This is a genomic window from Halomonas sp. BL6 (assembly GCF_006228115.1).
Classification (GTDB): Bacteria; Pseudomonadota; Gammaproteobacteria; order Pseudomonadales; family Halomonadaceae; genus Vreelandella; species Vreelandella piezotolerans.
This window is the reverse complement of record NZ_VDGL01000003.1, coordinates 458,779-515,761: the sequence shown is the minus strand read 5'-3', so window position 1 is coordinate 515,761 and position 56,983 is coordinate 458,779. Positions and strand designations below refer to the sequence as shown.

Genomic DNA, 56,983 nt, shown 5'->3' with positions numbered 1-56,983 from the left:
GAAGCCACTGCCCGGCTAGGCAGCGTGACCGCTGCTGCCGATGAGCTGAGCGTGACCCACGGCGCGGTAAGTCGCCAGCTAAAGAGCCTGGATGAGCATTTTGGCGTGGCGCTGTTCACCAAGTCCGGGCGCGGGTTGGTACTTACCCACCACGGCGAACGGCTGCAGAGCGGCGTGGGCGAAGCCTTTGCAAAACTGAGGGATAGTTGCACGTTGCTCAAGTATGAGGTGGAAGAAGCGCCGTTTACCCTGGCCTGCCCCGGCAGTCTGCTGGCCCGCTGGCTGATTCCTCGTTTAGACCGCTTGAACCAAGCGCTGCCGGAGCTAAAACTTCAGGTGGTGGTGAGCGATGCCGAGCAGCCTGGCCAGCCGGAAACCAGTGTCACGCTGGCCTTTTTCGAACCGCCCTGGCCTGAAGAGGGTGAATTGATCACGCTGATGCCTGAGGAAATTTGCGCCGTCGCCAGCCCCCGCTTGGCTAGCGTTTGCCAAAACGCTGATCCGGCAACGCTATTTGCCAATAAGCTCCTTTATACCGCCTCGCGCCCCCAAGCGTGGCCCCAGTGGGCAGCCGCTCAAAAGTTGAATGGCAGCACCTTGGAAACGGCTCTGAAGAAGGGCCAAGGTTTCGCGCATCTTTATTACTTAATGGAAGCCGCCGTAGCGGGCTTGGGGGTAGCTATCGCCCCTAGGCTACTGGTGGAGGACGACCTAAACAGCGGCCGGCTAGTCGCCCCCTGGCGCAGCATCGAAACCCCGGCCAGACTTTGCCTATGGCTACCCAAACACACCAACGCCCGCCGCAGCGAAGCGCTGGTGGATTGGTTACTAAGGGAGTTGAAAGGTTAGAGTCCTACTCGGTGCGGATACACCACGAACGCCAGCTTGTTGCCATCGGGGTCGCGCACATAGGCGGCGTAGAAACCGTCGCCATACTGCGGGCGAAAACCCGGTGCGCCTTCGTCGCTTCCACCGCTTTCCAGGGCGAGGTGATGCAGGGTGTCGACCTCTTTGATATCGGCGAATTGGAAAGCGGTCATGGTGCCATTGCCGACGGTGGCCTCGTGACCATCGAAGGGGTAGCCTACGAAGTATTGGGGCACGTTGACATCGTCCGGGTCACCGAATGAGACGCAACTATCATCTTGCCAACAAATATCCAGCCCCATGGCATTGAACAGCGGCGTATAGAACCGCAGAGCACGCGCGAGGTCTTTCGTTCCCACCATGGTATAGGCCAGCATGCGCGTTCTCCTTACAAGCGATGGACATATACAGGTTATGCCATAACGCCAAACAATCGGCCAATCAGCGATGTCAACGCCATGGCCAGCGCGCCCCAAAACAGCACGCGTAAGGCGGCGGTACGCACTGGCGCACCGCCCACTTTGGCGGCCAGTGCACCCAACAGCGCCAGCGACGCCAATGACGCAATGGCGACGAGAGGTATCAACAGCACTAAGGGTGCCCACCAAGCGACGAGTAGCGGTAGCAGCGCACCGAGGGTAAACATCACCGCCGATGAGAACGCTGCCTGCAATGGCCGCGCTTGGCTCACATCGGTAATGCCGATTTCATCCCGCGCATGTGCCCCCAAGGCATCTTTTTGCATCAGCTGCTCCGCGACTTGGTGGGCCAGCTCAGGCGTCAGGCCACGCTCGACATAGATGGCGGCCAGCTCCTCTTTTTCGTCATCGAAATGGTGCGCTAACGCCTTCCGCTCCATGGCCAAATCGGCCCGCTCAGTGTCCGATTGCGAACTGACTGAGACGTACTCCCCCGCCGCCATCGACATCGCCCCGGCGACTAACCCCGCCACCCCCGCCAGCAAAATATCGCTTTGTGCGGTAGACGCTGCGGCTACCCCTAAAATCAAGCTGCTAGTCGACACAATGCCATCGTTGGCGCCTAGTACAGCGGCTCTTAACCAGCCCGACCGATGAGAGCGGTGATGTTCCTTATGAATCATGACATCTCCTGAGCAACCTACCTGTTAGCGCTTTCTTTATTCAGTTTAGTTGATTAACGGGGCATCACCCGCAGCAGTTGCCCATCTGGGCTGTCGGTGAGCAGATACACCGCCCCTTCGGGGCCGACCCGCACATCGCGAATTCGGGCATCGAGTTCACCGAACAGCCTCTCTACCTCTTCTGCGCCGCCGTCTTCACGCAGCCGCACCCTGCGGACCTCACGATTGACCAACGAACCGACGAGTAGATCGCCCTGCCATTCGGGAAACAGTTCACCTTGGTATAGCGCTAGACCGGAAGGCGCGATGGAGGGCGTCCATTCAAGCGCAGGTGGCAGCATGCCGGGGTACGCTTCAAACGGGGATACCCGAGCGCCGGTGTAATCTAGCCCACCAGTGGCAATAGGCCAGCCGTAGTTGCCTCCTGGGGTGATCACGTTTAACTCATCGCCGCCTCGTGGGCCGTGCTCGTGGGCGATGAGCCGTTGATTGGCGTCATCGAAGACCAGCCCCTGCACGTTGCGGTGGCCAATGCTGTAAAGCGCTGGCAGTGCGTTGGCATCTGCGATGAAGGGGTTATCGCTTGGGGCGCTGCCATCAGGATTCATGCGCACAATCCCGCCAATATGGCTGGTCGTTCGCTGCGCTTCTTCTCGGTTATCAAACCCATCGCCTAGGGTCATGACCAGGGTATTATCCGCAAGCCACGCGAGGCGGCCGCCAAAGTGGGCATCGCCGCTTTTTGCTGGGTGTACGCGAAATATCTCTTCCACTTGCTCCAAGCGATTCTCCCCGAGCGTCGCCTTCGCCAAGCACGTGTGGTTAGCGCTAGCGGTGCCACAGGCATAGCTAAGATAGAGCTGCTGGTCTTGCTCGAATTGGGGTGATAACAGCACATCAAAAAGGCCCGATTGCCCAGAGGCATAAACGTCGGGAATGCCCCCCAGCGACTCCACCAATGTCTCGCCCTGCGCGCTTAACAGCCGAAGACGCCCAGGGCGCTCGGTGACCAGCATGCGCCCATCGGGTAACCATGCCAGCGACCACGGATGCGCCAAGCCCTCCGTTAAGATGTCTATTTGGTAGGTGCTTTGAGCAGGCTGAGCGTCTACCGAAGGTGCCACGGTCATTAGTAACGCCCCTGCCATCACGGCTATGTTGGCCGCCCCTCGAGCGTTACTCCTGTCACGTGTGAGCACTGCCAACAGCCACCCCGCAAGCCCTGCCGTAGCCAGCATGGCTGCCAACCCTAACGGCCCGCGAGTCGCCGCAATCAACGTGGGCATGGGTGCAAGGGCATTCGCCAGCCAAAAAGTGACCCACAGCCCGACCACGGCCGCTAAGGCGTGAATCAGCGCGCGACACTTCCTCACCTTTCGGCGAACTATTAGCGCAGCAGCAACTTGTGACATGGCAAACCCAGGCAGCAGTAAGGTTGCATAGAGGGGGGCAAAGTGGATGAGATCTTTCCCGGTAGTCGATGCTCTTACGCTAAACGGGATAGCCACGCCTAACGCTTGTAGTGCTGCCAGATTGATCTGAGTCTGCACCACGCTCCCCAGGATAACGCCTGCTAACAAAGCGATGACAAAACGCAGAACTCGCGCTCCGACGCTGAGCGGTTGGGTCATAACGCACCTCTGTAGTGGTTCTTTTTGATAACGCTATCCAGCAGACTAAAACATTCGGCGATGCTTGGTCGCTTTTACGTTTCCCGTTACTGATTCAACGGTCAGTGCACTATTCCCAAAGACGCTGCGTGCGTTTGTCATGTGGCGAGGTTAAGGTCGTTACATGACCTTCGTTATGACTCGTTTTCAAGGAGTGTTTATGTCGCGCTATTCCCTGATGACTGCTCTGTTGATGACGCCGATGGTGATCACGGGCATTGCTACCGCTGCTACGGCGGCAAACGATACGCCGTTGTTACAGCAGCGTGAGGATTTAACTAGTTTCCAGGTGATTGCCCACCGCGGCGCAAGCGGCCACGCACCGGAAAGTACGTTAGCGGCCTACGAACTCGCCCACCGTTGGGGCGTAGACTATTTAGAGTTGGACGCGCAGCTCAGCGCCGATGGCGAGGTGGTGCTGTTTCACGATGACACCCTCGAGCGTACCAGCGACGGCGAAGGCCATATTCACGATTACACCTTGGCCGAGTTAAAAACGCTGGATACGGGGACATGGTTCCACGAGGCCCACCCCGAGCGTACGGAAGAGGAGTATCGCGGCGCGCAAATCCTGACGCTGGACGAGCTGTTCGATCATTTCGGTCATACGACCCGCTATTACATAGAAACCAAATCCCCCGACCTCAACCCTGGCTTGGAAGAAGCCTTGGTCGAACGCCTGGAAGCCCACGACATGATCGAGCAAGGCCGTGTGCTGGTGCAGTCGTTCGACCAAGAGAGCCTGCTCAAAGTACGTACGGCGAACCCCCATGTGCCGCTCATTCAACTGCTCTGGTACTCCCCAAGCGAGCAGAATAGCGCCACGTTGACCGAGTGGAACGACACCACGCCGGGGGCCGACAGCATCCGAGATGAGGATTTCGAGCGCATTGCCGAATACGCCGTAGGGATTGGCACCAATGCCGCCTACCGGGGCCAAGAGGTCATCGATGCTGATTTTGTTCGTCAGGCGCAGGCACATGGCCTGTCGGTTCACGTGTATACCATCAATGAGCAGGACGAGATGAAGCGGTTGATGGCGCTAGGCGTCGATGGCCTGTTTACCGATTATCCTGATCGCCTGTTGGAGCTCGTCAGCGAGTAAGCCAGGCTACCTACACCACCGTTGATACAGGCCAACGCACGCACGCGAAAGGTGATGTAAATTACCATGACACCCTGGTCAGTTTTTGCCATTGCGTGTCGCTTGCGTCGTTGAATACAGTCGATAAGCGTTTGGCTCTGGCTGCTCTTTTTTGGTCGTACGTCGCAAGGGAGACGCGTCATTTATTCATTCACAGCTAATGTGTGGGCACTCCCCACAGGAGGCATCACGCTGACGTTTGGCCAGCACGGACACCTCTTAGGTCATGCCGTCTAAGAGGCCGCGACGTACGCTGCTGAGCGCTTCACTGACAGCGCTCATAGCCATTGGCCTGCTTTTTACCCCCGCGTCAGCACAGCCCAACGAATTACCGAACACGATCGTTTTGATTGCCCACCCGTCGGTGGGCACTGCCAACGTTAGCCGGGATACCGCGCGCGCCATGTTCGCCATGCGCCAGCGCACTTGGCCCAACGGACAGGCTGCGCAAGTGTACGTGCTACCCAATCGGGACCCGGTTCACGGCCGATTTAGCAAAGAGCAGCTGGGGGTCTACCCCCATCAACTACAGTTAGCATGGGACAGAATGGTATTTTCCGGCATGGGGCAAGCCCCTAACCGAGCACGCGACCAAGCCGATATGCGTCAGCAAGTCGCTAGCACACCCGGCGCGCTGGGTTACCTTGAAAGGGAGTACCTGGATGAGAGCGTCCGTGTCATTTCAATGGAGTGAACGTCCCCCACTCACGTCATGGCTGGCTGCGGGGCTGCTGACGCTGCTGCCCTTGGGCGCCCATGGTGACGACCACCCAAGCAATACGCTGCAGGTACATGGCTTTCTTAGCCAGGCGCTGGTGGTCACCGATGATAACGATTTTTTTGGTGCCAGTAGCGATCACGCAGGCAGCCTGGAGTTCACCGAGCTTGGGTTGAACGCGTCGTTTCGTCCTCACCGTAAGGTGCTGGTGGCCGCCCAACTGTTGAGCCGCCGCGCTGGCGGCGACACCGAGGATGCCGAGCCCACGCTGGATTACGGCGTCATCGACTATCAAATGAGCTCCAATACCTCACGCACGGTGGGCATTCAGCTAGGACGTTTCAAGAACCCTTTCGGACTCTACAACCAAACCCGCGACGTGGCGTTCACACGGCCCAGTATCTTACTGCCGCAATCTATCTATTTCGATCGCACCCGCGCCCTGGGCCTGGCCGCCGATGGCGTGAGCGTCTATTGGGAAGCCTACACTGACGCAGGCACGCTGCGTTTTCGCAGTGGGCTTGGCCGCCCGCAAACCGGCTCGACGCTCACGCGCCAGCTCTTCAATGGTGCGGCGCAGGATGTCTCGGCGGCAGAGCCTTCCGCGATTGCCCAACTGCTTTTCGAAGACCCTACCGGCCAGTGGGTCGCGGCGCTAAGTACTGCCACGGTGAACCTCGATACATCGTTTGGCGGCCAGGCTGCCGATTTCGAGTTCCAGCCCTGGATCGCTTCGCTTCAGTACAACGATGAGTACTGGAGCCTAACCGCCGAGTACGCGCGTCGCCAACAGTCCCTCGACGGCGACTCCTTGCCGCGCACCTTCGATATCACCGGCGAGAGCTGGTACGTGCAATATCAGTACCGCTTTACGCCTACCTGGAGCGGGCTGGTCCGTTTCGATCGCTTGATCAACGACACTGACGACCGCTCGGGCCAGCGCTATCAGCAGGCAGGCCTTGGCCCGGCCCATTCACAGTTTGCCGACGACCTGACACTGGGCGTGCAGTGGACGCCCACGCCCAGGCTGATGTTGGCAGGCGAGTACCACGCGGTGGATGGCACTGGCTGGCTACCCAATCAAGACAATCCAGACGCCAACGCCACACGCCAACGCTGGAATATGCTGCTTTTTCAACTATCGCTGCGCTTCTAACCCATGGACCTGATCGGGAACTGCTGTGATGAGTCGGTTTTCTTCTTTACCAGCACGTCATCGGTTTAGCCTCGCTTGGCGGGTCACCGCGCTTAGCAGCCTTCTGTTGCTGACGTTGGTGGCACTGCTCATTTGGCTTGGGCATCACCACCTGACCCAACAGTTTGCCAATAGCCGCGTGGCCCATCACGAGCGCCAGCAGCGCGAGATACGCCTTGCCCTTCAACGCTCTGCCGATAACTTACGCCAGTTGGCGGGGCTCACTGCTTCAGCAGCCCCCCTCGGCGAGGCACTGTCCATCGGCGATGTTACCGCCATCGATGACGCGCTACGCGATCAGTGGCCACCGCTGCAATTGGAGGCGGGTGTGGACGAGGTCTTTGTGTTCGACCCATTGGGACGGTTGCTCGGCCACTCCGGTGGCAACCACCCCCCGTTAGATATACCCGTCGAGGGCTGGGTCGACGAGGTGCTGTCAAGCGAGGCCCCGATGACCACACTGCGCTGCGGGCTGACCTGTCAGCAGTTCGCCGCCGTGCCTATTTTATTGGCAGGCAGCAGCATTGGCATGGTGGTGCTGTCTCGTTCGCTGGCTGACGTGACCCGGGAAGCCAGAGAAGTTTCTGGTAGTGAGGTTGCCCTATTAGTGGCGGGCTACACCGGCACGAACCGCTTAGAGGCGAGCCGCCAGCTGTCGGAGTGGAATGGCCACTTGGTTGCCCTTACCAGCCGCGAGACGACGCTGCCTCTGCTGGAACGCGCGGCGCGCTCGGCGCCCATTGCGGAACTGGCCAAACGGCCGCTCAACCTGTCTTACGCGCAGCGCGACTTAGAACTCAGCGCCGTTTACATGGAGAACGATGCCGACTGGCGCAGCACCGGCTATTTTCTGCTGATTTCCGATGTGACGGCGCAGGTCGTCGCGATTCAGAAAGCCACCAATACGCTGCTGCTGCTCGGCGTGGCTGGCTGGCTGGCTGCTCAACTGTTACTCCTCGCCATTCTACTGGGTCCCATGGCACGCCTACGTCGAGTGGCCGCGCTGTTACCGGCGCTGGCCAGAAGGGAGTTTACGGAGGTACGCGGCAAACTGCCTGAGCGCACGCCACGGTTCTCCAACGAAATCGATGTGGTAGAGCGCGCGACTCGCACGCTGGCGAACCAGTTAGCGAACTTGGAAGCCAGCGTGACCGAAAACAGCCGCCAGTTGGCCGAGCGTATCGACGAGCTGGCTCATGAGAGAGATTTCGTCAACAGTCTGCTAGATACCGCTCAGGTATTTATCGTGGTACACAGCCAGGAAGGGCGTATTCGGCGGGTCAACGACTACACCCGCGCCCGCTTGTCGCTGAAAGATAGCGAACTCATTGGCCGCTACTTTAGCGATATTTTCGATCAAGCCCGCCACACGGCGCTGCCGGGACGCGTCATGACAAAAGATGCGTCGTTCGATTCCGCATCGTCCGCGCCACGCCAGGAAGAGAAAACCCTACAAACCGCCGATAAACGCTGCTGCATCGTTGCGTGGTACCACTCCGTCCTGCCCGCTAGCCCTCGGGAAGAGGCGCTGTGCATTTCGGTAGGTTTGGACATTACCGAACGCAAAGCAGCCGAAGAGCGGCTGATTTGGTTAGCAGAACGCGACCCGCTCACGGAGCTGTTCAATCGCCGCTATTTTCAGGATGCCCTGCAAAATGCGCTGTTGCACAACGGCGAAGGCGCCATCTTGCTGCTGGATTTGGATCAGTTCAAAGAGATCAACGAGCTCAGCGGTCACCACGTTGGCGATCATCTGCTGCGCGAGGTCGCCGAGACGCTGTTCTTGAACCTTGGCCAGCGCAGCATCATTGCACGCCTGGGTGGGGATGAGTTCGCGCTGCTGCTGGAAGGGGTCAGCAGCGAGCAGGCCATTAGCATGGCGGGGTATATTCATCAGCTGCTAAGCGGGATCGGTTTCCAATCGGCGGGTAGAAAGCACCATATCTCCGCCAGCATGGGCATTGCGCTCTTCCCACTTCACGGGCGCAACCCCGCCGATCTGCTGGCGAGCGCCGACATGGCGATGTACAAAGCCAAAGAGAGCACTCACCAGCGTTGGTATCTCCTATCCCAGGCCGAAAACGCAAAAGACGAGTTACAGGATCGCGTGTATTGGGTAGAGCAGTTGCATCACGCGCTGGAAAACGACAGCTTCGAACTGATGGTGCAACCCATCGTGCGTTTGGCCGATCAAGATATCAAACATTATGAAGTACTGCTGCGTCTTCGCCATCCCGACGGCAACCTGATCGCTCCACAGCACTTCATTGCCATTGCCGAACAGAGTGGCTTGGTGGTGCCGCTGGACCGATGGGTCATCCAGCATAGCGTGCAAGCGCTTGGTACGCTGCAAGATCGCGGTATTTCCTTGGCGGTGAATCTGTCAGGGCAGTCGCTGCATGACCTGGAGCTAAAGCAGTATCTAACCGACGAACTGCAGCGTAGTGGCGCTGATCCTCATCATTTGATTCTCGAAGTCACCGAAACCGCTGCAATCACCGATTTTTCGACCGCACGCAACGTGTTACAAACGGTGCGCGATTTAGGCTGCCGCACGGCATTGGACGATTTCGGTATTGGCTTTAGCAGCTTTCACTATTTGGGCCAGCTACCGGTGGATTACATCAAAATAGACGGCTCGTTCATTCGTAGCTTATTGATCAATCCCGATAGCCATACCATCGTGAAAGCCATAGCCGACATCGCCAAAGGGTTTGGCAAGCAAACCATTGCAGAGTTCGTCGACCAAGCGCCGCTACTGCCTATCCTACAAGGGTACGGTATTACATACGGGCAAGGCTTTCATGTAGGCAAGCCACTGCCCCTAGCGCAGCTACTGAGAGGATGAACGATGGGGATAACGACAATAAAACCCACCATGACGTCACCTGATACGCTTCAAGAGAGCACGTTTAGCCCAACGTTTTTCAATGACCACTTTACGTTGATCATTGCCCAGACCCCAGACGAACAATATCGAGCGTTTGCGCTGCGCCACGCGGTCTTCATCGAAGAACTCAACTATGCCATTGGTAATGAAAACACGCTGAACATCGAGTGCGACGCACACGATCAACACTCGCTGCTCTGCTTGCTTCACCATAACGCGACGGGTATCGACGTGGGCTGCGTCAGGGTCGTGTTGATCGAACCCGTCCGTGGTCGACCTTTATGTTCCCTGCCGTTGGAAGCGTACTATCCTGCTCCTCTCTTCATGCCTGATACCCATCCACATGTCTTTTCTTCTGACAAAACGTGCGAAGTGTCGCGATTGGCCGTCCACCCCACCGTGCGGAAAAAACCGCTCTCGCGTCCTGAGCTTGCCTCACAGGCCTTCCCTTCGACTTCATCAACGGCTCAAACGCCTTACGAAAGCATCAAAGAGAGCCCGGCCTTGTTGAGTCTTAGCCTCTTTCTTGCTGCCACGGCCATGGTGGGATTGAGCGGGCGCCACCATGTCTTTGCCATGTTGGAGCCTCGCTTTAGCCGTTTATTGAAAGCGTCCGGACTGCATTTTCAACAAGTAGGTGGGGTGATCAATTATTGCGGCAGCCGAGCGCCCTACTACATCGACCAGCGGGTAGCGGAGGCGCATCTGCCCAAGCGCATCGTCCCGCTGTACCACACCATCAAAACGCAGCTGGCTGTGCAGCTTTTGGCATCGTTCTGCCCCGCTTGCCGATAGACGTTTCCCTTAAACGGCAGGCGCCATGGAGGACGACGTCGAAACGCTAGTGGGCGAGATGCTGGCAAACTTATCGACAAAATACACGAGCGTTTCAGGATGCCGAAAACGGCGCTCGAAGGTTTCCTGCCGATGCTCATCGTCCGTTTGGTAGCGACGCGTCACGTTGGCTAGGTAGTCGTTGCCAGCTTTGACGACGTTGACGCTATTTTCATGCCCCGGCTCCCGGTACACCAGCGTGACTTTCGACTGCTGCTCTAACAGCGTCGCCAGCCGCTTGGCCGCATCACGCTCTTCGTCGGTGGCCCATAACGGCTGGTCTCGGTTACCGTAGTGGTAGAGGAGGACCGCCAGCAGAACAGCGAAAATGCTGCTGGTCAGCATCCAAGTCAACAGTACGCCCGATACCGGCATGGTCAGCATGATGACGAGCTGAATCACGCTACCGACCAACAAGACCGCTGCCAGCGGCCGCCACATGCGTTGGCTCATCATGGCGCGATTCAAGATGTATCCCCACAGCCCCACCACGCCTAGTGCTCCGAAGAACAAGTGCGCCATGGCCAGCGGCGTCCCCCCGCCGGCAAAGATCGCCACGACGCCCATGACGGGTAACAGGCTATAAAGCCCGGCCAGTAGCACATAGGCACGCTGTAGAGACATAGAGGACTCCTTATTTCATGGTAAAGCCGCGTTTCACCAAGAAGTCACGCATATGGGGGCGCAGCTTGCTATCGAATAGAGGGGTTAGGTTGTGCGACCAATCACTGTTTTTATTACCGCTACTACGCGATTGATAGTACGCCTGCATGGTGTCGTCAAAGGCGGCTACATGATCGCTATCCTCAGTGTAGTAGTCCTCTTTCAGAATCGCTTCAACGGGCAGACGCGGCTTCACTTCCGGCTGATGCGCTGGGTAGCCCAGGCACATGCCGAACACGGGATACACATGGGCTGGCAGGCGCAATAGTTCACTAACGGCTTCCGGGTTATTGCGAATGCCACCGATATAGCAAATGCCCAAGCCCTCGGATTCCGCTGCCACGGCCACGTTCTGCGCCATCAGCGCCGTATCCACGGTGGCCACTAAGAGCTGTTCGGTCATACCGCGTTCGACGTTGGCACCGGTGCGCGCAGACGCTTCCGTAGGTCGCTTCATATCGGCACAGAAAACCAAAAACGCCGCGCTGCTGGCTACGTAGCCTTGGCCTCCGGCCAGCTCCGCGATGGCTTCTCGATTGGCGGCATCTTTCACATGGATCACCGTATAGGCCTGTACATGGCTCGACGTTGCCGCCGCTTGGCCCGCTTGAATCAGTTCACGCAGCAGGCCTTGGGGGATCGCTTGATCGGTGAATTTACGAATCGAACGGTGGGCGTTCAGTAGCTTGATGACATCATTCATACCAGTTGCCTCCTGAGTAATCGTCTATTGAGAAAGTTAGCGCTGGCGACGGTTGAACAGGCCCTGCTTACACTCTCGCTGCGCCTCGACGTCGCCGCGAATCTGCGCATGGCTGATCAGCGCAAAAATGAAGGTACCGCCAATGACGTTACCAGCCAGCGTCGGTAGCGCGAACCCGACGACCGCGTCGGACCATGTAATATGGCCATCGAACACCAAATACAGCGCTTCGCTGGTGCCGACGATGATGTGGGTGAATTCACCAATCGCCATGACATAGGTCACGATGATGATCATCCACACTTTGGCTTGATCGGCAGCGGGAATCAGCCATACCAGGGTCGCAATCATCCAACCAGCGAGAATCCCTTTAGAGAACATTTCCATGGGCGTGTTGGCCATCATGTGCTCTCCTAGCGCGATGAACGCCTGGTGCGTCGCTTCGTCGAACATCGGCATGTGCAAAAAAGTAAACGAGGAGAGCGCCGCCCCCATCAGGTTGCCTACCAATACCACGCCCCATAGCCTGCCCAATGCTCCCAGATTGGGTAACGTGGGTCGGCTCATCACAGGCAGAACGGCGGTGACCGTGTTTTCGGTAAATAACTGTTGGCGGGCCAAAATGACGACGATGAAGCCCACGGTATAGCCTAAACACTCGACTAAGAAGCCAATATCGGTTTGCGGCAGATGGGCATGCAGTACGCCACGTGCCACCATGGAGAAACTCATCGAAATCCCCGCCGCAATGGCTGACCATAGCAACGCCATGGAGTCTCTCGAGAGCTCTTTTTGCCCTTCTAAGCGTAAATGCTGATGCACCACGGCCGCTCTTGAAGGCAAATTCGCTTCTCGTGTTTCCTGCTGAGTACCGGACGCCTGGGAGGTGGGTTCGCGCTGGCCGGTCGCCTCACGACCCTGATCCCCCCCTTCAAAATTATCATCCGCTTGATGTTGTTGGTTCATACCGGCTCTCTCCCTGGTGAGGTTTCAGCGTAACGCTATTGTCTAAGATTGGGTAGCTACTCGAGCGGGTTAACGTACGGTGGATAAAAGAATTTTTACGCACTGTTGCACGCGGGATAGCCAAGGCTCGCTATACTATTTGTAATACTCAGGTCTATTAACGTTGCTAGGAAGCCGATATGTCACACGCCTCTCACACACCGCCCGGTCAGGCATGGAACGCCGGTCGGTATGCGGAACACGCCAGCTTTGTTCCTGACCTAGGTATGGAGGTCGTGCGCCTGCTATCGCCGCAGCCTGGACAGCGTATTTTGGACTTGGGCTGTGGTGACGGTGCGCTTACCGAGCGCATCATGCAACTTGGCGCCGACGTGCTGGGTATCGATGCGTCAGAAGAGATGGTCGCCGCCGCCCAACAGCGAGGGGTGACGGCGCGTGTGATCGACGGCCATCAATTGCCCTTCGACCACGAGTTCGATGCGGTCTTCAGCAATGCGGCGCTGCACTGGATGCTCGACCCTCAAGCCGTGCTGGCGGGAATAAAGCGTGCTTTGAAACCCGGCGGACGATTCGTGGCGGAGTTTGGTGGCCATGGCAATGTGGCAGCGATCTGCACCGCACTGATTGCCTCGCTACAGTTTCGCGGCATTAGCTCGAAGGGACGCCACCCCTGGTATTTTCCGACCACACAGGAGTACACCAACCTTCTGCAAACGGTCGGTTTTCGTGTGGAAAGCGTCGAACTCATTCCGCGCCCTACGCCGCTACCCAAAGGCATGGCAAGCTGGCTAGACACCTTTGCGAGTCCCTTCTTTCACGGGTTAGACCCGGACCTGAAAGACGCTATCTTCGACAACACCCTCAACCTGCTGGCCCATAGCCTAAGCGACGGCCAAGGTAACTGGACGGCGGACTACGTACGTATTCGCGTTGTCGCCCACACCTAAAACGCGCTCCTTCCTATCGATGTCGGCATCCATCATCAGGGCGGCCCTCTAGCCGCCCTGTTTCGTGACGTTCGAAATGGCTGCTTGGCTAGAACTCATCCCAATCGTCGTTGTTGGGCGCCGCCGCAGACGTAGCGGGCTTGGCAGGCGCATGCTGCGGCGGTTGCACTAATGTGGGTGCGCTGGCCGCTGGCGCTTGGCTACCTTCGGCCAGCCTGAAGGTGGCCATCAGCGTTGCCAACTGGCTCGCCTGAGCTTCCAGCGCGCTGGCTGCCGAGCTGGTTTGCTGCACCAGCGCGGCGTTTTGCTGCGTCACCGAGTCCATTTCCGTCAGCGCGGCATTGATCTGCTCGATGCCGCTATTTTGCTCGCGCGTTGCCGTGGAAATCTCGCCCATCAACGTGGTGACTTGGCGGATGGCATCGACGGTTTGGCTTAGGGTCTCCCCGCTGCGCTCGGCTTGAGTGGCGCCCGTGGTGATTTGCGACGTGGTCTGTTCGATCAGGCCCCGTATCTCTTTGGCCGACTCGGCACTGCGTGTCGCTAGGGAACGTACTTCGCTCGCCACCACCGCAAAGCCACGCCCCTGCTCGCCAGCCCGGGCCGCCTCGACCGAAGCATTCAGCGCCAGTATGTTGGTTTGAAAGGCAATCGAGTCGATCACTCCGATAATATCGTTGACCCGGTCGGCACTGGCGGCGATCTCACGCATGAGCTGAACGGTACGCTCGACCTCTTCACCGCTCGCCTCGGCAGACTGAGACGCCGTGACCGACAGTTGATCGGCCTCTTGCGCTATCTCGGCATTTTTACCCACCGTGGTGGCCATTTGCTCCATGCTCGAGGCCGTCTGCTGCAGCGCCGAGGCCTGCTGCTCGGTGCGCGACGAGAGATCTTGGCTACCCGATGAGATATCGCTGGCACCGCTGTAGACGTGCTCGCTGCTGCTGCGAAGGGACATGACCAGCGTCTTCAGTTTCTCTTGCATGGTCGCCAGGCCGATGAAGAGCTGGCCAATTTCATTATGTCCACGGTCCTCGATACGCCCGGTCAAATCACCGTTGGCGATGCGATCGAAATGGCCGAGCGCCTGCTGGAGCGGGTTCACCACGCCACGCATCATCGCGATACGAATGGCGATCGCCGCCAGCAGTGAAAACAGCAGCAAACCTATCGCCACTGCGCCGCCGATCGTCGCTAAGCGGTCTACCTGACTCATGACCTGCTGGCCGCGTGCTTCGGTGTAGGCCACGAACTCGCCCATCGCGACATCCAGGTCGGCTCCCAGCTCCCCCAACGCCTCCTGTTGGCGCTGAATTTGAAACGGCGCGGCGTCCAAGAGCGGCACGATGCCGTCGGTCACAAAGGCATGGTAGGCCTCGACCACGCTATCACGCCGTTGGGCCAATTCGCTGCCCGGCGTGACCGGGATCGCCGAGAACTCAGCGAAGCGGGTTTGCGCTGCCGCCACGGCCTCTGCCGCCATGGCTAAGCTCTGCTGCCCTTTGTCAGGGTTGCCTTGGGTACTGAAGCTGGCCGAACGGTCGAGGAAGGTTTGCGCTCTGAGCGCGTTCACTTGAGTACGGTTTGCCAAGTTGGCAAGCCGCACGTTGATATTATTGATCTCGTTGAGTGCTCGATCACTCGTTGTATTGGTGTAAAACCCCAGTGCACTGATCAAGCCAATCATCACGACGAGCAGCGCCAGGGCCGCCGTCAGGCTCCATTTTATGGAGAGTCGTTTCATCATTCTGTTCCCTTCTGCTTTTTTAGTCGTCACCCCACTCATCACGAGGGTAAAGCATCACAGGAAGTAATATGAAGACACTAAGACCTTTGTCTACCAACGAAGATGACATAACGAACGAACAAAAAAGCCCACCGCCATTTTGCGGTGGGCTTGTTGGAGCACGATGGCTTAGGCAGCGGTATCTTTCAACGTCGCCATGTCGATCACGAAGCGGTAGCGTACGTCCCCTTTCTCCATACGCTCGAAGCCTTCGTTGATCTTGTGGATATCGAGCATTTCGATATCGCAAGAGATGTTCTGCTCGGCACAAAGCTTGAGCAGCTCCTCGGTTTCCGCAATGCCGCCGATGAGAGAGCCTGCGACGACGCGGCGCTTGAACACCAGATTGAATGCTTCGATGGCCGGTTCGATGGGTTCTAGAAGGCCGACCAGAATATGCGTACCGTCGTACTTCAGCGATGCGAGGTAAGGGTTCAAGTCGTGTTGAACCGGCACGGTATCGAGCATGAAGTCGAACGTCTCGGCCACGGCGTCCATTTGCGCCTGGTCGCTGGAGACCACCACATGGTCGGCACCGTTACGCTTGGCTTCTTCCACCTTGGCATCGGAGCGCGTGAAGACCGTCACTTCGGCGCCCAATGCCTTGGCCAGTTTGACCCCCATATGGCCCAGGCCACCCATACCAATCACGCCTACTTTATGACCTTTGCCTACACCGTGATGCTTCAGCGGAGAGTAGGTGGTGATACCGGCGCACAGGATGGGGGCTGCTGAGGCTAGATCGATACCGTCCGGCATTTTCAGCACGAAGTGCTCACTGACGACGATGGCGTCGGAATAACCACCCTGCGTCATGGTGCCGTCTTGGCGGTCCGGGCTGCCGTAGGTCATGGTAAAGCCTTCCAAGCAGTACTGTTCGACGCCATCTTGACAGGCGGAGCAGGTGCGGCAGGAATCGACCATACAACCCACACCGACCAAATCACCGGCTTTGAAACGGGTCACGTCGCTGCCCACGGACGTCACACGGCCCACGATTTCGTGACCAGGCACCACGGGATACTGGGTCATGCCCCAGTCGTTGCGTGCAAAGTGCAGGTCGCTGTGACATACGCCGCAGTAAAGGATTTCAATGGCAACATCGTCAGGGCGAGGCTCACGACGATCAAAGGTAAACGGCGCGAGCGGCTTGTCAGCGGAAAACGCGGCGTAAGATTTTGCTTGGCTCATGAAAACTCCTTTTTTGATGCATCCCGCAGAGGCGGAAGGTGTTTTCATTATTGGCTGCCTAGGCGGAGATAGCGATGAACGAAGCTACGTTTTTTTTGCTTATTTCTCTATAAAAGGGTAATAAAATAACAAAAATGCACAGCAAAACGTCATAATTCTCGCGAACGATTCGACTGCATTTGCGTAAGGAGGGCCTTGTGGCCAGTACCGCACATGTTGGTAATGCGCTTGCCGACCTCATCATACCGCTCGTAAAAGGCGACGGCCCCAGCCCTTCCCGCTTGGATCGCGTCAGCCTGCTCTGCCTGGGCAGGCAGCAAGTCCGTACACCTCTGATGTATGACCCTTGTCTCATCATCATCGCTCAGGGGCGCAAAGTGGGCTATCTGGGCGACCGAGAGATTCACTACAATCCCGGGCACTATTTGGTCCAGACGCTGCCCATGCCGTTCGAGTGCGAAACGTACGGTTCTCCCGAGGCCCCGCTACTGGGTATGTCGGTCAAACTCGACCCAGCACTGCTCAGTGAAATGGTCACCGCGATGGGCGAGGGATACCCGCCAAGCAGCACCGCGCCTTTGCCCATGGCATCGGTCGCAATGAACGAAGGGATGCAGGATGCCGTCATGCGCTTGGCCCATACGCTGCACGATGCGGTTGCGTGCAGCGCCATGGGCGATGCCCGAATACGTGACGTGGTGTTCGAAGCGCTCAAAGGTGAACAAGGCCCGGCTTTGAGGGCGCTGGTGCAGGGGCACGGCAACTATTCACGCATCGTGCAGGTGCTCTCGCAGCTACATACCCACTTTGCAGAGGACTTTTCGGTAGAGCGGCTCGCGCAGCAGGCGAACATGAGCGTGTCGACGTTTCACCAGCATTTCAAGCAGATTACCCGCGCCTCGCCCGCTCAGTATCTCAAGCGGCTGCGCTTGATCAAAGCGCAGCAGCTCTTATTGCAAGATAGCCATAACGTGAATCAGGCGGCGCTGGCGGTGGGCTACCGCAGTGTGCCGCAGTTTAGCCGCGACTATAAGCGCTACTTTGGCGAGTCACCGCTTCAGCATCGTCGCCAGGAGCAGGCGCTGCGCGCTTAGTGGCCTTTAGACACGCCCTGCCTATTTAGCGAAGATCTGGCTCTTGTCTTTGAATGCCTTGAACTCGAGCGCATTGCCGCAGGGGTCGAGCAGAAACATGGTGGCCTGCTCGCCCACTTCGCCCTTGAAGCGAATGTAAGGCTCGATGACAAAGTCGGTGTTACGCGCTTTCAAGCGCTCGGCCAGCGCTTCCCACTCGTCCCACTCCAAAATGACCCCAAAGTGAGGCACCGGTACGTTATGACCATCTACCGGGTTGGTGTGGGCGCTCTCTTGTCCGGGCGTTTTGGGATGCTCATGGATCACCAACTGATGTCCGAAAAAGTCGAAATCGACCCAATGATCGCTGGAACGGCCCTCTTCTAGGCCAAACACATCGTTGTAGAAAGTGCGCGCCAAAGCGACGTCATAAACGGGAATGGCTAAGTGAAAGGGGGAAAGGCTCATGGGTGTCTCCTGATAGGTGCTTTTGTTGGTACACGGCTAGCGCGCTGCGCTTGACCCGTGTCACTATCCTAAAAGGCGCAATGTAAAAATTAAATCAATTGTTTTTTGATCTATTCACAAATTTTATTGATGAAAATCTCACCATGATCCGCGAACTCAAAACGCTCATCGCCGTTGCCCAGCACGGCACCTTTGCGGCAGCGGGCCAGCATATCGGCCTGACCCAAGCCGCCGTCAGCGCGCAGATGAAACGTTTAGAGGCAGCGCTTGGCGTAGCGCTGTTCGAGCGCAGCGGGCGGGCAGCGGTACTGACTAAGCGCGGACAAGAGACGTTGCAACAAGCGCAGGCACTGATAGCCCTATACGGCACCTTAGGCGCCGCTTCTGCTGGACAGGAAGCTGCCACTCGCGTCAACTTGGGTGCGATAGCATCCATTCAACGCTCGCTTCTGCCGAACGTATTGGCGCATTTTCACCGTCAGTTTCCCGAATGCCGCTCCCGCGTGGTGCCGGGGCTGTCTCTCGCACTGATGAACCAGGTGGATGCAGGGGAACTGGACATGGCGGTGATCATTCGACCGCCGTTTTCGCTGCATAGCGACCTGCGCTGGCAGCCGTTGGCCCATGAGCCGTTTCGTCTGCTGGTGCCCCGCAGGCTAACCACGGATGACTGGCGGGCGCTACTCACTCAACAGCCGTTCGTCCGCTACGATCGTGCCTCGTTCGGCGGCCGTCAGGTCGATCGTTTCTTGCGTGACAACCACTGCCACGTCAGGGACGTGTGCGAGGTAGACGAGCTAGACGCCATCATACAGCTGGTGGCCAACGGCGTGGGCGTGGCGCTAGTGCCGCAGCCAAGCGCCCTTCGGCGCTGGCCCGCGGGCGTGCGTGCCATCGACTTGAAAGAGCACACCTTCCATCGCGATATCGGTATCGTTCATCGCGCTAGCGGCCAGCTCAGCAAACCGGCCCAGGCACTGGCCGCCCTGCTGACGCAAGTCGCCGCAGCCGAACACTAAAACGCCAGCCCGAGGGCTGGCGCTAGTGAGCACGGAACGCATGTGGCTTAAGCCTCGGTAGTGCTTTCGGCTTCCGTACTGCTCTCTTCTGTCATGCTCTCTTCGTCTGCACTCGGCTCGTCTTGCGATGCCTCGTCAGCGCTGGGTAGGTTCATGGGCTCGTCTAAATTGAGCGTCTGTGCCGTGTAAGCGCGCACCTCGCGTAACAACTCAGGGTTCTCTGCCAGCTTTTGGCCGTACGAGGGAATGATCTCGGTCAGCGTAGATTGCCACTCGTCGCTGGCCACCTGAGTCGGGAAGACGCGATCCAGCAGGCCAAGCATGATCGACGGCGCAGTAGACGCGCCCGGCGACGCGCCCAACAGCGCGGACATGGTGCCGTCCTGCGAGGTCACCACTTCCGTCCCGAACTGTAGCACGCCGCCACGCTCGGGGTCGTTCTTGATGATCTGTACGCGCTGACCCGCCGTCCACAGCGTCCAATCGTCACGCTGGGCGTTGGGATAGTACGCCTGCAGCGCTTCGAAGCGGTCGTCGTCGGACATCAAGACCTGGCCGACGAGATAGCTGACCAGATTGAAGTTATCCAGACCGACTTCCATCATCGGCCAGGTGTTATCCAGCGTCATGGAGCCAAATAGATCCGTCCAAGAGCCCTCTTTCAAGAACTTACTGGAGAACGTGGCAAAGGGCCCGAAGAACAGCGCAAGCTCGCCATCCAGATAGCGCAGGTCCAGGTGCGGGACGGACATGGGCGGCGAACCTTCACCCGCTTTCCCATACGCTTTCACGTCGTGCTGTGACACGACATCCGGATTGGTGGTGTAGAGAAACTGGCCACCCACAGGGAAACCGGCGTATACCTCGGCTTCGGGAATGCCCGATGCCTGCAGCAGCGGAAGCGCTGCACCACCGGCGCCGATGAACACGTAGCGAGCATCCACCGTGCTCTCTTCACCGCTGTCCAGGTGGGCAATGGTGACTTGCCAGGTATCGTCGTCGTTACGGCTCAGGTCACGTACTTCGCTGTGCAAACCGAGCGTAAAGTGCTCGCTGCGCGTCAGCGCTTCGACCATTTCACGGGCCTGAGCACCGTAGTTCACTTCGGTGCCCATTTGCATGCGCGTGGCGGCCACTGGGCGGTCGTCGTTGTCACGACCTTCCATGATCAGCGGCATCCACTCGGCCAGCTCTGCGCGATCTTCCGAGTACTCCATGCCCACGTACAGCGGGTTCTGCGTCATGGCGTCGTAACGCTCGCGCAGGAAGCTGACGTCTTCATCGCCCCACACCACGGCAATGTGCGGCACGCTATTGATAAATGAGGAGGGTTCACCAAGAATGCCGTTCTCGACTTGATGCGCCCAAAATTGACGAGAAATTTCGAACTGCTCGGTGACGTTGATGGCGCGCTGGATCTCGACACGGCCACTGGCATCCGGCGTGTAGTTCATTTCCATGAACGCAGAGTGGCCACTACCGGCGTTGTTCCACGCGTTGGAGCTCTCTTGCGCCACTTCACCAAGACGCTCGTAAAGGTGAATGTCCCACTCCGGCTCTAACTCTTGCAGGTAAGTGCCTAGCGTAGCGCTCATGATACCACCGCCGATGAGCACCACATCGATCGGTTCATCGGCGGAAACAGGCGATGTCGCCAAGGCTAAAAGTGGTGAACAAAGTAACAGACTTAAACGTTTTTGCATGTCATGTCCCTGACGATACAGAAATGACGTACCGGAACAGCAGGTGCCCAGCGTCGAGGAGGGTAAAAGAATTGCGACGAAAGTCTAACAAATAACCGCGGGCGCGGGAATATAAAAGAGAGCTTAAATGAGAATGAAAGGAATTAACGAATGAAACCCGAGGATTTAGAAAAACTGGTCACGCGCAAGATGCCTTTCGGTAAATACGAGGGCTGGCTCATTGCGGATTTGCCGGGCCCTTATTTGAACTGGTTTGCTCGGGAAGGATTTCCCCAAGGGGAGATCGGTCAGCTACTGCACCTGATGCATGAAATCGACCATAACGGCCTGAGCGACCTGCTCACGCCGCTGCGCGCCCGCTAACGAGCGCGCAGCGCCTGCTCCCGCTCTTCGACGTAACGGCGGCGATGCTGGGCGGGGTCGTTCGGAAACCGGCCTAACGCGACGGCTTTTTGGAAAAAACCGTTGGCCGGTATATCGTCTCCCCGACGGCTGATCACCAGGGCGGCGATCATCGGCCGCCCGGCGGCGACGTCCTGCTCCATTAACTGCTCCAGCGCTTGTGTCACCCGTGCAATGGTGCGCGGTGGCGTCAGCCCCAAGGCGTTAGCAACCTGCTGATAGTTCATGGGCAGTGCACTGGTGGGTGCCTGAATGAGGAGCGTGCGCACTTGGTGGGCAAGCATAGCGATGGCATCGGATGAGCGCATTGGGTCGTGACTCGCTGATTCAATCATGTGGTAGAAATAGCCACGCTACCACATCGCTGGCTATGCTGTGGCCAGACGATACGTTCCTATCACTGCGAGGAGAGACAGATGGTCGGTAGACGCAATCAGCGACATTACAGCCGCTGGCCTAAAGCCTTTGCCTGGCTAAGCGTGCTGGCGCTCGTGGCGGCAGCGCTATTAATGGCAGGGGCTGGCCCCGCCTATCGCTGGCAGTGGGTCGGCTTAGGAGAGGCCTTCAACCTGCTACGTAATGGTGTCTATGCAGCCACGGCGGCAGTGGCGCTGAGCGTGTTGGTGCTACTCATCAGCGCATTCACTCGGCGGGGCGGCACGGCGATCGTGGCCATTGGCGTGCTCATGCTCACCGCAGCCCTACTCTACATGCCCTGGCAACAGTGGCAGCGCGCTCAGCAGGCGCCGGTCATCCATGACATCACCACCGATACCCAAAACCCGCCAGCGTTCGCTGCCCTGCGGGAGGCCCGCGAAGCCGCCCCCAACGAAGTAGACTACCCAGGCGAGGCGACCGCCGAGCAGCAGCAAGCGGCCTACCCGAACGTTCGCCCCTTGGTCGTCGATGCCCCTGCCGCCACCGTACTGGCTGCAGTGCAGGCCGAAGTAGAGGCCGCCGGTTGGAACATTGCCGAGATTACCCCTACCGGTTTGGAAGCCACCGCCGTGACGCGCTGGTTTGGGTTCGAAGATGACGTGGTCATTCGGCTGACCGAGCAGGGCAACCGCACTCGGGTGGACATGCGCTCGGCTTCGCGGCTGGGGGCCAGCGATGTAGGCACCAATGCGCAGCGTATCGAGACGTTTATGAGCGCGCTGCGCGAGCGGCTGGAGTAACTCAGCCGGACGTGGCTAGTGAACGTGCTTTTTGTTGAGGACGTCTTTATGCAGCGTGCTTTCACGGGAAAGAATCTGCTGGGCGTCCAGCTCACCGATGGGCACGGCTACGTTGGCGGGAATATCGCCGCTAAGCTGTAGCGCCTGGTAACGCAGCGCGCAGACCCTCAAGAACGAGGTGAAATTCCCCAGGTCATGGCCCGCATCGATCGACTCGTGATATAGCCGAGTGATCATCTGTGCGGTGTTCATTCCGTCGCGCTGCGCGATCTCTTCCAGCAGTCGCCAGAAATAATTTTCCATCCGCACGCTGGTCACCATACCATCGATGCGCAGCGAGTGGGTGGCGCTGCGCCATAGGTCAGGGTCCGCATCGATAAACAGTTTGCACATGGCCATCTCCCCTCTTCGTCTCATTCAGCATAGCCGCCGAGCAAGCGCGCGCCCAGCGCAGGCGCGCACCTGTTGCCGATCGCCGCTACTGATCGAGTAACGCCATGAACTGCGCCAGCCAAGCAGGATGGGCAGGCCATGCGGGTGCGGTGACCAGGTTGCCATCGGTCACCGCGTCGGTGACCTCTATGTCCGCGAACTGCCCGCCTGCCAACTCGACCTCAGGTTGACAAGCAGGGTACGCCGAGCACCGTTTTCCCTCCAGCACCTTGGCCGCGGCCAGCAGTTGGGCGCCATGACAAATCGCCGCCACCGGTTTCTGGGCATCGAAGAAGTGCGTCACCATCGCTAACACTTCTTGGTTCAGCCGCAGGTACTCTGGCGCTCGGCCACCGGGCACCACCAGGGCGTCGTAATCGGCAGGGTCGACGCTGGCGAAATCCGCATTCAGCGCAAAGCGGTGGCCCGGCTTCTCGGTGTACGTCTGGTCGCCTTCGAAATCGTGAATGGCGGTGGCCACGGTATCTCCCGAGGCTTTGCCGGGGCAAACCGCATCGACACGGTGACCTACCGCCATCAGCGCTTGGAAGGGCACCATGGTTTCGTAATCTTCGGTAAAATCACCGGTGATCATTAGAATACGCTTGCTGCTCATCTCCGTTCTCCTTGTGATTGTCGTCGGTGGAGCACGCCGTAGGCGTGTGGTGGCAGAGTAGCAAGCCGCCAGAGAACGGGGGTAGTACGCCATTACTACAGCGCGTCAGCGATACGTACGGCTCGCCCCAACGCAAAAAAGAGCGCAAAAAAAGCCCGCTACGAGTGAGCGGGCTTGGCACGACAGGTCGGGGTTACAGAAGCGCGTCGACGGGGCGCTTGCCGTCCAACAACGTGATGTCTCGATTGACGAGACCAGGGGTTTGCACCACGCGCAGCAGTGCATAGGCCACGTTGGCCCGGGAAATTTGGTTATCGCCCGCTTCGTCCACGCTGCTAGCGAACTTGAGGGTCGGCGCTTCGTCGGTAAGACGGCCAGGCTTGACGATGACATGGGAAACGTCACTGTGGCGCAGGTGGGCATCGGCGGCGAACTTGGCCGCCATATAGGGGCGCATTTTTTCAGGCGCCTCCAGCGGCTTTTCTGCCCGCATGGCGCTGACCATGATATAGCGCGAGAGCCCCTTCTGGCTGGCAATATCGGCCGCACGAATCGCGCCAAATAGATCGATCAATAGCGTTTTGTCAGGGCCTGTGTGTGGACCAGAACCGGCGGTAAAGACGACTTGATCGCATCCTTCGAAGGCGTGCTCCATCTCGCCTTCTAAATCGCCCACGACGGTACGAATTCCCCGTTCTTGGAACCAAGTGGCCTGCTCTTCGTTACGAATCATGGCTTTGATGGGCGTGCCTGCCTCTTTGGCTAATGCACAGAACTGTTTACCGATCTGACCATTGGCACCAATCACTAAGGTCGTCATTTTGCCTCCTTGTCTATCGTGTCCCCTGTATCAGTGTAGGCGGTGCGTCCAAAGTTCAACCGTCAATACAAACACGGCGGGCACCTTCCGGTGCCCGCGACAAGACCGAACGCCCCACCCCGGGGCTAAGTCAGGCTATGGTGCTCGGGCTGGCTTGGCAGCGCGGCCGGTTGGCCAACGCCATGACTAACGTGAAACCGGCTTACCAAGGTATGCATATCGCCTGCGCGTTCATCCAACGTATGGCTAGCGCTGGAGGCCTCTTGCACCAAGCGTGCGTTTTGATGCGTTACTTGATCCAACTGTGAAATGGCCTGGTTGATCTGATCGATACCGGCCGACTGCTCTTTCGTCGCGTCTGCAATCTCCGTGACGTAACGAGTTACCTCGGAGAGGCTATCGACAATATCCTGCAAATGATGGCTCGATGCGTTTACTAACTGCTCGCCTTCGCTTACTTTTTGTACGCTGTCGTCTACCAAGTGGCGAATTTGCGCGGCCTCTTCTGCACTGCGCCCTGCCAGCTTACGCACTTCTTGAGCGACCACGGCAAAGCCTCGTCCTTGTTCACCCGCTCGGGCTGCTTCCACCGAGGCGTTCAGTGCCAGCAAGTTAGTCTGGAAGGCAATATCGTCGATGGCTTTGATGATGGAGGTGATTTTTTCACTCGCTTGACGAATGTCACTCATGGCCGCCGTCGTGCGTTTGGCGACATCACCCGCCGAGCGCGCGCGGTCATCCACGCTGTTGCTCGCGCCCTTGGCCTGATCGGCATAGTCGGCGGTCTGCTTGACGGTGGCGGTAATCTGCTCGAGGCTGGAAGCCGTCTCTGCCAGCGATGCCGCCTGTTGGTCAGTACGCTGAGAGAGGTTTTCATTCCCGGAGGCGATCTGGCGGCTGCTTGCGGCAATCGCCTCGGCGCTTTCACGGATCTGAGACACCATGCCTTCGAAGGTGTCCATCATACGGTTGAACGCTTGGGCAGCTTGACCGACTTCGTCATTACGCTGCAGCGCCAGCCGCATGGAAAGGTCGGCATTTTCACCGGCGGCACCGCTGATGCTCTCCATCTGACGACGCATGGCCACCAGCGGCCCCAGTACGCGTACCAATGTGCGCCAGCCAAAGATGGCCAGTACGACGATCACGCCCAAGGTAACCAACACCAGCAGCGTACGGCCCGCATTCGCCAACGTCTCGGCCTCTTCACTGGCGCTCGCCGCCTGGGCGACGGTGTAGGCTTCGATGTCGCCTAGCGCTGAGCGCATCTCACGTGTTGCCGCCGCCACGTTCGCCAACGCCGCTTGCACTTGAGCACCCAGATCCAGTTGCTGCTGGCGCAGCGCGTAGACCGAATCGGCATCTTCCACCATCAACCCGTTCAGCTCGACGATGACCTCATCGAGTTCGCCAATGAGCACGCGCTGCTCGACGGTCGTGCTGGGGGCCTCGGCAATGGCCGCCAAAGACTGTCGTGCCAGCGCCACCTGTTGGGAAATTTCGTTGCTACGCAGATTGACCAACGCATCGATGCTATCCACCTGCATCATTTGTCGCCCCAGATCGGACAGCGTGGCAACGGCCATACGGGCGTTGCCGCTCAGACGACCGATATCGACACGAGCAGAGAACATGCTATCCAACAGTTGAGTCGGCAGCGTGGTGGTGCCCTCTTCCCGCCATGCTTCCATGAGTTCGCGCTGCCGACGCTCTTCGCGCACCTGAGCCAAAGCGGTACGTCCGGCGATGTCTTCGGCACTGCGCATGACGTTAGTGATGGCCGCCTGCATTTGAGCAATCTGCTCGGCCATTTGGGCCTGCAGGCTCAGCGCATCGCGCCGCACGTTTTCCAACGCCTCGTCGCCAGCCATTAGCTCTTGGTACTGGCTATCCAGTGCAGCGAGCTGCGTTGCGGCATTGGTCTGCTCGATACGCGCAAGCCCCGTGCGGGCTTGGCTATAGCGTGCTGCCAACTCACTGCGCGGCGTGACCTCTTCCAACGCTTGGAGATTACCAGCGGCGAGTAGATCGGCATGTCGCTGGCCAAAGGCACCCATGGTCAATACCATGCTGCGGCTCGCATCTTGCAGCGGCAGCACCTCATCGGCCACGAAGTGCTGAACGTTGATCAGCCGCTGGTTGGTCATCCACCCAGTGCCGGCCAACACGATGCTGCCCAGCACGGCGGCGACAAAGAGGCTAATGAGCATCGCGCGGATACTTATGGTTTTTTTCATCAGGGGTATTCGCTGTGTCAGAGATTGCAAACGGAATAGAGAGCCACGGCTAGCGGGCTAGGCTGTTCCAATCCACCGGTTCGAACTGGCCATTTCGGATAATGGTAGGCCAGACGGCATCGCTGGCTTGATGGTCGTTAGGGCCCAATGTGAGCGGTTCGCCAACGCCGATATCGATACTGCCCAGGCTCAAAAGCCCGTTGACCACCGCTTCACGATCGGGGTTATTACCCGCCGCCTTGAGGCCTTCGGCAAACAGCTTGGCGGCTAGGTAGCCTTCCAGGGAAATAAAGTCGGGGGTGGCATCGGGGGCGTACTCTGCCAACGCCTGACGATACTCTTCGACGGCCGGCAGATCGGCATCCAACGGCGGTACCACTTGCGTCACGATGACCCCCTCCGCCTGCGGGCCAAGCACCTCTAGCAGCGCCTGGCTACCGACGAATGAGACATTTAGAAACAGCGCATCGGGCAGGTCTTGTCGCGCTTCACGAATGAAGTCAGCGGCCGGGCCAAAGGTGCCGACGATGATCACTGCCTTGGGTGTGACCGGTGCCTGAAGAATACTGGCAAGCCCTTGATGAACGTTACGCGTTCCGCGGGTGAAACGACCATGAACCAGTTGGGAGGTATTCAAGACGCCTTGGGCATTGAGCGCGCGAATTGCACCGTTATAGCCCGCGTCGCCAAAACTGTCGTTTTGGGTAAAAAATGCGATCTCTTCGGGCTCTATACCAGCCGCAAGAAGGCCATCGATCATTGCTGCCGTTTCTTGAACGTAGCTGGCACGGTAGTTGATGACATAACGATCGGGCGGTGAGCGGCGCAGAATCCCCGCCCCGGTGAATGCCCCAAATAGCAGCGTCTTTTGCTGATTATAGATCGGGATAGTGACCGCTGCCGTAGGCGTTCCTACATTGCCAATCGCGGCAAGCAGGCGATCGTTACCCACTAGCTCGCGGGTGTACTTGGCTGCCTGCAGCGGCGAGTATTGATCATCGAACGTCGTGAGGCTGATCGTTTGACCATTGATCCCACCTTCGTCGTTGAGCTTGGCAAAGTAGGTGTCGATGCCCTGCTGCATACCAATGCCCAGAGGAGCAGCACCGCCGCTTGCGGGCGCCACCATGCCGACTTCGAGTGCGGCATGAGCCAGCGGAGCAGCCAAAAGCCCCGCCGCCATTAGCCATGTTGTGATTCGACGCATTGGTTCTCTCCCACATCGCGATGCTTGTTTCTAATATCGGCGGAAGAGTATACGACTTAAGCTTGGCGAGCTTTAAACAGAGTGTAATAAAACGTAGCGTTAATTAAGCAGGCCGCTCGATGGCGAAGCGGTCAGTGATGCGCACGTAGTCACTCCCTGCCAAGCGGCCGACCGGTTGAAGCGCGGCCATGTTTACGTGACGACCGTCCCACAGCGTATCGTCGATATGAATCGACACGATTTGCGCCAACACTAGGCTACCCGCTAGCGGCCGATCGCCAAAACGCTTCACTTCCAACAGTGTACAGCCAAATGCCACCGGGGCCGCTGCGATGCGTGGCACGCTCACCCCCGGCATGGTGGCCTTTTCCAGCCCTGCCAACGTGAACTCGTCTTCGTGTCTTGGCAAGCTGGCGCTCGTGGTATTGAGCGCATCGACCAACCCTTCGGTGCCGACATGTACCACGCACTCTTGGACTTCTGCCAAATTTCGCAACGTGTCTTTGGGTTGGGCGCTGCCATCTAACAGCGGCGAAAACGCTAAAATGGGTGGGTCGATGCTGGCCACGTTGAAAAACGAGAATGGCGCTAGGTTGGCGTTCCCCTGCTTGTCCTGAGTAGCCACCCAGGCAATCGGTCGTGGGCAAACGCAGCCCGATAGCAGCCGGTAGAGACTACCTGCACTGAGCGGCGACTCGGTCAATAGAGTATTCATGGACTCTCCTGATGGCGTGGCAAGAACGGTGCCCTTAATAGGCCGCTGGCGCCTACCCTCTGTCAAGTATGTTAGCCTACAGACTCATACAACGATCCGGGAACGGAATGCTCACTATTACCAATAGCGTTAGCTTGGCCGACTGGGAAATCGACATTAGCCAAATTCGCGCACAGGGGGCAGGCGGTCAGAATGTCAATAAAGTCGCGTCTGCGGTGCATTTACGTTTCGACATTCAGCGTTCGACGCTGCCGCCGGTCTACAAAGAGCGACTAATGGCCCTGTCGGACCAGCGTATCAGTAAAGAGGGGGTAGTGATCATCAAAGCTCAGAGCTACCGCACGCTCGAGCTGAATAAAGAGGACGCCTTGAACCGCCTCGAGGCGCTGATCAAGAGCGTGGCCAAACAGCCCAAAACGCGCCGTCCTACGAAACCTACGAAAGCCTCTCAGCGCCGCCGAGTGGACCACAAAACCCGGAAAGGCAAGCTCAAGTCGCTACGTGGTAAAGTGCCAGCCAGTGAGCGCTGATCGCTTTCCCCTTTCTACTACTTGACACAGTGAACTCGATGCCATCGACACCTCGCCCGCTATCGCCCTGTATTCACGTATGCCAGATCGAGCCGAACACCCAAACGTGCCAGGGATGCGGGCGCACGTTGGATGAAATTGCCTGCTGGGGAAGCATGACCGAGGCCGAGAAGGCCCCGGTGTGGGAACGAATCGAACAGGAGGGCTACGTCTCTTCGTGATGGCGATCACTCAGGATATGATGCAACTCGCCACAGGCGACCATCGGGTCGTCGCAGTTGATCACGATACTCGACTCCGCCAGCACGTAGCTGCGTCCCGTAATGGTGTTTTCCACCACTTGATAAGCCCCTTCTTGATGCGTGCCGGTAAACGTGCCAATGAAGCCGGTTTCCCTAAGCGATACGGTTTCCAGCTTATCGCCGAGGCTCAACCGCCCCTCGTAATTCATTAGCGCTAGCCTTGCCGACGTGCCGGTGCCCGTGGTACTCCGGCAAATGACGCCGGGGTGCACGTAGGTGGTCGACCGCGAGCGGATATAACCTTCGGCGATCGGCTCTTCGGGCCCCATGAAGTGCAGAAAAGGCAGCGGACCCACGTCGCCTAGGGTGTAGTGGGAGAAACCGCGTTGCGCCTTGATGGCCTCCACGATTTTGTACGCACAAGCCGCCAGCGCCTGCTCTTCATCACGCACCAGCTTGAAGCCCAACGCCTCGGCATCGACCAAGGCGTAAAAACCGCCACTATAGGCGACGGAGTAGGTGACTTCCCCAATCCCTGGCACTTGAATGGTGTCGCGATAGGTATCGATATAGCTCGGCAGGCCTTCGCAGGTCACGTACTCCACCACGCCGTTGTGCACTCGGGCCTCGATTTGAACCAGCCCTGCCGGGGCCTCTAACTTGAAGCGTTGAATTCCCTCCTGCTTGGGCACGATGCCGGTTTCCAGAACGGCCGTGGCCGTGCACAGCGTGTTCGAGCCGGAATAGATCGGGTAGCCCATCACTTCCATGATGATGTATCCGGCCACGGCTTCCGGGTCGGTGGCAGGCACCAAGAGATCCACCGACATTTCGGGAATGCCGTAGGGCTCTTCTAACAACAAACGGCGCAACCCGTCGGCGTCGTCGCGCAGGTACTCCATCTGTTGACGCACCGTCGCACCGGGCAATGCATCGATGCCGCCCGTGACGATGCGGCTGACATCTCCCCCGGCATGGGTGTCCAACAATCGAATCGTATGCAGGTTTTTCACTCACCCGGCTCCTAGGCAGAGGTTATGGCAAATGGGGCACCGTGGGTGTCCCACTGGGCATCGGGAACGATGACGATTTTCCCCAGGTAGTTGCTGCCTCGGTTCACGAAGTAGCGCTCGGCCTGATGCAAGTCAGAGAGTTTGAACGCGCCATGCAGCACCGGTTTTAACTCACCGCTGCGTATCCACGCTATCAACTGCTCTGCTTCTTCCCGAGTACCGTGGGACACGCCGACTATCTGCACCTGATAGAGATAGATGCGGGTCCACATGATCTCGCTGAGGTTACCGCCGCTGGCACCGGCAATGGAGAGCCGGGGGTAGGTGGTGCGGCGCTGCATGTCGCCGATCATGGTGTCGATGAACGGATCGGTCATCTCGCCACCGACGAGATCCATGACGGCATCGATGGCATGGCCCTCGGTGGCGGCCAGCACACGCTCGACGAAGGTGGGCAGGTCGCCCCGATCGATGACGGCTTCTGCGCCCAGCGCGCGCAGTGCATCGGCTTTATCGAGCTGGCTAACGGCGTAGGGAATCGCGCCGACGATACGGCACAGCTGGATCAACGCCGTGCCCACCCCGCCGCTGGCGCCGCTGACGAGGATACGCTCGCCCGTCTGGACATTGGCCTCCGTCATCATGTGGTAGGCCGTTTGATACGAGCACATGCCCATGGCCGCAAGCTCGGCATCGTGTAGCTCAGGGTTGGGGACATGGTGAAACTGGTCGGCAGGCACTGCCACGTACTCGGCGTAGCCGCCGTCTGCGCCGTGTCCGTAGTAGTCCGGCGTCAGGTTAATGTCACGACGCTCGTCGGCATACAAATTGAAATCCAGCAGCCCGCGCTCCCCGATACGCCGGGGATCGACCCCCTCGCCGACAGAAACGACCCGACCTGCCACGTCAGCGCCTTGAATACGCGGAAACGTCAGGGTCGGCGACCCACCCATGGCAAACGAGGTCACGTCCTCTTTGCCTTTGGTGGGGTATAAGCCTTCGCGCGCTTTGCGGTCGGTGTTGTTTTTCGCCGTCGCCGTGACTTGCACCAGCACCTGTCCAGGGCCGGGCGTTGGCGTGGGAACGTCCTGACGGTATTGCAGAGCGTCGACATCACCGTGACCGGTCAAGAGCATCGCCGACATCGTGGCCGGAATCGTTGCGCTGTTATCCGTGTGGGCCATGGGTGGTTCCTTGTTGAGTGCATATGTCGCGACGATAACAAACGCCGGGCGAGGTTCAAGGGGGCGAACGAAGGACAGCATGCCCTCGATCACGATGGATGAGTAGAGCACATAGTGCCCTTAAGCCTCACTCCCCCAGTCAGCCGCCTGGCGGGTCGTCAACTTTTCGCCAATAGTGAGAGTAAGCAAAACCCGTCAAGCTACGGGTCGACCGTGCTTCTGCCCCTGCCAAGGATCGGTATGCTTCACTTCACCTCGACGTACCATCGCCGTCTCACCTGGACCTACTTTGGCCTGTTCATTGCCATTGGGATGACCGGCGGACTGCTTGGCCCAGCACTGCCCCATTTGGCCGAGGCCAGCGGTGCCTCCATGAGCCAAATCGCCGTGCTGTTCACTGCACGTGCCGTTGGCAACATGAGCGGCGCCATGGTCACCGGGCTGCTCATGGATCGCTTCAACGGCCACCGCGTGTTGGTGATGATGGGCGTGCTGGCGGTAGCCGGACTGGCGCTGGCCCCGCTTAGCCCGCTTCTGCTGCTGTTGACGCTGCTGTTCATGCTGCTGGGATTTGCGGAGGTATCGCTCAACGCGGGCGGGAACACGCTGCTTTTGTGGCTGCACCGAGACGCAGCGGGCCCCAATGTAAGCGCGCTGCACTTCTGCTTCAGTTTCGGCAACATGCTCACGCCGCTGATCATGATTGCTGCGCTATCCCTCACCGGACAGTTTCACCTCACGTTTTGGATCGTCGCGGCCAGCGTGGCTGCCATGCTGTGGCCGCTGTCGCGCTTCGTCAGCCCGTCCATGCCCACCGTTGACCCTAATCCCGCGTCCTTGGCTACGCTCAAACACCGCGACCCGCTCTTGCTGGGGCTATTCATGCTACTGTTTTCTCTTTATGTGGGCATCGAAATTACGTTCGCCGGCTGGGTCACCGCATACGGTACGCTCTCTGGATTAACCACCGAGCAGGCGGCGTTGCTGGCAACGCTGTTCTGGCTGGCGCTCTCGGCGGGACGCCTGCTCGCCATCCCGCTACTACGCGTTTGCTCACCTTGGCAGGTGCTCGCTGGCTGCCTAGCGCTGGGGCTGAGCGCAGCGGCAGGTCTGCACCTCAACGCGCTGCCGCCAAGCGCTGGCGCGCTGCTGTTTGGCCTCTCCGCCTCGGCGTTTTTCCCTACGCTGTTTGCACTGTGCAACCAGTCGATCGTCATGCGCGGGCGCACCACCGGCGCCATCTTTACCGCCGCGGGCAGCGGGGCGCTGGTCATTCCGTCACTGACCGGCCCGCTGCTGGATTTGGCGGGTGCGGGGGCGTTTCCTATATTGTTGGCCACGCTTTGGCTACTGATTGCGCTGGGGCTCTTACTGTTGGCCAGTCGTCTGCGGCAATTGGCGGTTCGACAAGGGGGTTAAAACCAGCGTTTCCGTTTGAACAGCCAAATGAGCACCCCACCAATCCCTAGCATGGCCCCCCAAACGAAAAAGTAGCCGTACTGATAGCTCAGTTCTGGCATGTACTCGAAGTTCATGCCGTAAATACCGGCGATAAAGGTTAGCGGGACGAAAATAGCGGTAATCACCGTCAACACCCGCATGGTGATGTTCAACTGGTGTGATGAAATGGAGATATAGCCGTCGACGAGATCGCCACAAATGTCGTAGTACATTTGCGTTAGGGTGTAGAGTCGCTCGAAACGTTCTTCGACATCGGTTATGGCATGCAGCGTTTCGCTTTCGCCTCGCGGCAAGTGCGCGTAGTCGTACGCCGTCAGCTCTTGGGTGATGCCTTTGTGATAGCTGAAGATCCGGCGCATTTTGACCAGACGCGAGCGATACGTGGTGATTTTACGCATCAACACGTCGTTACCATTGTCTAGCAGCTCGTCCTCGAGATCACTGAGCTCCGTTTCGAATTCCAGCAAGCTATCGATATAAAAGCCCGCCGAGGTGTACATCACTCTCAGTGCCACCTGCTCGGGTGACTGGGCCAATAGCGTTTTGCCGTGCTCATTGAGTAAGCGTTCGATACTCATCGCTTCACCGGGGTGCAAGGTCACCAAAAAGCGTTCGCCGACGAAGAAACAGATCTGCTGAGGTACGAAGTTTAGTTGGGCATCGAACGAGGAAATGCCGCGATAGATGATCAGCGTGTGATTGTCGAACTCTTCGATTTTCGGCGGATGGCGCTCTTTGTGGGCGTCTTGTATGGCCATCGGGTGACACTCGAAGCGCTCCAGTATCTCACGCTCCTGCGCTTCGCTCTCTCCTTTCATGTCGACCCACAAGTGTGCTGTGGGCATGCGCATCCACTCGTCCATCAGGCGAATGTCGCCCTCGCGCACGTCGCCCTCTGGGGTGGTCAATAGACAACGAATCATACTCGTCCTTGGGTTCGTTAATAGGGGGCAGACGTATCCGCCGGACGTGCCAGCGCGATACGCGCTTTGCCTGCGCGTTTGGCGTTGTACATGGCCTCATCGGCGCGCTTCAATAACTCCTGAGGTGTCTCCGCCGCGTCGTGGACGAACAGCGCCACACCAATGCTGGTACTTACTTGCAGGGTCACGCCACCTGCGCTGAGCGGCTCCTCGATCACCTCGATCAGCTTATGGGCCAGCGGCTCCGGTGCGTCACTGGTCACCCCCTCGAGCAGCACGACGAACTCATCTCCCGCCCATCGGGCAACGAAATCCGTCTCGCGGACGGTTCGCTGGAGACGGCTCGCGATGTCGCGCAGCAGCTCGTCCCCCATGGCATGGCCGTGCTGATCGTTAATGCGTTTGAACCCATCGAGGTCTAGAAACAGCACGGCCAGCGGTGCGAGCGTACGGCGTACCCGTGCCATTGCCTCCGGCAAACGCTCATCTAGGGCGCGGCGGTTGGGCAAACGGGTGAGCACGTCTTCTCGGGCCTGCTGGTCGCGTAGGCGCTCTAGCTGCTGGCGTTCGGTAATGTCGTGAATGAACAAGCTGCGGCGTGGGCGGCCATTCACCTCGAAACGCTTCAGTCGCACCTCGACCGGCAAGCGAACGCCATCGCGCCGTAGGGCTTCTCCGGTCACCGGCATGGCGACATCGTCACTGGTGATTCCGTCGGGAAACATGAGCGATGTAATCGGCCGAGTGAGGGCTTCTTTGCGACGCCAGCCGAACATGTTCTCGGCTGCATGGTTCCAATCCAGCACGCGCCCCTGCTCATCGACGCTTAAATAGGCATCATATGCCGACTCGATCACCAGATTGAGTTCGCGGGTTCGCTGCTCGATACGCTGCTCGAGGCTTTGATGCAGCGCCGTGAGCGCCTGCTGAGTGGCGGCACGAATCTTCTGCTCGTTGATGAGCCGTTCGCGCAGGTGGATTTCGCCAATCACGATATCGGCCAAATCTTGCATCGCAGCCTTTTCTTGGTCACTTAAGCTGCGTGGCTGGCTGTCCATGGCGCATAGCGATCCGAGGACCAGCCCTTGTGAACTACGCAGCGGTATCCCGGCATAAAAACGGATGCCGCCAGGTGTCATCACGTAGGGATTGGTCACGAAGCGTGCGTCTTGCTGAGCGTCTTCGACCACTAGCGGCTCATCTTCGAGTACCGTGTAAGCACAAAACGCGACGTCCCTAGGTGTTTCCGATACCGCCATGCCCACTTGAGACTTGAACCACTGACGATCGGTGTCGATCAGACTGATGGTAGATTTAGGAACGCCGAGCAGCACGGTGACCAATCGCGTGATCCGATCGAAAACGGGCTCGTTTGGCGTATCCAGGAGGGCCAGTTCGTTAAGCGCAGCCAAACGGGCAGTTTCGTTGGGGGGTAACAGGTGGCTCATGGCGATCACACCTAAATGGTCATCAAACCCTTAACAGCATAACGCGAAACGAAATGTCCTGCTTAACGCCTTGATTAACGGACTTCGACACGTTGACGGCTCACCAGAGCCAACGCCACGCTGACCGTTGTTGAGAGTAGCAGCGCCCCTACGAACGGGCCTAACGTCGGTACGCTGCCGGGGAACGTGGCGGCCATTACCCCTGCGCTGACGCTGCCCTGATCGATCCAGCCAGGCAGCACGGCCCCTACGAGCCCCGCCAATCCGCCGCTTATTGCTGCCATCGGTGTCATACGCTGCCACAAGCCCAGCAGCACCGGTACCACGATCGCTGCACACAGCAGATCGGCAATCAAAAATAGCCGCAGCACGGAGAGCCCTTGCAAGGCAATCACGATCACAGGCAGCATGATCGCCACGGTGAGCCAGCGCGCCTTGTTGAGGGCCTCGGGCCGGTGACCATTGGCCCACAGCGACGCAATGCCGTTTTGTAAGGTGTCGACGCTCGAGGTGACCAGCGTGACGGCCAGTACCAATGAAGGCAGCGTGATCCATACCGGGGCATCACTAAGCAGCGCAAAAAACGGCATGGGCGGCTCGCCGAGACTGACCCCGCTCATCGCTGCCATAATACCTACGCCACCGATCACCATGACGACCAGTACGGTCAAGCCGCCACCCAACCAGGCACCGTGCCCCAGGCTCGCGTCGTCTTGGGCCGCCCATACCCGCTGCCAATAGCCTTGGTGAAACAAGTTGGCCGCCGTCACGGCGATCACCAGCGTCAACGCCACGCTGAGCGAGCTGCCGATGGGGAGCGACGGGAGTTGTGCGTCATTCGGCATACTGGGCAGTCGCCAGAGCGTCACGCTGGCGACGGCGAGCAGCAGCGCCAAAAGCAGCCACGCTTGCCAGCGGTCGGTGGCCAAGCTTGCCCGTAGCCCGCCCATGACGGTGTACACCAGCGTGGTGAGCGCCACCCCGATGATCACCACGGCGGGAGGCACGTCGGAGAGCAGCGCGGTAATCGCCCCGATGGCGGTGAGTTCAGCAGCCAGGAAGCAGCCCATGTAAGCCACGGAAACGAGCGCCACGAAATGGCGTACCCCCTTGCCATAGCAGGCGTCGGCAAACTCGGCAATGCTGCGTCCCTCGGGCAGTGCTTGGCGTATCTTAGGCCCGTAGAGACCCAAAACGATGAACGGCAGCGCCGAGCCAAGGGCATAGCCCAGTAGCGCCACGGGCCCTACGAATGCGCCGATTTCAGGGGGTGCAAAGAGTATCCAAGCCCCCATACCGGACGCCAAAAAGGAGAGCCCCAGGGTGGCCGACGTTTGCGAATTACGGGCGGTGACATAGTCATCCAGCGAGCCGCCACTGAAACGTGCCCGAAGACCCAGAAAAGCAAAGCAGCATAACGCTGCGCCTAACACGAAAGACGTTAGGTAAGGCATGTCGCGCTTCCTCCGCCGGTACGAACCGGATCAGGTTCCAGGGTCTGCGTTGCGCGCATTCTCAGCCCCATTGGGGCTCCCCTGGCGACAGTGAGTGGAGGCAGTATCCTCAAGCAAAGTGGTGCGTTAGTAAAGCCTTGCCCATGGGGCCGGGCTGCTTATTCCACTTTCTTGGGGACACGCCCCATCAGGTAAAACTCGGCGTTGGGCGGTGTTCCAGCTAGTGTCACCAAGCGGTTGGACATGCCAAAAAACGCGGCAATGGCACCGATGTCCCAGCAATCATCCAGCGTGAACCCCACTGCCTCTAAACGCGCCTGCCATTCGTCTGAAAACTCGCCCAGATCGATGGCACTGTGCAGTGCAAAGTCGAGCATCAACCGATGACGCTCGCTCAATCCCGCCACACGATGGTTGATGGCGATATTATCCGCCAGTAACGGATCTTTACTGTAGATACGCACCAGCGCGCCATGGGCGACGACACAGTACAAGCAGCGATTGCGGGCACTGGTCGCAACGACAATCATCTCTTTCTCTGCTTTGGTCAGCGTCTCCGATGGTCGCTCCATCAACGCATCGTGATACGCAAAAAAAGCGCGAAACTCGTCGGGTCGGTGAGCCAACATCAAAAATACGTTGGGCACGAAGCCCGCTTTCTCCTGCACGGCCAACATGGCTTCCCGAATATCATTGGGAACATTATCCAGAGTGTCAGGAAGTTTGAACCGACTGATCGATGCAGCCATAAAGGCTCCTTTTTTATTTTGAAGTAGAGTCCCACTACCAACTCACTTTTATCCGTAACAAATTGCTAACTAAAGACTCTTTTCATATGGCTTTACGCTCGCCATACTTTTAGTGATCTAATGTCATAAAAGCCGTACGCTATTCGGCTAGCCAAGCGGCGTACTTACAGGGAAACCACCATGTCATACTCCGAAGCAAAAGAGCACACGCCAGGGCGTTTGCATGAACTGTTCGCAGACCCGTACCGTGCGTTCGAGAACGATACGGATGAGCGTCAGTTGCATATCCGTGTCATGCTTCACACCCTGCTGGCCCAGCCTATGCAGCGCGGCCTGGTCACGCTTCGTGTGATTCACGGCTGGGAGAACGGTGGTTTCGAACCTGCCGACCTACAGCATGCCGATTTTACGCTGCACAACCTGCAAGATTTCGAGGCGGCGGCCACCTCCTTTCACGCGGCGGCGGAACGAAATGCCCCCCTACCCGCAGATCAAACCGCTATTCTCGCGGCTCCCCTGGCCGATGCCATTGCCGATGCCGAAGCAGAAGGCAACGCGCTCACCGACGATATTCGTGCCACACCGGCTCGCTGGCCCGCGTTCGAGGGTGGGCTTGCCCTCTACACTCTGTTCAAAATGTACCATCGCCTCGTATATGGCGAGGACGATACCTACCGTTGCTCACAATGTGAGACCCCCCACGGCCTTCGTGAAATTCATGAATTTCACCTCGAAGAGGGAGAATTCGCGCTGCTGGCGCCCGTTCGCGATGAGCAGGAGGCGCCCTACCTGCTCGTACTACACGAGAGCCAGCTTGGTCCCATAGGGCAACTACTCTCGGAGAGCTTACCGCTGTTTCAGGACGTGTGAAGGTCGCCTCCTCTACCGAGGAGGCGCAGCGTGTTGCCGCTCGCTATAGCGAGATCGTGCTATTGATACCGCTAGAGACGTTTTCGGGCTCGAACCAGCGGGCAGTGACCGTTTTAGTCTGCGTCCAGAACGCAATCGCCTGTTTACCGTTAGGCCCTAGGTCGCCCAGCTTCGACGCCCGAGAACCGGTAAAGCTAAAGTAGGCGACCGGCACCGGAATGGGCACGTTGATGCCAATTTGGCCGACGTCGATGTCGGTCTCGAAGCGTCGCGCGACCCAGCCCGAGTTCGTAAAGATCGAGGTGCCGTTGCCATTCGGATTGGCGTTAATGAAAGCGATGGCGTCGTCCAGCGTTTCGACGTTGACGACACACAGCACCGGCCCAAAAATTTCCTCACGATAGATCGTCATCTCTGCCGTCACATCGGAAAACAGAGTCGGCCCGACGAAATTACCGTCTGGGTAGCCGTCGACCGTGTAGCCGCGCCCATCGACCAGCAGCGTAGCACCCTCCTTCTCACCTGCCGTAATCAAACGCTCGACCCGCCCCTTGGCTTGCGGAGAGACCAGTGGCCCCAGATCGGCCTCGCGCTGGGTGCCGGGTCCCACGGTCATACCGCGCGCGCCGGCTTCGATGTCTTTGATCCACTCGCGCGCTTCCCCCACCAGCACGACCACCGAGTTCGCCATGCAGCGCTGACCGGCGGCACCAAAGGCAGAGCCCAGCAGGCTATCGATGGCTTGACTACGGTTGGCATCCGGCATGACAACACAGTGGTTTTTTGCACCCATCATGGCCTGCATACGTTTGCCAGCAGCGGCCGCACGGTTATAAAGCAGCGACCCCACATGGGTCGAACCGATGAACGACAGCGCCTTGATATCTTGATGGTCGGCAATTTGATTGGCAACGTCAGGCCCACCGTGCACGACGTTCAATACCCCAGCCGGAATACCCGCTTCATGTGCCAGTTCCACGAGCCGCATGGTAGAACTCGGGTCTTGCTCGGAAGGCTTCAAGACGAAGGTGTTTCCGGTGGCAATCGCCAACGGGAACATGAAACAGGGCAGCATGATCGGAAAATTGAAGGCGGTAATGCCCGCCCCCACACCCAGCGGCTGATGCATGGTATAGACGTCCACCTCGTTGGCCGCATTCTCCGCCAGCTCGCCAAGCTGTAGGGAGGTAATCGAACAGGCGTGCTCTACCACTTCTAGCCCGCGCCCCACTTCACCCTCGGCATCCGGCAGGGTTTTACCGTGCTCTTCGGTGATCAAGGCGGCAAGTTCCGCTGTATTCTCGCGAATCAACGCCTGCAGTTTGAGCATGATGCGCATGCGCTTGCCGAGCGGCACTTTGCGCCACTCTTTGAACGCTGTTTTGGCGCTGGCGATGGCGCGCTCGACTTCTTCGGACGTACAGAACGGTACTCGCGCCACCACGTCCTGGGTGGCAGGATTCACCACATCGCGCCACTCTTGGCTTTGCGACATGACCGGCTGGCCATCGATGTACATCGGAATTTCACGAACGGACATGATGCGTTTCCTCGGCTTGTGTTTGTTATGGGATCGAATAGGGAACCCTTAGGGTATATCAGCAAGTTGACGTAAACGTCAATTAGCAACTGGACAAAGACAATATGCCCTCCGCTCGACGATTTGGCTTTCCCTCTCGGTGAGGGCATCGCTATGCTGAGACAATGACGTATCACTACTCACCCTCGTGAGATGCGCGGTGGTGATCACAAGGAGGTATCCATGCAGACGTTTAGCTGCCGCTGTGGCAATCCACTGTTTTTCGAGAATACCCACTGCTTGGCCTGTGAGTCGGAGGTTGGCTGGTGCCCCGCGTGTCGTAACATCGTGGCGCTGGAACCGTTGGATAGCGGCGGCTACCGCTGTACCCATGAAGACTGCGGCACGGCATTAATGAAGTGCCACAACTATGCCGTCGAAAACGTCTGCAACCGGATGGTGGTGATGGCCGACGGGCACGCCGATACGCTGTGCGACTGCTGCCGCTACAACGAGGTGATTCCCGACCTAGAGGTCGAGGGCAACCGGGAACGCTGGGCAGCGCTGGAGAGCGCCAAACGGCGGCTTTTCTATACGTTGGATTTGCTCAAGCTTCCCCACGGGATCGAGGGCGAGGACATCCGCGTCCCACTGAGCTTTTCGTTCATGGCCGATGCGCTGCCCGACCAAGGGCTGTGGCGCTCCACGGCAAACCAAGAAAAGGTGTATACCGGCCATGCCAATGGCCATATCACCATCAACGTCAAAGAGGCCGATGACGTCGAGCGTGAGCGGCTGCGTGTCGACATGAATGAATCCCACCGTACGTTGATCGGCCATTTTCGTCACGAAATCGGCCACTACTACTGGGACCTACTGATCAAAGACCAAGACGAAGCCGCCAGCATTCGCGTGTTCGGCGACCACAACCATCCCACCTATGGCGACGCCCTAGAGCAGTACTATCAGCAAGGCGCTCCAGCAGACTGGCCCACACGGTTCATCTCCGCCTACGCCGCCATGCATCCGTGGGAGGATTTCGCAGAGACGTTTGCCTTTTATCTGGACATGGTGGCCGTGCTGGATACCGCACTGCACATGGGCCTCTCTCGGGCCGAGTACGATGGCTCATTGGAGAGCATGCTACAAGCGTTTCACCAGGTGGGCTTGACGGTGAATGAACTCAATCGTGACATGGGCCTACTGGATCTAGCCCCAGGGGTTCTTGCCCCCGCGGTGCATGAAAAGCTGGCGTATCTACACGATCTCATTCAACGCGCGAACGCCAGCCCTAAAGCGGCCTAATCAGTCGTTGTCATGGTCGCCCACGTGGCTCTGGGTTTGGCGCTGAGTGACTCGAGGAACGCCGTCGCCGTTCACGAAATACGTAGCGCTGAGCGTATCGTGAATGGCGGCAAAACCAATTTGTAGCTCGTCCACGAAAGCGTGCAGTTTGCTCGGCGAGTGGGCCAATGCCTGAATGTCCGCATCGACCACATCGGCGCGTACCAGTGACACCGTGGCTGCCACACGATCTTGACGAGGCAGTAACTGCAGCTCGTGCCCCAATGTTTCCAGGCTACAGGCAATGGAGCGCGGCAGGTGCGGATCTTGAAGCAGAAAACGCAATACGTCCGGCCCACGCACGCGCAGCCTGACCTGCTGACGATACATCTGATACGCCGTCAGGGATTTCAGCACGCTCATCCACTGTAGATTTTCGAACGGCAGCAATTCTTCAGGATTTTGCGGCAGCAAGCTCGCCGAACGCACGTCGACGATCCGTGTGGTCATGTCCGCCCGCTCCAACTGACGGCCCAGCTTGATGAACGTACGCGCCGGGCCGTGGCTCAAGGTGCCTTCGATGAGCCCTGTTAGCGTTTGGCAGCCTCGAATGACGTTTTTCAAAAATGCATCCCGACGCCGAGGGCTCACGCCGTTCTCCGCGTGATCCGCCACGCTGAGATAGAGCTGGTTGACCTCTTCCCAAATCTCTCGGGGCACCACGTCCCGCGTGGTGCGCAGGTTTTCTCTGGCGCTAGCGAGCGCCGAGAGAATCGAGCTGCCGTTTTCGGCATCGGCGCACAAAAAGTGCATCACACTTCGCTCATCGAAACTGGTATGCCGAGCGTTGAAGGCATCCAGCGTCCCGGTCATTTCGATCAGCGGCGCCCAGCCCAGCGGTAAATGGCGTGGCAAATCCAGCATCAGGTGCGTATTGACGCTCAATAACCGTGCGGTGTCTTCGGCACGCTCGATGTAGCGAGCCATCCAATAGAGGTTTTCAGCAACGCGTGACAGCATGGCGCTAGGCTCCTTTCTGCTCAGCGGCACCCGCCGCGTTCTCGTCGGTTTCGACGATCCAGGTGTCTTTACTCCCGCCCCCTTGGGACGAATTGACCACCAGCGACCCTTCGACCAGCGCCACGCGGGTCAACCCACCAGTGGTTACATGGGTTTCCGGTCCCGAGAGGATGAACGGGCGAAGGTCGACATGGCGGGGCTGAGGCAAACCGTTGGCCAGCGTTGGCGTAGTGGAAAGTGCCAGTGTCGGTTGGGCCATATAGTTACGCGGATTTTCATTGATCAAGCGCGCAAACTCGTCCCGCGTTTCTTTGGTGGAGCGCGGTCCGATCAGCATGCCGTAACCACCGGATTCGTTGGCGGGTTTTACCACCAGCTCGTCCAAATGATCGAGCACGTACTGGCGGTCCTCGTCGAACATACAGAGATAACTCGGCACGTTCGGCAGCAGTGGCTCTTGATCCAGGTAGTAACGAATCAGCTCAGGGACGAAGGCGTAAACGACTTTGTCGTCGGCGACGCCCGCCCCGGGCGCGTTGGCCAGCGCGACGTTGCCCGCCCGCCAAGCGCGCATCAATCCCGGCACGCCCAGCATGGAGTGCGGATTGAACGCCTCGGGGTCGAGAAACTCATCGTCTACGCGGCGGTAGATCACATCGACACGGCGCAAGCCCTCTACCGTGCGCATGTAGACCACATCGTCGTCATCGACCAGCATATCGCTGCCCTGCACCAGCTCGACCCCCATTTGCTGCGCTAGGTAGGCGTGTTCGAAATAGGCAGAGTTATAGATGCCAGGCGTCAGCACCACTACCTGCGGGTCGTCGCCCGGACGGGGCGACATGGCCGCCAGCATGTCGTACAGCTGCGCGACATAGTCGTCCACTGGCAAGATCTTGCCCGAGGCGAAAAGCTCCGGTAACACGCGCTTGGTGACGTTGCGGTTTTCCAGCATGTACGAAACGCCCGACGGGATACGCAAGTTGTCTTCCAACACGTAAAGCATGCCATCGCCGCCGCGCACCAAGTCAGATCCGCAAATATGGGCCCACACGCCGTGGGGCGGATTGATGCCCACACACTGAGGTCGAAAATTGGCCGACTGAGCCAATACTTCGGCGGGCAACACTTTATCTTTGACGACTTTTTGCTCGTGATAGAGATCATCGATGAACAAGTTCAGCGCTTGTACGCGCTGCTTTAAACCCGCCTCGGTTTTTCGCCACTCATTGGCCGGAATGATGCGGGGAACGATATCGAAAGGCCAGGCGCGATCGATCATCGCCCCTTCTGAATAAACGGTAAACGTGATGCCCATCGTTCGAATGGCAATTTCTGCCGCAGTTTTACGTTCAGCTAGCTCTTCCGCACTAAATCGCGCCAACATGTGACATAACTCGTCCGCAGAAGCACGAGGCTTGCCTGGCGCCGCCAACAGCTCGTCGTAAAAGTCACGGCACGCATAGTTATTCCAATCTACTTGGCTCATGGGCGCTCTCCTGGCGCTAGGGTGGAAGCGGCAACTTCCTTAATTCAGTAGTGTAGGCCTGCCGCGTGCAATGTACGTAGCAACTGGACCATATAAACACGCAAAACTCGCGCCATATTCCCCGCTATTTCAACGCTCAATTGGCGCTTAGCGTTTACTCTTCTCTTTGTATGGCTTGGTTGGCACAACTTTTATACATGAAAGAAATTAACATTCATTTTTTAGTACTTAATCGTTATTAGAGCACCAAAATAGTGCATACCAGTTATCGATTATGGTGCGATGACAATTTTCCACACTCTTTAAACGCCATTACTCATATTGCAGCTGCAAAATAGTTCAACTCCAACGATACTTCTGGGTACTTATTTTCTTCACCGACGCGCTATGCGGAATACGCACGGTGACTTTTAGCTTTCTTTGAGGGTGGCTCATGACCATTCGCGTTGCCTTGCATCACCGCACGACCTATCGCTTCGACCGCCCCGTCAAGCTCTCGCCCCATGTGATTCGTCTGCGTCCGGCCCCCCACTGCCGTACCCATATCGACGCCTATTCACTGAATATTTCAGGCGACGACCATTTCTTGAATTGGCAGCAGGATCCGTTCGGTAACTTCAATGCCCGCGTGGTGTTCCCCGAGCCACGTAAAGAGCTCACCATTGCCGTCGAACTCGTGGCCCCCATGACGGTGATCAACCCGTTCGATTTCTTTTTGGATGACGTCGCCCAAAAGATTCCGTTCACCTATCCCGACGAACTCAGCAAAGAGCTTGGCCCCTACCTAGAGGTAACCGAAGCGGGACCGCGACTTCTGGACTGGTTGAAAGACGTCTCTCTCGAACCGACCACCAGCGTCGATTTCCTCGTCGCCCTCAATCAGCGCCTGCAAAAGGACATCAGTTATTTGGTGCGTATGGAGCCTGGGGTACAAAGCTGTGAAGAGACGCTGACCCTGGCGAGCGGCTCCTGCCGCGACAGCGCTTGGCTGTTGGTACAAATACTGCGTCATCTAGGCTTGGCGGCACGCTTCGTGTCGGGTTATTTGATTCAACTGACACCGGATGTGAAAGCGCTGGATGGTCCTAGCGGCACCGACGTGGACTTTACCGACCTCCACGCCTGGACCGAAGTCTTCCTGCCCGGCGCTGGCTGGGTAGGACTGGACCCCACCTCTGGCCTGTTTGCAGGCGAAGGTCATATTCCACTCGCCGCTACGCCTACGACCGGCAGCGCCGCCGCCATCACTGGCTTTTCCGATAAGTGCGAGGTGGAGTTCGACGTCGAGATGCGCGTCGAGCGCATTCATGAAGACCCGCGCGTCACCAAACCCTATAGCGAGCAGCAGTGGCAACGCATTCTGACGCTGGGCGACGAGGTTGACCAAGCGCTCAACCAGCAAGACGTTCGACTGACCATGGGCGGCGAACCGACGTTCGTTTCCATCGACGACATGGAGAGCCCTCAGTGGAACACCGAAGCCTTGGGGGAGCACAAACGTGAGCGCGCCGAAGCGCTGTTGTCGCGCCTGCAGGCCGCCTACGCCCCTGGCAGCGTGATTCAGCAGCAGCAGGGCAAGTGGTATCCTGGCGAGCCGCTGCCCCGCTGGGCGCTGGCCTGCTACTGGCGTAAAGATGGGGTGCCGCTATGGCGCGACCCAAGCTGGCTGGCCTGCATGGAAGGTGCCCCCGACGTGGTGGCCGACGACACCATGGCTCAGCGCTTTACTCAAGCGCTGAGCGAACGTCTGGGCGTGGCTCAGCGCTGCTGGATTCCTGCCTATGAGGATGCTTACTACTATTTGTGGAAAGAGCAAACGCTGCCGGTCAACGTAGACCCACGCAAAGCCGATTTGAAAGATGACGCCGAGCGCCGACGCCTTGCCCGCCTGCTGGAGCAGGATCTGAGCTCGGTCGTTGGCTATGCGCTGCCACTGCGCCACTCGATTGCCCAGTCACACCGTTGGGAGAGCGGACGCTGGCCGCTGAAACGCGACCACCTCTTCCTGGTACCCGGGGACTCGCCCATGGGGTTACGCCTGCCGCTCTCTGCCCTGCCCTGGGCCGACCCGGAAGACCAGCCCCAACCGCAGTCGCTGTTTGCTCCTCGCCCGGCGCTGGGCGACATTCACGGAGAGGTGGCGCGTCGTAACGCCGAACAGCACCGCTTCACCAGTGCTGAGCGCCTGGGCCAAAGCACCCATCCAAGCCATAGCCACCCGGAAGGCGAATCGGTACAGCAGCAACCTAGCGCCGAGGAGGATCGGGAGCACAAGATCATCCACACGAGTCTGTGCGTCGAACCCCGTGAAGGCAGGCTGCATATTTTTTTGCCGCCGCTGACTCAGCTCGAGCACTACCTCGACCTGCTCAGCAGTATCGAAGCGTGCGCCCGCGAACTTGCCTGCCCGGTCATGATCGAAGGCTACGCGCCGCCGCGCGATCCGCGGCTGGAAAGTTTCCAGATCACTCCCGACCCAGGCGTCATCGAAGTCAACATCATGCCTGCCGCCAGTTGGCAAACTCTGGTGGCACAAACCGAGCGTCTCTACGATGAAGCACGCCAAGCGCGGTTAGGTACCGAAAAGTTCATGCTGGACGGTCGTCATACCGGTACCGGCGGCGGCAACCACGTCACTTTGGGCGGGATCACGCCGGACGATTCGCCGTTCTTGCGTCGCCCCGACCTGTTGGCCAGTCTGGTCACCTACTGGCAGCATCATCCCAGCCTGTCGTATCTTTTCTCGGGACTGTTCATTGGCCCTACCAGCCAGGCACCACGCGTCGATGAAGCGCGCCACGAAGCGCTCTACGAGCTGGAAATCGCTCTGCAGCAAATGCCCGAAGGCGAAGTAGTGCAACCCTGGCTGGTCGACCGCCTGCTGCGTCACTTGCTGACCGACTTGACCGGCAATACACACCGTGCCGAGTTCTGTATCGATAAACTCTACTCGCCGGACAGCGACAGCGGACGCCTGGGTCTATTGGAGCTGCGCGGCTTCGAAATGCCTCCCCACGCGCGAATGGGCTTGATGCAGATGCTGCTGATTCGCGCGCTGGTCGCCCGCTGTTGGAAAACGCCCTACCGTGGCAAGCCGGTGCGCTGGGGAAGCGCGCTACAAGACCGCTGGATGCTGCCCCACTACTTGTGGGAAGACCTGAACGACGTGCTCAGCGACCTGCGTCATCACGGATTCGACTTCGAGCTAGACTGGTTTGCGCCGTTCTTGGAGTTCCGATTCCCGGTGCACGGCCGTTTGCATACACCGATGCTCTCGATCGAGCTTCGCCAAGCCATCGAGCCCTGGCACGTCCTCGGCGAAGAAGCGACTGCAGGCGGCACCGCGCGCTACGTCGACTCCTCGGTAGAGCGCTTGGAAGTTAAAGTCAGCGGCATGAGCGGTGATCGTTACGTCGTCACCTGTAACGGCCGCCCCGTGCCACTTACCGCCACCGGGCGTAATGGCGAAGCCGTGGCCGGCGTTCGTTATCGCGCCTGGCAGCCACCCTCGGCGCTGCACCCGCAAATCCCCATTCACGCTCCACTAGTGTTCGATGTCATCGACACCTGGAACCAACGTTCAGTAGCCGGCTGCACTTACTATGTGGTACACCCCACAGGACGTAGCTTCGAGACCTTCCCTGTCAATGCGTTCGAAGCCGAAGCCCGCCGTTTGGGACGCTTTAGCGACAGTGGCCACCGCCATGGCTTTCAGGCCCCCGTACCGGAAAGGGCGAGCCAGGAGCTGCCTTGCACGCTCGATTTGCGCTGGAGCCCACGCTGATGAATGAAGAGTGCTTCCTTATCTGCGCTAGCTACAGGATAATCCGCCCCCTACTCGCTTAGGACAATCAGGATCATGACCGCCCCTGTCTCTCCCTCACTGCTCGGGCTCGGCGCTGCCGGGCTGGTTGAGGACTACACGAATCAGCTAGGCAAGGGACAGCCCGGCACGTTTGATGCGATGCTCGACCGGCAGGGGCAGTTGCGCCCCGGCTGGCAGAGCCTGCTCTGTGCCTTGGAAGCACTCGGCGCGGATGGCCGCTATCAGCAGCATGAAGAGATTCAGCGCCTGCTGGCAGAGAACGGCGTGATCTTTAACATGCACGAAGACACTCAGGGCCGCTCTTGGCGGCTCGATCCGCTTCCCTGGGTGATCGATCAGGTGCAGTGGCAAGCACTAGAGGTCGGCTTGACCCAGCGCACGCGCCTGTTCAATGCGCTCTACGACGATATTTATGGCCCGCGCACACTGTTCGATGCAGGGCTTCTTCCTACGCAGGCCATTCTCGCTTCGCCCCACTTTTTACTGCCCTGCCATGGCTCGCAACCCAGCGACCGTCCATCGATCAGCTTTCACGGTATCGATGTCATTCAAGATATCGATGGGCGTTGGCGGGTGATGGGCGATCGCCTACAGGCGCCGTCTGGCACTGGCTTCGCGCTGGAGAACCGCATACTCATGGCCCGCGCGCTGCCGGAAATGTATCGAAACGCCCCACTCAAGCGGCTGGCGGGCTTTTTGGACAAATATCACCGTACGTTGACCGCGCTGGCCTACCAGCACCGTGACAATCCCACGATCGTGCTGCTCACCCCCGGCCCAGGCAGCCCACGCTACTTCGAGCACGCCTATTTGGCGAACTATCTCAATATCGATCTCGCCGAAGGCCAGGACATGGTGGTACGCGATAGCCAGTTATGGCTACGTACCTTAGGAGGCCTGCAACCCGTGGATGTGGTGCTGCGCCACTGCGACGACGCTTACTGCGATCCGCTCGAACTACGCGGCGACTCTCAACTCGGCGTGCCTGGATTGCTACAAGCCACTCGCGCCAGCGGCGTGGCCATGTCGAATGCACTCGGCGTTGGCGTGTTGGAAATGGCCGAGCTGGCCGACTATCTCCCTGCCTTATGCCAGCATCTACTCGGTGAGGAATTGCTGCTGCCTAGTGCCGATGCCAGTACCCAACCAGCATCGGCCCCAGTGTTCGATGCCAACATGCAGCGGTTATCCCCCGCAACGCTGAACTTACGCTGCTTCGTTACACGAATGCCTGGCAGCATCGCGACCCAACGTCCGCAGCCTAGTGACTATCATGTCATGCCCGGCGGCCTGGCGTGGGTTGGCTCCCCGGGCTCACCATCGTTAAGCAGCCCGATCGTCAAAGATGTCTGGGTCACCGCGAATACGCCCCAACCCCATGTCAGCCAGCTACGCCAAGCGCGTGGCCCGGTGGTCGCCACCCGCGATGGCACCGACTTGCCCAGTCGGGTGGCCGAAAGTCTATTTTGGCTGGGACGCTACGGCGAACGGTTGGATGCCCGCGCCCGCTTGCTGCGCGAAGCGCTGCTGCGTTTAATGGAGTACGACCAGGACGAGATCGCGGATCAACTGCTAGATGAGCTGCTGCTAGCCCTCGATATCACCACGCTCGACCATGAAGGGAAGAGCACCAAGCCGCCCCTAGTGGGCTTTGCGCAAAAGCGCACGGCGCTGCTGACCCAGTTCGATGAGCGCGACGCTCAAGCCCTGCAGCCACTGTTCGCCCAAATGCTGCGTAACGCTCGCAGCGTGCGCGAACATCTGGGAGATGACTCCTGGCGAGTGGTACACCAACTGCGACAGCGGGTAGACACGTTCAACCCGAGCCTGGGTGCCAGCGCGGCGCGGCGTGCCTGCGAAGGGCTGTCGGCGCAAATTGCCGCCTTTTTTGGCTTGTGCAACGAAACCATGCCCCACCATTACGGCTGGCGTTTCATGGACATTGGCCGCTTCCTGGATCGCGTGTTAGGCCTGCTGTCGCTGCTCAAACTCACTCTCAACGCTCCCCACTCACCGGGGCTGGCGCTATGGGAGGTGGTGCTCGCCACCACCGATAACTTTACGGCCTACCGGCGACGCTACCGAAGCGAGCTGCACCCCGAAGCGATTCTTGACCTGCTGCTCTTCGACGAAACCAACCCGCGCTCGGTGGGCTACATGCTCAAACGTCTGGAACGGCAGATGGATCGGCTGCCCGGCAGCTCATCGCCCTACCGAAATGCCGAGCGACGTTTGCTCATTCAAGCCAACGCCGCTCTGCATCTCGCCGACATCGACCGAATTAGCCACTTGGCCGATACTCCAGATGCGCAGGCCGCGCTGGAGCAACTGTTGGACGAGCTGATTGCGCCGCTCAATGCGCTCTCTGATGCCATTAGCCACAGCCACTTCAGCCACGTGGAACGGCCGCGCCAACTTGTCAGCATGGAGCCCGACGAATGAACTACACCTTGCGGCACACCACACGCTACCACTACAGCGCACCGGTGACGCTCTGTCATAGCGAGGCCCGGGTACTGCCACGTAAAACCCAGCACCAGCAGTGTGGTGCCTCGGAACTGACGATCAGCCCAATGCCTCAGGTGCAGGCCGAGCGCCGCGATGTGTTTGGCAATCGAGTGCTCTACTTCGCACTGGAAGACGTGCACCAAACGCTGGATGTGACCGTCGTGACGCCGCTCAACACTCAGCCGCTCGGGCCATTGCCGAGCAGCTCTCCGGCGTGGGAGCGTGTAGCCGAGCAGTTGCGCAACGACAGCCGCTTCGATATGCAGCTCTACCGGCTCGACTCGCCGTTCATTCGTCGTAACGATGAGCTGGCGGCCTTTGCGCGCAGCTGTTTCACTCCCGGCCGACCGCTGGTCGATGCCGCGCTAGCGCTCAATCAGTCGATTTACGACACCTTCGAGTACGACCCCAGCTTTACCACGTTGGCCACACCATTGAGTGAGGTGCTGGCTAACCGACGGGGGGTCTGCCAAGATTTTGCCCACCTCGCCATTGGCGCACTGCGCTCGGTGGGCTTGGCGGCACGCTATGTAAGCGGCTACTTGGAGACTCAGCCGCCACCTGGCCAACCACGACTCATTGGCGCCGATGCCTCCCACGCGTGGCTAGCCGCGTGGATTCCGGACTGGGGGTGGCTAGCGCTGGATCCAACCAACGGTACGGTAGCCGGTGAACAGCACCCAGTGCTGGCTTGGGGGCGAGATTATGCGGACGTGGCACCACTCAAAGGCGTGATGAATGGCGGCGGCGACCACCAGCTCGAGGTGGAGGTAGACGTAATGCCCCTCACGGGCAACAGCGCGGCCTAAACCGCGCGTGCGAGACGATCACCGTTGAATCAATCCGTTAGTCAACCATGGCAACCACGCCAGCAGGACCAGCGTGACCAGGGTGGCCAGTAAAAAGGGCAGCAACGCTCGGAAGATTTTTAGCGGCGGTGCGCTGGTCATGGAAGAGGCAATGAACAGCCCAGCTCCCACAGGGGGCGTCAGCAAGCCCATTACCAAGGTTAAGCAGACCACCACGCCAAACTGATAAGGGCTAATCGCAAACTGGCTCTGGGCGATAGGCATCAAAATGGGCACTACCAAAATCAGCGCGGCAATCCCATCGATCACCATTCCCACTAGCAGTAGCGCCCCAATCACCAACAGCAAAAAAAGAAACGGACTACTGGTCAACGCAGCAATCCATTCAGCGGCCATTTGCGGCAGTTGCTCGTAGATCACTACCCAGCCAAACACACCCGCTGCGGCAATCAGCATGATGACAAGACCGGCATTGATCGCCGTGCGTGTGAGTACCATGGGAAGCTGCGTCAAACGCAGATCACCATACACGAAGCGCCCCATCAGCAGGGCCGCCAGCGAGGCCAGTGCCGCCGATTCCGTGGGCGTGGCGATACCCAACAAAATGCCGCCGATGATAATCACGGGAATCAGCAGTGCGGGCAACCCCCATAACGCATCATGCAGCGCTTGTTGACGGCTCGGCCACTGCCCTTTCGGGTACTGCTGCACCAGCCCCACCAAAGCGATGACCACAAAAAAACTTGCGCCCAACAAAAGCCCTGGTAACAGCCCTGCGATAAACATTTCTGCAATGGGCACCTGAGCCATGACCCCAAACAGCACGAACAGCATGGAGGGCGGGATGATCGGCGATAGTAGGCCCCCTGCGGCGGTGATCGCCGCGCTGTAGGGGGTATCGTAACCTTCCTGCTCCATTGCAGGCACCATGGCGCGAGACATGATGGCGATTTGTGACGCCGCCGAACCAATGATCGCCGCCATCATCATGTTGGCCACCAAGTTGATATAGGCCAAGCCGCCGCGAAAGCCTCCCACCAAAATGCGCGCCAGAGCAATCAATCGCTTGGTCAACCCGCCCTCGTTCATCAACTCCCCGGCCAGCATGAACAACGGAATCGCCAACAGCCCATAGCTTTCGATGGCGCTAAACAGCTGCTGCGGGTAGGAGTCGAATAGCACCGTATTGCCGGAGGCTTGGATATACCACATCGCCGTGAGCGCCAGTACCAACGCAATGGGCACGGCGCCCAGAAGTAGCAGCAGAAACACCACGACCGTCATACACGTCCCCTCATGGCCGTTAGCGATTGCACTAGATTCGACACGCCGTGCAGGCTCAGCGAGATTGCAAACCAAGGCACGATCAGCCATGCCCAAAATTTTTTAATGCCCAGGGTGGAGGTATTTTCCGCATAGATGAAATTGAACGTCTGGCCCTGGAACGCCCGTATATCGAAGCCGGTTTGAGCCAGCGTCAGCGGCTGATACCACCGCCAGCAGAGCCACACCAGCATCAGGGCAAACAGCAATACCATCATATCTACCGCGACGATGACCCACTTTCTTCCTGCAGACGGCAGCAGGTCGCTCACGAGTGTCACCGCGATGCCGTGGCGACGTTTCAGCACCGCCCCAGCAATCAAGAAGGTCATCCAGATCATGGCGTAGATCGCCAGTTCACTAACCCAGTAAAGTGGGCTACCCAGCGCGCGAAAGGCGATATTCGTGAGGATCAAACACGTCACCGCCGCTGCCAAGGCAGCGGCGGTGATCTCTTCACAACGGGCAAGCCCGTTGGACAGGCGTTGCAGCATGATGATTATTAGCCTTTATTGACACTACTCGTCGCGCAAGCGATCCGCTTCCGCACGCAGGGTTTCCAGCATGGGCGCTTTGGGTGCCCAGATACGCTCCCACTCGGCAATCGCCTCAGAGAAAAACTCAGCGTCGGCTTCGACGATATTGATGTCCAACCCGCGAATCTCCTCTTCCTGAGCGGCGTCCATCTCTTCGAACCCCGTCAGCACGTTCTCCAGATGTTCGGCCATGGCGGTATCGATCAGCTCGCGATCCTCTTCAGAGAGCTCGCGCCAAACGCGCCCAGACACCACCCCCACCATGGGGAACATCATATGATTGGAGATCAGCAGGTTGTTCGCCTGCTCGTAGAATTTCAGAATCAAAATCGAGTCGAAGTCCATATCGATGGCGTCGACTTGGCCATTGGCCAGCGCATCGTAAACTTCCAGTAGCGGCATGGGGGCCGGTGCTGCACCGGTAGCCGTATAGAAATCGCGAATGGGCTCGAAGGGCGTGATACGTAGCCGCTGGCCTTGCAGATCGTCAGCGCTTTCGATAGGACTGCGGCTCAACACTTGGCGCATGCCAACCATGCCGTAACCCACACCGACCAAGCCAACACCTTCCGGCATCAGATCCAGCAACTCTCCGGCGGCATCGGAACGCAGCAGACGCGCGGCATGGTTCACGTCATCCACCAAATAAGGGGCGTAGAGCGCGCCAAAATCAGGAATGCGGTTGGAGATTTCAGCAATGGTCAGAAACGCCATGTCCAGCGCGCCGGTTTGCAGTTGCTGCACCATCTGCGCTTCGTTGCCTAGCTGCTGAGCTGGAAACACGCTAACGCTATGCTCACCGCCTGAGCGCTCGCTCAGCGTTTGGGCAAACGCTTCGGCTTCGGTAGACCACAAGTGCTGGGCGGGCGTAATCAGCCCTAGACGAAAATCACGTGCCTGGGCGCTGATAGAGGTAACGGCCAGGGTCACTGCGGCACAGGCAAGCGTCAGCGTTTTCATTCGGTTCATGCAAAGCCTCATTGTCCAGCCAAAGTGCCGGTCGGCGCTTTGGGTATTTTTTTAATTAGTCGGCTTTGAGAATACCTGAGCGGTAGCGTTAATGGCACCCGCCATTGCGCTAACGCAGCGTCGCAATGACGGGTAGGCATCCACTGCCCTAGGCGGCTTCGTAGGCCGCTTTCAAGCGGTAAAACTCGTCGACGATGGCCGCCATTTCGGTAGCATCGTAGTCGCACAGACCGCTCACCACGAGCTTCTTTGAGCCCACACCGACCGCTTCACCAGCCGATTCGATGGAAAACTCCAGCAGCGCGTCGGCACGCTTTCCCTGTACGTCCAACGAGGATTGTGTAAGCGCCAAATGAGGCGAAAAGCCATCCAAGCGATCCAGGCAGAACCCCATGCTGTCGTAGATCACTAACGGACGCTTGGGATTGAACATCACCCCATGCTGCTCCATGAGCGGCTTGAGATAGTGGGGAAAATTCTTACCCGAGAAGGCGACGTAGCAGCGGGCAAAGCCTTCGACCACCGCCTCATCACGCGTCATATCGCCGCTGCGGACGACCTGTAAATAGCATTTACCGCTGTCGTCACAAACGTGAATATCCCCGTCAACGGTTTCACTAAACTTGATCGGTGTGTCGGCACCCACCATATTGGTGAAGCGAAATTCCATTTGTCGCGACAGCCCAAACTTCACCAGCACCAGCGTAAACAGCAGGTCGCCGGGCACGCAGAAACGCCGCGCATCCGGGTTGTGAATCGGGTTGTAGTCGCCAGCCACGCTTTTAGCGAAGCGGCTGGCCTGCTCCGCGGAGATCACCACATACTCTCCGCGCTGCGCGTAAAAATCCTTGAACATGGCTTTGCTGCCTGCCTAGCGTTGAAATCGAAAACCCATAACTGCCCCACGTCGCGCATAATGCCATAAAACACGCGCCAACAGGAGTCATCTGCTAGGAAGCCCGTATGTCCCGTGACACGCCCGCTGCACCACGTCGTTTTCGCCCACTGATCGTCCTGCTGTTTGGCGCGCTAGCCCTCGTGCTGATCTGGCTAGTAGGCAGCCACTGGCTGCTTAACAGCCAATGGCTACCGCAACGACTCTCCACCATCGAAGGGGTCGAGGTACGCTGGACGAACGCCCAGAGCCTTCACCCTGGCCGTTGGGAAGTCGACAACCTCTACCTAGCCCGAGAAGACGAGGCGCTACCGATTACCGTCGAGGCCAGCCAAGCCACCCTGTCGCTATCGCTGCTTGCCCTGCTGCGCGGAGAGCTACATATTCAAGCACTGGAAGCGAACGGCATTCGCCGCTTTACCATCGGGGACATTGCCCTGGAAGCAGAGGGCCAGCTGAAGGTCGAGGATACCCAGTTCAGCCAAGAGACCCTCAGCGTGCCTTATGTAGGCTTGGATATTACCCAGGGCCGCCTCGTCCGCTTGAGCGATCAAACCACGCTGGTGCAGGACATTCAGCTACGCAGTACGGCGTCACTGGACTCACTGTCCACCCAGCAAAGTAACGATGCGCTGACGGAGGCGCTGCTCGACGCCCTCACCGCCCAGCTTGCCATCACGGCTCAAGCCGACGCTTGGGATGTGTTCATGCCTTACTTAGAGGCACTGCCCTGGCTAAGCTTGGCAGGCAGCGGCGTGTTGGAAGGCGAGCTTGCGCTCGCCGAGGGCCAACTGCAGCCGGACAGCGAACTGACGTTAGCAGCCCCCGAGCTGGCCCTCTCGATGGATGAGCAGCGCTTGAGAAGTACCGATAACACGCGCCGCTGGCTGGTAGCGGATGACACACCGCCGCCGCATACCGCCACGGGCCAGGGGCGCGTCAGACTCGCCGTGGAAGAGGGTCAACTGCGCTTCACGACCCAGTTGGAAAACGTCACGCTAGCCGATACGCATCCCTACGCGACGAATACCCAGCTCGCCCTCGCTACCCACATTCCCAATCAGCGCCTGGATCAGCTCGACTTGCCCACCCGTGCGTCATTTGAGCTATCGGGCGAAGTGACACGACTCGACATGCTCGACCGCTATCTCGCAACGGCTTTCGATGGCCAAGGGGTTCGGCTTTCCGGCCAGGGGAGCATCACCGCCAGCGCGACGCTCCAGGATGCACGCCCTTACGAAGCATCGCTAACCGTTCAAGCCCCCACGCTAGGCGCAGAGCTGCTCGAACTCACCGCGCAAGGCAGCGGTACCCTCGACGCGGCGCTCTCTACTAAGGAACAGATAACGGCAAAACTGGCCTTCACGGACGCCACGCTGCGCCATCAGGAGCGCACCTTGCTGGCAAACGCAGCGCTAACACTAGCGGCACAAAGCCCCCTCGACCCCGAGCAGGCCCAACAAAGTGCCACGGCGCAACTGAGCTGGGAAGACGCCACGCTGCCCAATATCCAAACGCTACAACCCTACCTTGCGTCGGTGTTGCCCAGCCCTTCTCCGCTTACGTTAAACAGTGGCACGGCCACCAGCCATGGGCAGCTAATCCTCACGACCGAGCAACTAAGCGGAGAGCTTCATCTAGCCGGCAACGCGCTGACCACCGGCTGGCAACGTAGCGGGCAGCGCGGCACCTTGGTGAGCAATACGCAGCTCACACTGGCGATTCGCCAAGCGGCGCTGGATGGCACGGAGATGGACATCAGCGGCTCGCGGCTGAGCTGGCAAGTCGCCGACCCGCAACATCCCAGCGAAGCGCTGGAGAGCACGCTGGTGCTGCGCAACGGCCGTTTCCAGCGCCGAAACGCTACGCCTAGCGGGCAGTTCACGCTGGAGGGCAGCGTGCAGCGGCTGGGATTTCTCAACACGTTTTTACCGGATGCCCACGGCGTAACGCTATCCGGCAACGGCCAGCTCTTTTTGCAGGGCGCGTTCATCGATGACGCGCTGCAAGCTCCGACGCGGCTGCGGATCAATGCTAACCAGTTAGAAGTGACGTTCCTCGACTATTTAGCCACCGGGCGCGGCGAGCTGACCGCCCAGCTCGACAGCCCCGAGCAGGCGCAGCTTTCGTTGGGGATTCCGCAGTTTGTCCTACGGCAGCAAGAGGACGACCGCGCGCATTTGGAAGGCCGCCATTTTGCGCTCACCACCCAAACCGACCGCTTTAGCGACGTGCTGGACTCACCCGCTCCCGAACACTTCACCACCCGCGTTGCGCTACCCATCACCGAGGTTCCGGACATTACCCGCTACAACCGCTACCTGCCAGAAGATGCGGGAGTCGAGCTTCTCTCCGGCAACGCCAGCCTGACAAGCGAATGGC

The 56,983-nt window shown here is 58.8% G+C and carries 50 protein-coding genes and 1 riboswitch (2 of these 51 running past the window's edge); of the genes, 20 read left to right on the top strand and 30 right to left on the bottom strand.

Annotated features, from left to right (window positions below; genetic code table 11):
- Positions 1-849, top strand: partial view of a LysR family transcriptional regulator gene (locus FHJ80_RS09075; RefSeq protein WP_139526705.1) — the 3' portion only. It extends 42 nt beyond the left edge of the window; only the last 849 of its 891 coding nucleotides appear in the window; its start codon lies beyond the left edge, outside the window; its stop codon occupies positions 847-849.
- Here the strand turns inward: FHJ80_RS09075 and FHJ80_RS09070 are convergent.
- From FHJ80_RS09070 to FHJ80_RS09060, 3 genes are read right to left on the bottom strand one after another with little or no spacing between them, the layout of a single operon-like run.
- Positions 846-1,244 (bottom strand): VOC family protein, encoded by a 399-nt coding sequence (locus tag FHJ80_RS09070; protein ID WP_139526703.1) that lies wholly within the window; start codon positions 1,242-1,244, stop codon positions 846-848. The two genes, FHJ80_RS09075 and FHJ80_RS09070, sit on opposite strands and share 4 nt — an antisense overlap.
- A 35-nt stretch (positions 1,245-1,279) precedes the next feature.
- Positions 1,280-1,969 (bottom strand): VIT family protein, encoded by a 690-nt coding sequence (locus FHJ80_RS09065; protein ID WP_139526701.1) that lies wholly within the window; start codon positions 1,967-1,969, stop codon positions 1,280-1,282.
- Positions 1,970-2,022: 53 nt separating this feature from the next.
- The gene (locus FHJ80_RS09060) at positions 2,023-3,600 is read right to left on the bottom strand and encodes a PQQ-dependent sugar dehydrogenase (RefSeq protein ID WP_139526699.1); all 1,578 of its coding nucleotides are present in this window, start codon (positions 3,598-3,600) and stop codon (positions 2,023-2,025) included.
- Between the two features lie 199 nt (positions 3,601-3,799).
- On the opposite strand from FHJ80_RS09060, the gene FHJ80_RS09055 reads away from it, so the two are divergent.
- The 5 genes from FHJ80_RS09055 to FHJ80_RS09035 all read left to right on the top strand — a co-directional run bounded on the left by FHJ80_RS09055 (position 3,800) and on the right by FHJ80_RS09035 (position 10,381).
- Entirely contained in the window at positions 3,800-4,744 is a 945-nt protein-coding gene (locus tag FHJ80_RS09055; protein ID WP_139526697.1) for a glycerophosphodiester phosphodiesterase, read from the top strand.
- Between the two features lie 265 nt (positions 4,745-5,009).
- A complete protein-coding gene (locus tag FHJ80_RS09050) occupies positions 5,010-5,477 on the top strand; it encodes a hypothetical protein (RefSeq protein ID WP_218013974.1) in 468 nt (155 codons plus the stop codon).
- Complete coding sequence (locus FHJ80_RS09045) at positions 5,458-6,657, top strand: porin (RefSeq protein WP_255303907.1); 1,200 nt, start codon at positions 5,458-5,460, stop codon at positions 6,655-6,657. The genes FHJ80_RS09050 and FHJ80_RS09045 overlap by 20 nt, the downstream gene beginning before the upstream one ends.
- Positions 6,658-6,685: 28 nt before the next feature.
- On the top strand, positions 6,686-9,544 hold the full coding sequence (locus FHJ80_RS09040; RefSeq protein ID WP_139526693.1) for an EAL domain-containing protein: 2,859 nt from the start codon (positions 6,686-6,688) through the stop codon (positions 9,542-9,544).
- A gap of 30 nt (positions 9,545-9,574) precedes the next feature.
- Positions 9,575-10,381 carry a PEP-CTERM/exosortase system-associated acyltransferase gene (locus tag FHJ80_RS09035; RefSeq protein ID WP_255303906.1) on the top strand — a complete coding sequence of 269 codons (807 nt, stop codon included), beginning with the start codon at positions 9,575-9,577 and terminating at the stop codon, positions 10,379-10,381.
- A 9-nt stretch (positions 10,382-10,390) separates the two neighbouring features.
- Here FHJ80_RS09035 and FHJ80_RS09030 read toward each other — a convergent pair whose 3' ends face one another.
- From FHJ80_RS09030 to FHJ80_RS09020, 3 genes are read right to left on the bottom strand one after another with little or no spacing between them, the layout of a single operon-like run.
- Complete coding sequence (locus tag FHJ80_RS09030; protein ID WP_139526689.1) at positions 10,391-11,044, bottom strand: hypothetical protein; 654 nt, start codon at positions 11,042-11,044, stop codon at positions 10,391-10,393.
- Positions 11,045-11,054: 10 nt separating this feature from the next.
- Positions 11,055-11,786, bottom strand: a complete 732-nt coding sequence (gene nfsA / locus FHJ80_RS09025; RefSeq protein ID WP_139526687.1) for an oxygen-insensitive NADPH nitroreductase — start codon at positions 11,784-11,786, stop codon at positions 11,055-11,057.
- 36 nt (positions 11,787-11,822) lie between these two features.
- The gene (locus tag FHJ80_RS09020) at positions 11,823-12,752 is read right to left on the bottom strand and encodes a formate/nitrite transporter family protein (protein ID WP_044628422.1); all 930 of its coding nucleotides are present in this window, start codon (positions 12,750-12,752) and stop codon (positions 11,823-11,825) included.
- A 179-nt stretch (positions 12,753-12,931) separates the two neighbouring features.
- On the opposite strand from FHJ80_RS09020, the gene FHJ80_RS09015 reads away from it, so the two are divergent.
- On the top strand, positions 12,932-13,699 hold the full coding sequence (locus FHJ80_RS09015) for a class I SAM-dependent methyltransferase (protein WP_139526684.1): 768 nt from the start codon (positions 12,932-12,934) through the stop codon (positions 13,697-13,699).
- 88 nt (positions 13,700-13,787) lie between these two features.
- Here FHJ80_RS09015 and FHJ80_RS09010 read toward each other — a convergent pair whose 3' ends face one another.
- Together FHJ80_RS09010 and FHJ80_RS09005 are read right to left on the bottom strand one after the other, a co-directional pair.
- Positions 13,788-15,446, bottom strand: a complete 1,659-nt coding sequence (locus FHJ80_RS09010) for a methyl-accepting chemotaxis protein (protein WP_139526683.1) — start codon at positions 15,444-15,446, stop codon at positions 13,788-13,790.
- 171 nt (positions 15,447-15,617) lie between these two features.
- Positions 15,618-16,679 carry an NAD(P)-dependent alcohol dehydrogenase gene (locus FHJ80_RS09005; protein ID WP_044628419.1) on the bottom strand — a complete coding sequence of 354 codons (1,062 nt, stop codon included), beginning with the start codon at positions 16,677-16,679 and terminating at the stop codon, positions 15,618-15,620.
- A 197-nt stretch (positions 16,680-16,876) separates the two neighbouring features.
- On the opposite strand from FHJ80_RS09005, the gene FHJ80_RS09000 reads away from it, so the two are divergent.
- Positions 16,877-17,773 carry an AraC family transcriptional regulator gene (locus FHJ80_RS09000; RefSeq protein ID WP_044628418.1) on the top strand — a complete coding sequence of 299 codons (897 nt, stop codon included), beginning with the start codon at positions 16,877-16,879 and terminating at the stop codon, positions 17,771-17,773.
- A gap of 21 nt (positions 17,774-17,794) precedes the next feature.
- Here FHJ80_RS09000 and FHJ80_RS08995 read toward each other — a convergent pair whose 3' ends face one another.
- Positions 17,795-18,220 (bottom strand): VOC family protein, encoded by a 426-nt coding sequence (locus tag FHJ80_RS08995; RefSeq protein ID WP_044628417.1) that lies wholly within the window; start codon positions 18,218-18,220, stop codon positions 17,795-17,797.
- Positions 18,221-18,363: 143 nt separating this feature from the next.
- On the opposite strand from FHJ80_RS08995, the gene FHJ80_RS08990 reads away from it, so the two are divergent.
- Positions 18,364-19,239 carry a LysR substrate-binding domain-containing protein gene (locus FHJ80_RS08990; RefSeq protein WP_139526681.1) on the top strand — a complete coding sequence of 292 codons (876 nt, stop codon included), beginning with the start codon at positions 18,364-18,366 and terminating at the stop codon, positions 19,237-19,239.
- Positions 19,240-19,286: 47 nt separating this feature from the next.
- Here the strand turns inward: FHJ80_RS08990 and mqo are convergent, their stop codons facing one another.
- Positions 19,287-20,942, bottom strand: a complete 1,656-nt coding sequence (mqo, locus tag FHJ80_RS08985) for a malate dehydrogenase (quinone) (RefSeq protein WP_139526678.1) — start codon at positions 20,940-20,942, stop codon at positions 19,287-19,289.
- 150 nt (positions 20,943-21,092) lie between these two features.
- Here mqo and FHJ80_RS08980 point away from each other — a divergent pair, with 150 nt between their 5' ends.
- On the top strand, positions 21,093-21,305 hold the full coding sequence (locus FHJ80_RS08980) for a DUF3820 family protein (protein ID WP_139526677.1): 213 nt from the start codon (positions 21,093-21,095) through the stop codon (positions 21,303-21,305).
- Here the strand turns inward: FHJ80_RS08980 and FHJ80_RS08975 are convergent.
- Positions 21,302-21,652 carry a hypothetical protein gene (locus tag FHJ80_RS08975; RefSeq protein ID WP_139526675.1) on the bottom strand — a complete coding sequence of 117 codons (351 nt, stop codon included), beginning with the start codon at positions 21,650-21,652 and terminating at the stop codon, positions 21,302-21,304. The genes FHJ80_RS08980 and FHJ80_RS08975 overlap by 4 nt on opposite strands.
- 108 nt (positions 21,653-21,760) lie before the next feature.
- On the opposite strand from FHJ80_RS08975, the gene FHJ80_RS08970 reads away from it, so the two are divergent.
- Positions 21,761-22,522, top strand: coding sequence for a DUF1499 domain-containing protein (locus FHJ80_RS08970; RefSeq protein WP_044628413.1), 762 nt, complete (start codon positions 21,761-21,763; stop codon positions 22,520-22,522).
- Between the two features lie 15 nt (positions 22,523-22,537).
- Here FHJ80_RS08970 and FHJ80_RS08965 read toward each other — a convergent pair whose 3' ends face one another.
- From FHJ80_RS08965 to FHJ80_RS08940, 6 genes are all read right to left on the bottom strand, one after another.
- Positions 22,538-22,915 (bottom strand): ribbon-helix-helix domain-containing protein, encoded by a 378-nt coding sequence (locus tag FHJ80_RS08965; RefSeq protein WP_139526673.1) that lies wholly within the window; start codon positions 22,913-22,915, stop codon positions 22,538-22,540.
- An 85-nt stretch (positions 22,916-23,000) separates the two neighbouring features.
- Complete coding sequence (locus FHJ80_RS08960) at positions 23,001-23,570, bottom strand: DJ-1/PfpI family protein (RefSeq protein WP_044628412.1); 570 nt, start codon at positions 23,568-23,570, stop codon at positions 23,001-23,003.
- Between the two features lie 193 nt (positions 23,571-23,763).
- Complete coding sequence (locus FHJ80_RS08955; protein WP_139526671.1) at positions 23,764-24,390, bottom strand: SDR family oxidoreductase; 627 nt, start codon at positions 24,388-24,390, stop codon at positions 23,764-23,766.
- Between the two features lie 125 nt (positions 24,391-24,515).
- Positions 24,516-26,627 carry a methyl-accepting chemotaxis protein gene (locus FHJ80_RS08950; RefSeq protein ID WP_139526670.1) on the bottom strand — a complete coding sequence of 704 codons (2,112 nt, stop codon included), beginning with the start codon at positions 26,625-26,627 and terminating at the stop codon, positions 24,516-24,518.
- A gap of 49 nt (positions 26,628-26,676) precedes the next feature.
- Positions 26,677-27,834 carry an ABC transporter substrate-binding protein gene (locus FHJ80_RS08945; protein ID WP_139526668.1) on the bottom strand — a complete coding sequence of 386 codons (1,158 nt, stop codon included), beginning with the start codon at positions 27,832-27,834 and terminating at the stop codon, positions 26,677-26,679.
- A 103-nt stretch (positions 27,835-27,937) separates the two neighbouring features.
- Positions 27,938-28,549, bottom strand: a complete 612-nt coding sequence (locus tag FHJ80_RS08940) for a flavin reductase family protein (RefSeq protein ID WP_139526667.1) — start codon at positions 28,547-28,549, stop codon at positions 27,938-27,940.
- Between the two features lie 107 nt (positions 28,550-28,656).
- Here FHJ80_RS08940 and arfB point away from each other — a divergent pair, with 107 nt between their 5' ends.
- Both arfB and FHJ80_RS08930 read left to right on the top strand, forming a co-directional pair.
- Positions 28,657-29,079 (top strand): alternative ribosome rescue aminoacyl-tRNA hydrolase ArfB, encoded by a 423-nt coding sequence (gene arfB, locus FHJ80_RS08935; protein ID WP_044628407.1) that lies wholly within the window; start codon positions 28,657-28,659, stop codon positions 29,077-29,079.
- Positions 29,080-29,117: 38 nt separating this feature from the next.
- Positions 29,118-29,300 carry a DUF1289 domain-containing protein gene (locus FHJ80_RS08930; protein ID WP_044628406.1) on the top strand — a complete coding sequence of 61 codons (183 nt, stop codon included), beginning with the start codon at positions 29,118-29,120 and terminating at the stop codon, positions 29,298-29,300.
- On the opposite strand, the gene FHJ80_RS08925 is transcribed toward FHJ80_RS08930, so the two are convergent.
- On the bottom strand, positions 29,285-30,334 hold the full coding sequence (locus FHJ80_RS08925) for a proline racemase family protein (RefSeq protein ID WP_139526665.1): 1,050 nt from the start codon (positions 30,332-30,334) through the stop codon (positions 29,285-29,287). The two genes, FHJ80_RS08930 and FHJ80_RS08925, sit on opposite strands and share 16 nt — an antisense overlap.
- Positions 30,335-30,345: 11 nt before the next feature.
- Positions 30,346-31,518, bottom strand: a complete 1,173-nt coding sequence (locus FHJ80_RS08920; protein WP_139526662.1) for a zinc-binding dehydrogenase — start codon at positions 31,516-31,518, stop codon at positions 30,346-30,348.
- Positions 31,519-31,758: 240 nt separating this feature from the next.
- Here FHJ80_RS08920 and FHJ80_RS08915 point away from each other — a divergent pair, with 240 nt between their 5' ends.
- Positions 31,759-32,937 carry a sugar MFS transporter gene (locus FHJ80_RS08915; RefSeq protein ID WP_139526660.1) on the top strand — a complete coding sequence of 393 codons (1,179 nt, stop codon included), beginning with the start codon at positions 31,759-31,761 and terminating at the stop codon, positions 32,935-32,937.
- Here FHJ80_RS08915 and FHJ80_RS08910 read toward each other — a convergent pair.
- From FHJ80_RS08910 to FHJ80_RS08895, 4 genes are all read right to left on the bottom strand, one after another.
- Positions 32,934-33,902 (bottom strand): magnesium transporter CorA family protein, encoded by a 969-nt coding sequence (locus FHJ80_RS08910; protein ID WP_044628402.1) that lies wholly within the window; start codon positions 33,900-33,902, stop codon positions 32,934-32,936. The genes FHJ80_RS08915 and FHJ80_RS08910 overlap by 4 nt on opposite strands.
- 17 nt (positions 33,903-33,919) lie before the next feature.
- Positions 33,920-35,350, bottom strand: coding sequence for a diguanylate cyclase domain-containing protein (locus tag FHJ80_RS08905; protein WP_139526659.1), 1,431 nt, complete (start codon positions 35,348-35,350; stop codon positions 33,920-33,922).
- 74 nt (positions 35,351-35,424) lie between these two features.
- On the bottom strand, positions 35,425-36,804 hold the full coding sequence (locus tag FHJ80_RS08900) for a sodium:solute symporter (protein ID WP_139526657.1): 1,380 nt from the start codon (positions 36,802-36,804) through the stop codon (positions 35,425-35,427).
- Positions 36,794-36,897, bottom strand: a riboswitch (TPP riboswitch). (Overlaps the previous gene by 11 nt.)
- A gap of 65 nt (positions 36,898-36,962) precedes the next feature.
- Complete coding sequence (locus tag FHJ80_RS08895) at positions 36,963-37,553, bottom strand: peroxidase-related enzyme (protein WP_044629233.1); 591 nt, start codon at positions 37,551-37,553, stop codon at positions 36,963-36,965.
- Positions 37,554-37,733: 180 nt separating this feature from the next.
- Here FHJ80_RS08895 and FHJ80_RS08890 point away from each other — a divergent pair, with 180 nt between their 5' ends.
- The gene (locus FHJ80_RS08890; protein ID WP_139526655.1) at positions 37,734-38,423 is read left to right on the top strand and encodes a hypothetical protein; all 690 of its coding nucleotides are present in this window, start codon (positions 37,734-37,736) and stop codon (positions 38,421-38,423) included.
- A 43-nt stretch (positions 38,424-38,466) separates the two neighbouring features.
- Here the strand turns inward: FHJ80_RS08890 and FHJ80_RS08885 are convergent, their stop codons facing one another.
- A complete protein-coding gene (locus FHJ80_RS08885; protein ID WP_139526653.1) occupies positions 38,467-39,963 on the bottom strand; it encodes a CoA-acylating methylmalonate-semialdehyde dehydrogenase in 1,497 nt (498 codons plus the stop codon).
- Between the two features lie 222 nt (positions 39,964-40,185).
- Here FHJ80_RS08885 and FHJ80_RS08880 point away from each other — a divergent pair, with 222 nt between their 5' ends.
- A complete protein-coding gene (locus tag FHJ80_RS08880) occupies positions 40,186-41,247 on the top strand; it encodes a putative zinc-binding metallopeptidase (protein WP_139526651.1) in 1,062 nt (353 codons plus the stop codon).
- Here the strand turns inward: FHJ80_RS08880 and FHJ80_RS08875 are convergent, their stop codons facing one another.
- Positions 41,248-42,246, bottom strand: a complete 999-nt coding sequence (locus FHJ80_RS08875; RefSeq protein WP_139526649.1) for an alpha-E domain-containing protein — start codon at positions 42,244-42,246, stop codon at positions 41,248-41,250.
- Between the two features lie 4 nt (positions 42,247-42,250).
- On the bottom strand, positions 42,251-43,735 hold the full coding sequence (locus tag FHJ80_RS08870; RefSeq protein ID WP_139526647.1) for a circularly permuted type 2 ATP-grasp protein: 1,485 nt from the start codon (positions 43,733-43,735) through the stop codon (positions 42,251-42,253).
- Between the two features lie 433 nt (positions 43,736-44,168).
- Between FHJ80_RS08870 and FHJ80_RS08865 the strand changes: the two genes are divergently transcribed.
- The 3 genes from FHJ80_RS08865 (at position 44,169) to FHJ80_RS08855 (ending at position 50,878) form a co-directional block, all read left to right on the top strand.
- Positions 44,169-47,519 (top strand): DUF2126 domain-containing protein, encoded by a 3,351-nt coding sequence (locus tag FHJ80_RS08865; protein WP_139526645.1) that lies wholly within the window; start codon positions 44,169-44,171, stop codon positions 47,517-47,519.
- A 75-nt stretch (positions 47,520-47,594) separates the two neighbouring features.
- On the top strand, positions 47,595-50,003 hold the full coding sequence (locus FHJ80_RS08860; RefSeq protein WP_139526643.1) for a circularly permuted type 2 ATP-grasp protein: 2,409 nt from the start codon (positions 47,595-47,597) through the stop codon (positions 50,001-50,003).
- Complete coding sequence (locus FHJ80_RS08855; RefSeq protein WP_139526641.1) at positions 50,000-50,878, top strand: transglutaminase family protein; 879 nt, start codon at positions 50,000-50,002, stop codon at positions 50,876-50,878. The genes FHJ80_RS08860 and FHJ80_RS08855 overlap by 4 nt, the downstream gene beginning before the upstream one ends.
- Positions 50,879-50,896: 18 nt before the next feature.
- Here the strand turns inward: FHJ80_RS08855 and FHJ80_RS08850 are convergent, their stop codons facing one another.
- The 4 genes from FHJ80_RS08850 to FHJ80_RS08835 all read right to left on the bottom strand — a co-directional run bounded on the left by FHJ80_RS08850 (position 50,897) and on the right by FHJ80_RS08835 (position 54,562).
- Complete coding sequence (locus tag FHJ80_RS08850) at positions 50,897-52,162, bottom strand: TRAP transporter large permease (RefSeq protein WP_044629242.1); 1,266 nt, start codon at positions 52,160-52,162, stop codon at positions 50,897-50,899.
- The gene (locus FHJ80_RS08845) at positions 52,159-52,695 is read right to left on the bottom strand and encodes a TRAP transporter small permease (RefSeq protein ID WP_044629243.1); all 537 of its coding nucleotides are present in this window, start codon (positions 52,693-52,695) and stop codon (positions 52,159-52,161) included. Before FHJ80_RS08845 ends, FHJ80_RS08850 begins: the two co-directional genes overlap by 4 nt.
- 24 nt (positions 52,696-52,719) lie before the next feature.
- Positions 52,720-53,706, bottom strand: coding sequence for a TRAP transporter substrate-binding protein (locus FHJ80_RS08840; RefSeq protein ID WP_044629244.1), 987 nt, complete (start codon positions 53,704-53,706; stop codon positions 52,720-52,722).
- Between the two features lie 148 nt (positions 53,707-53,854).
- On the bottom strand, positions 53,855-54,562 hold the full coding sequence (locus tag FHJ80_RS08835) for a DUF3581 family protein (RefSeq protein WP_044629245.1): 708 nt from the start codon (positions 54,560-54,562) through the stop codon (positions 53,855-53,857).
- Between the two features lie 107 nt (positions 54,563-54,669).
- Between FHJ80_RS08835 and FHJ80_RS08830 the strand changes: the two genes are divergently transcribed.
- Positions 54,670-56,983, top strand: partial view of a hypothetical protein gene (locus FHJ80_RS08830; protein WP_139526639.1) — the 5' portion only. Its footprint extends 635 nt past the window's final position; only the first 2,314 of its 2,949 coding nucleotides appear in the window; its start codon is at positions 54,670-54,672; its stop codon lies beyond the right edge, outside the window.

Bases quoted from the DNA above. Each gene is read 5' to 3' on its own strand.
- FHJ80_RS08915 (WP_139526660.1), top strand. From the start codon at position 31,759: ATGCTTCACTTCACCTCGACGTACCATCGCCGTCTCACCTGGACCTAC.
- FHJ80_RS08855 (WP_139526641.1), top strand. From the start codon at position 50,000: ATGAACTACACCTTGCGGCACACCACACGCTACCACTACAGCGCACCG.
- FHJ80_RS09055 (WP_139526697.1), top strand. From the start codon at position 3,800: ATGTCGCGCTATTCCCTGATGACTGCTCTGTTGATGACGCCGATGGTG.
- FHJ80_RS08885 (WP_139526653.1), bottom strand. From the start codon at position 39,963: ATGTCCGTTCGTGAAATTCCGATGTACATCGATGGCCAGCCGGTCATG.
- FHJ80_RS08995 (WP_044628417.1), bottom strand. From the start codon at position 18,220: ATGAGCCTTTCCCCCTTTCACTTAGCCATTCCCGTTTATGACGTCGCT.
- FHJ80_RS08850 (WP_044629242.1), bottom strand. From the start codon at position 52,162: ATGACGGTCGTGGTGTTTCTGCTGCTACTTCTGGGCGCCGTGCCCATT.
- mqo (WP_139526678.1), bottom strand. From the start codon at position 20,942: ATGCAAAAACGTTTAAGTCTGTTACTTTGTTCACCACTTTTAGCCTTG.
- FHJ80_RS08910 (WP_044628402.1), bottom strand. From the start codon at position 33,902: ATGATTCGTTGTCTATTGACCACCCCAGAGGGCGACGTGCGCGAGGGC.
- FHJ80_RS08920 (WP_139526662.1), bottom strand. From the start codon at position 31,518: ATGGCCCACACGGATAACAGCGCAACGATTCCGGCCACGATGTCGGCG.
- FHJ80_RS09035 (WP_255303906.1), top strand. From the start codon at position 9,575: ATGACGTCACCTGATACGCTTCAAGAGAGCACGTTTAGCCCAACGTTT.
- FHJ80_RS08990 (WP_139526681.1), top strand. From the start codon at position 18,364: ATGATCCGCGAACTCAAAACGCTCATCGCCGTTGCCCAGCACGGCACC.
- FHJ80_RS08840 (WP_044629244.1), bottom strand. From the start codon at position 53,706: ATGAACCGAATGAAAACGCTGACGCTTGCCTGTGCCGCAGTGACCCTG.
- FHJ80_RS09010 (WP_139526683.1), bottom strand. From the start codon at position 15,446: ATGAAACGACTCTCCATAAAATGGAGCCTGACGGCGGCCCTGGCGCTG.
- FHJ80_RS08880 (WP_139526651.1), top strand. From the start codon at position 40,186: ATGCAGACGTTTAGCTGCCGCTGTGGCAATCCACTGTTTTTCGAGAAT.
- FHJ80_RS09020 (WP_044628422.1), bottom strand. From the start codon at position 12,752: ATGAACCAACAACATCAAGCGGATGATAATTTTGAAGGGGGGGATCAG.
- FHJ80_RS09015 (WP_139526684.1), top strand. From the start codon at position 12,932: ATGTCACACGCCTCTCACACACCGCCCGGTCAGGCATGGAACGCCGGT.
- FHJ80_RS08845 (WP_044629243.1), bottom strand. From the start codon at position 52,695: ATGCTGCAACGCCTGTCCAACGGGCTTGCCCGTTGTGAAGAGATCACC.
- FHJ80_RS09040 (WP_139526693.1), top strand. From the start codon at position 6,686: ATGAGTCGGTTTTCTTCTTTACCAGCACGTCATCGGTTTAGCCTCGCT.
- FHJ80_RS08940 (WP_139526667.1), bottom strand. From the start codon at position 28,549: ATGAATACTCTATTGACCGAGTCGCCGCTCAGTGCAGGTAGTCTCTAC.
- FHJ80_RS08945 (WP_139526668.1), bottom strand. From the start codon at position 27,834: ATGCGTCGAATCACAACATGGCTAATGGCGGCGGGGCTTTTGGCTGCT.
- FHJ80_RS08875 (WP_139526649.1), bottom strand. From the start codon at position 42,246: ATGCTGTCACGCGTTGCTGAAAACCTCTATTGGATGGCTCGCTACATC.
- FHJ80_RS09065 (WP_139526701.1), bottom strand. From the start codon at position 1,969: ATGATTCATAAGGAACATCACCGCTCTCATCGGTCGGGCTGGTTAAGA.
- FHJ80_RS08870 (WP_139526647.1), bottom strand. From the start codon at position 43,735: ATGAGCCAAGTAGATTGGAATAACTATGCGTGCCGTGACTTTTACGAC.
- FHJ80_RS09005 (WP_044628419.1), bottom strand. From the start codon at position 16,679: ATGAGCCAAGCAAAATCTTACGCCGCGTTTTCCGCTGACAAGCCGCTC.
- FHJ80_RS09060 (WP_139526699.1), bottom strand. From the start codon at position 3,600: ATGACCCAACCGCTCAGCGTCGGAGCGCGAGTTCTGCGTTTTGTCATC.
- FHJ80_RS08955 (WP_139526671.1), bottom strand. From the start codon at position 24,390: ATGACGACCTTAGTGATTGGTGCCAATGGTCAGATCGGTAAACAGTTC.
- FHJ80_RS08900 (WP_139526657.1), bottom strand. From the start codon at position 36,804: ATGCCTTACCTAACGTCTTTCGTGTTAGGCGCAGCGTTATGCTGCTTT.
- FHJ80_RS08895 (WP_044629233.1), bottom strand. From the start codon at position 37,553: ATGGCTGCATCGATCAGTCGGTTCAAACTTCCTGACACTCTGGATAAT.
- FHJ80_RS08980 (WP_139526677.1), top strand. From the start codon at position 21,093: ATGAAACCCGAGGATTTAGAAAAACTGGTCACGCGCAAGATGCCTTTC.
- FHJ80_RS08975 (WP_139526675.1), bottom strand. From the start codon at position 21,652: ATGCGCTCATCCGATGCCATCGCTATGCTTGCCCACCAAGTGCGCACG.
- nfsA (WP_139526687.1), bottom strand. From the start codon at position 11,786: ATGAATGATGTCATCAAGCTACTGAACGCCCACCGTTCGATTCGTAAA.
- FHJ80_RS08865 (WP_139526645.1), top strand. From the start codon at position 44,169: ATGACCATTCGCGTTGCCTTGCATCACCGCACGACCTATCGCTTCGAC.
- FHJ80_RS08860 (WP_139526643.1), top strand. From the start codon at position 47,595: ATGACCGCCCCTGTCTCTCCCTCACTGCTCGGGCTCGGCGCTGCCGGG.
- FHJ80_RS08960 (WP_044628412.1), bottom strand. From the start codon at position 23,570: ATGAGCAGCAAGCGTATTCTAATGATCACCGGTGATTTTACCGAAGAT.
- FHJ80_RS08890 (WP_139526655.1), top strand. From the start codon at position 37,734: ATGTCATACTCCGAAGCAAAAGAGCACACGCCAGGGCGTTTGCATGAA.
- FHJ80_RS09070 (WP_139526703.1), bottom strand. From the start codon at position 1,244: ATGCTGGCCTATACCATGGTGGGAACGAAAGACCTCGCGCGTGCTCTG.
- FHJ80_RS08970 (WP_044628413.1), top strand. From the start codon at position 21,761: ATGGTCGGTAGACGCAATCAGCGACATTACAGCCGCTGGCCTAAAGCC.
- FHJ80_RS08965 (WP_139526673.1), bottom strand. From the start codon at position 22,915: ATGTGCAAACTGTTTATCGATGCGGACCCTGACCTATGGCGCAGCGCC.
- FHJ80_RS09030 (WP_139526689.1), bottom strand. From the start codon at position 11,044: ATGTCTCTACAGCGTGCCTATGTGCTACTGGCCGGGCTTTATAGCCTG.
- FHJ80_RS08835 (WP_044629245.1), bottom strand. From the start codon at position 54,562: ATGTTCAAGGATTTTTACGCGCAGCGCGGAGAGTATGTGGTGATCTCC.
- FHJ80_RS08930 (WP_044628406.1), top strand. From the start codon at position 29,118: ATGCCATCGACACCTCGCCCGCTATCGCCCTGTATTCACGTATGCCAG.
- arfB (WP_044628407.1), top strand. From the start codon at position 28,657: ATGCTCACTATTACCAATAGCGTTAGCTTGGCCGACTGGGAAATCGAC.
- FHJ80_RS09050 (WP_218013974.1), top strand. From the start codon at position 5,010: ATGCCGTCTAAGAGGCCGCGACGTACGCTGCTGAGCGCTTCACTGACA.
- FHJ80_RS08950 (WP_139526670.1), bottom strand. From the start codon at position 26,627: ATGAAAAAAACCATAAGTATCCGCGCGATGCTCATTAGCCTCTTTGTC.
- FHJ80_RS08905 (WP_139526659.1), bottom strand. From the start codon at position 35,350: ATGAGCCACCTGTTACCCCCCAACGAAACTGCCCGTTTGGCTGCGCTT.